We start from the raw sequence: 55280 nt of genomic DNA, 5'->3' as shown, positions 1-55280 counted from the left end.
CATCGTCGTAGCGATGCCGGACGACACACCTACGGGACCATACCGGTTTGCAACTGGTGATGAAACCACCGCTACCGCACGCCAGGTTCTGGCGCTGTGGCGCATCGCGGAACGCGAGACAGGACCTGCAGCCCAGGCGCTCTCCGTGGCCTGGATCTGCAACTTGCATGGACGCTGCGGCACGGCAGCGCCGTGCGCAAGGTCCTGTCGCGTGCCACCTCGTCTGCGCGTCCTCTTGTCATCACGTTCCCCTCGGCGCGGTCTGTCGGAAACGCGATACACGTTCGCTGCAGGGCAGCGCATCCGTGTTGGCCGGTGCCACCGTGTGGGCAGCCATCGGCATGCGCTCCGAAGTGCCATTGGGTGCACCCGCGAAGAAGACGGCAAACCAGGTCATCCGCAGGTCCGGCCCCTTCGCGCGTGCGGCGCCACACAGCGCACCGAACATGCAGCGGGCACTGCGAGGACAGTCGCGGGGGCTGCTGTGGTTGCAGGCTCGCAGCACGGCAGCGCTGCTTAGCGCTTTGCCATGGGTCGGACGCCATCGATCGCCAGCCGGAAGACAGACGGTGTCACCAGCGAGCTCAAGCGCTCCGTCCTATATGTAAAGATCGCGTGATGCATCCGGACGACATCTGCCGGCGTATCAAGGTCTACGGTCGCCACCCCGGGCGCCCGCTCATCCAAAGGATCGCTGCCTCATGAAGACCTCATTGAAGTCGCTTGCCATCGCCGCCGCCATTGCCCTCACCTCGGCAACGATGCCGGTGTACGCCGCCTCGAATCCGACGGTGGGAGGTGCGCCGATGCTGGCCACCAAGGACATCGTCGATAACGCGGCCAACTCGAAGGATCACACCACCCTGGTCGCCGCGGTCAAGGCGGCAGGCCTGGTCGAGACCTTGAAGGGCCCGGGCCCGTTCACCGTGTTTGCGCCCACCAATGCCGCCTTTGCCGCGTTGCCTGCCGGCACCGTCGATACGTTGCTGAAGCCCGAATCCAAGCCCACGCTGACCAAGGTACTGACTTACCACGTGGTGGCGGGCAAGGTGGATGCGGCATCGCTGATCGCCAAGATCAAGGCCGGCGGCGGCAGCGCCATGCTGACTACCGTGCAGGGCGAAGCGCTCACCGCAAAGCTCAACGGCAAGAAGGTCACGCTGACCGACGCCAAGGGCAACACCGCCAATGTCACTATCGCCGATGTCATGCAGAGCAATGGCGTGATCCATGTCATCGACAAGGTGCTGATGCCGTGATCGACCGGCGGCCGATGCCCCTGGGCCCGGCCGCTTCCCGGCGGCACCATCACCTGCAGATCCTGCCTCATGCAGGAGCGTTCCCGAATGCGCGATGCGTCATTGGGATGTCCTAGCGCGTACGAGAACGCTCCTGCACCCCTGCGGCCGCTGCGGCCAGCAGTTCCCTGCCCTGCGCAGGAAGCTGCCGCATGCTGCACCATCACCGCAACGCGGCGGTGACGGGGCGACCCGCGTTCCGGTCGCCCCCTTGGTGTCGGTCGAGTAACGACACCGTGCGCGTGCCCATGCACGCGCATTTTTTTTGCCGGCATTCCTTGCGTTGTTTACGCGTTGCTGGTGCCAGGTGACGGCGCCGCGCCGGGCCTGGAAAGCAGCTGACGCAGGTCGTCCACAAAGCCGCGATAACCGTCTTCCCGTGCCGACTGCGATGCCTGCCGCAACACCCAGGAGGGATGCACGGTTGCCAGGACCGGTGTGCCATCGTCCAGACGTTGCCACTGCCCGCGCTCCTGCATCAGCCGAAACCTGCTGCCCAGCACTGCCTGTGCCGCGGTGGCGCCCAGGCACACGATCTGCGCGGGACGCAATTGGGCGCGCTCGGCCTGCAACCAGCCACTGCAGGCCTGCACGTGCACGCGCTCGGGATTGCGATGCAGGCGGCGCTTGCCCCGTTGTTCGAAGCGGAAGTGTTTCACCGCATTGGTCACGTAGAAGCGCTGGCGATCGATCCCGAGCTCGCCCAGCGCCTGATTGAACAAGCGACCGGCCGGCCCGACGAAGGGACGACCGCTCAGATCCTCCTCATCGCCCGGCTGTTCGCCAATCACCATCACCGACGCATCGTCCGGCCCTTCGCCGAACACCGTCTGCGTGGCCGGCCGCCACAACTCGCAACGCCGACAATCGCGCGCGGCCGCGCGCAACTGCGCGATGCTCTGCGTCGCCTCGACGACATCGGCCACCGCTGCCGCCGGGACACGCCGCCGGACCGGCTCGGGCGCGCGTTCGGCCATCTCGCGCACACGCACGCCGGCCTCGCGGATCAGCTCCGGCAGCAGGGCCGCCTCGGGCAGGTTCTTCCAGTACTTCTGCGGCATTTCCTGCCGCATCATGGTCGGATTGAGCCGCGCCGGATTGAAGATGTGCGCGTAGTAGGTGCGCCACAGTGCTTCCTGTGCGTCGTCGGCCGGCACCTGCGAGCGCACCGCTCCCTCGCCGAACGCCAGGGCCTGACCATCCCAACGCACGCTGCGATACGGCGTCAGGATCGCCCAGTGCATGCCCGCGAAACGGCGTGCGAAGAACGGCGCCACGCGGTCCACGATGTGATGCTCCGGCTCGAACCAGGCCATGAAGTCCTCGTCCTCACCCGGCAGCCGGCGAAAGCGCACGAACGCCTTCATCTTGTGCGTATCGCGTTGCACCGCCTTCTGCCATTGCCGCAGGCGGTGCACATCCACGTCGGTGGCACGCTCCAGCAGCGCCTTCTCGCCCGAGGCGATCCGCCACAACAGCCGATACAACACCGCATGCCGTTGCGGATCGCGATGGCATAGCACCGAGGCGGCCAGCTGCATGAAGTCGGCCGACACCCGCGGCGGCGCGACCACGGCCGACAGCTCCGACAGCTCCGACAGCCCCTGCCCCATCAGCAACCCGCCCTGCGCGCCCCCGTTCCACGCCACATGATCCGGCTCGACCTGCGCACACCACCCCGCCCGCGCCAACCCGCGCCACGCCTCGAAACTCCACGGCGGTTCCACCTCAGCGTTGAACATCGCTCGCACCGCACTCCCAAGAAAACCAAGCCCACCACCAAGATCCCGCCACTGCTGCAACCATCACACCATCGTCGCTGTCGCTGTCGCTGTCGCTGTCGCCGTTGTTGCTGTTGCCGTTTCCGTTGTTGCTGTTGCCGTTTCCGTTGTTGTTGTTGCTGCTGTTGTTGTTGCTGCTGTTGTTGTTGTTGCTGCTGTTGTTGCCGTTGCCGTTGCCGTTGCCGTTGATCGTGCTTCACCCCCGTCGCCTTAAAGCGAGCCGAGCACCGCAGTCACGCGTGGCCGAAGAGGCGCCCTTGTTTGAGCGAAGCGAGTTTGGGCGCCGTGCCGCGCGTGGCGAGGAGCGCAGGGGACCGGCGCGGCTGTATTGCGCCGGATCGCGTCGGGCGACAACGGTTTTGGTGACTTTTGCCAAGACAAAAGTCACTCGCGCCGCAGGCGCGAAAGCTCTGCACTTGCCGTGCTTGGCACTTGCCGTGCTTGGCACTTGCCGTGCTCTGCACTTGCCGTGCTTGGCACTTGCCGTGCTCTGCACTTGCCGTGCTTGGCACTTGCCTTGCTCTGCACATGCCGTGCCTAGCGCCCCCGGACTCAGCCCCACCCGCAAGCCCACATCGCCTACCAGCCCAACCCGCATCAAGGACGCACTCGCACCACCACCAAAGACCCGAATCACCCAACCCGGCCCATCAGTCGAACAACCCCGCCTGCCGAGGCGCGGGTGCCAGCTGGGCCCGCAATCGCACCGGATCGTCCAGGCGCCGCCGCGGATGATGATCCAGCACGCTCACGAACGGCAGCAACTTCTTCATCGGCACCCGCAGCCGCGCCAGATCCCCCACCCGCAACCGCGCGTGCCTGCGCGACAACAGCAGCCGCTCCACGTTGCGGGTTCCCAGGCCCGGCACGCGCAGCAGCATCTCGCGCGGCGCCTGGTTCAGATCCACCGGAAAGCGCTCGGGATTGCGCAGCGCCCAGGCCAGCTTCGGATCCACATCCAGATCGAGCATGCCGCTGGACTGCGCCGGTGCGATCTCTTCCACGCTGAATTCGTAGAACCGCAACAACCAATCGGCCTGATACAGCCGATGCTCGCGCTGCAGCGGCGGCGCCTGCAGCGGCAGCTTGGACGAGGCGTCCGGGATCGGGCTGAAGGCCGAGTAATACACCCGGCGCATGCGGTAATTGCCGTACAGGTTGTGGCTGGTGTCCAGGATGCTGCGGTCGTTGGCATCGTCGGCGCCGACGATCATCTGCGTGCTCTGCCCGGCCGGCGCGAACCGTGGCGGCTTGGCGCGGCGCACCGTTTCGGCCTTGCGTTCGAGCTGATTCTCTTCGATACGCCAGCGCAGCTCGCCCATTGCCGAGCGGATGCCGCCCACGCTTTTCTCCGGCGCCAGTTGCGTCAGGCCCTGCTCGGTGGGCAGCTCCACGTTGATGCTGAGGCGGTCGGCATAGCGGCCGGCTGCGGCCAGCAGGTCGGGCGCGGCATCGGGGATGGTCTTGAGATGGATGTAGCCGGCAAAACGATGCTCTTCGCGCAACTGTCGCGCCACTTCCACCAACTGCTCCATGGTGTAGTCGGAATTGCGGATGATGCCGCTGGAGAGGAACAGGCCTTCGATGTAATTGCGCTTGTAGAAATCCAGCGTCAGCGTGACCACTTCTTCCGGCGTGAAGCGCGCGCGGCGCACGTTGCTGGACACCCGATTGACGCAGTACGCGCAATCGAAGATGCAGAAGTTGGTCAACAGGATCTTCAGCAGCGAGACGCACCGGCCGTCCGGCGTATAGGAGTGGCAAATGCCCATGCCCTCGGTGCTGCCGATCCCGCCGGTGCCCAGCGAGTTGCGCTTGTTCGCGCCGCTGGAGGCGCAGGACGCGTCGTATTTGGCCGCATCGGCCAGCACTGCGAGTTTGTCGAGGATTTTCACGCAAGCAGCATGTCGTGAAGGCGTCTCAGCCTATGAGACTGCACCGCACTTCATCGTGAATGCTTCAGAGCGCCGCACTGCCGGCACTTGTCGCACTTGTCGGCACTTGTCGGCACTTGTCGGCACTTGTCGGCAGCATGCCTTTTGGCTGCGCTGCCGGCGCTTGTCGGCAGCATGCCTTGTCGCTGCGCCGCCGGCTCTTGCGGGCAGCATGCCCGGTCGCCGCGGGCCGGTGCGCCGTAGGTACCAAGCCGTATCACCATGGATCTTGCGGGCTATAGCCAACGCACCACAGCGGTTTGCAGCGGCAGCAACTGGCCACATGCCATGGCTTGCAGGCGGCTGGGCAGTGCCTCGGGATTGCGGGACCGGCATGCCGCCTGCACCGTCGATGGCAGCGACGGTGCAGGCGTGCTGCGCCCGCCAGGGCTCAGGCGGCGGCCGGGCCCGCAAGCGCGCGATCATCACCGGGATCGCCGTCGAACCGGTAGATATCCATCGCCAGAAATCCCGCATCGATGCCGGCATCGATGCGCTGCGCCCCGAGCCGGTCGGCGCCGGCGGCGCCCATCGCCACGTACAGCGGCAACAGGTGCTCGTCGGTGGGATGCGCCCGTGCCGCATGCGGTGCCTGCCGGCGATAGTCCAGCAACGCGGCGATGTCGTTCTCCACCAGTTTGCGCTCGGTCCACTCGATGAAGGGCCGCACATACGGCGCCTCGCGCTCGGTGCTGTAGCCATGGCGGAAGTCGTGCAGGTTATGGGTGATGCTGCCCGAGCCGATTACCAGCACCCCGTCCTCGCGCAGCGGCGCCAGTGCGCGGCCGACCGCAAACTGGTGCGCCGGGCCCAGCTCGGGCTGGATCGACACCGACACCACCGGGATGTCGGCGGCCGGATACAGCAGGCGCAGCGGCACCCACACGCCATGATCGAAGCCGCGCTGCGGATCCAGATGCGGATGCAGGCCGGCCTGTTCCAGCCGGCGCAGGATCTGCTGCGCCAGCGCCGGCTCGCCGGGCGCGGGATATTCCAGCTCGTACAGCGGCGCCGGGAAGCCGCCGAAGTCATGGATGGTGGGCGGCCGCGCCGCACCGCTGACCAGCGGGCGACGGCCCAGCCAGTGCGCGGACGCAACGACGATCGCGCGCGGCCGCGGCAAGGTCTGTGCGAGCTCGGCCAGGCGCTCGCCGACCTGCCCCGGCTGCAGCGCAGTCATCGGCGATCCGTGCGAGATGTACAGGGAAGGCAAACGGGTCATGGCGTACTCCTCGGAAGAACGACAGGCAGCCTCAACGCGCCGGCTTCAGCGCCCACGCGCCTTCGCCGAGCAGGGCTTGCACGATCAGCAACACCGCCCACAGCGCCGGGTATTCCCAGCCGCCGCCCGGATTGGAGAAACCGAAACCGTTGCCGCCGTGCACGCTGACGATGGTGCCCAGCAGCAGCGGCACGCCCAGCAACCCGAGCCAGCGCGCATAGACGCCCAGCAGCAGGGACAGGCCCAGACCCAGTTCCAGCGCGATGGTGAGGTAGGCCAGCGCGCCCGGCAGGCCCAGCGAGTGGAAATAGGCCACGGTGCCGGCCGGGGTGAACACCAGCAACTTGGTCAGGCCATGGACCAGGAACAGCGCGCCCAGGCTGATGCGCAACAAGGCGGTGCCATAGGCTGCGGTACGCGGGGAAGCAAGCGAGGTGGACATGGGACGGACTCCGGTGAGGACCTGCACAGCCTATTGCTTACAAATTTCTGATAAATAGTTTTACTTCGGATAATTTATTGCGATCAAAGCAACAATCGGACATCCATGGATACCCTTGAGGCGATGCGCGTGTTCGCAGCAGTGGCCGAACGCAGCGGTTTCAGTGCCGCCGCCGATGCGCTGGACCGCTCTACCGCCAGCGTGACCCGGCAGGTCGCCGCGCTCGAGCAACGGCTGGGCACCCGCCTGCTCAACCGCACCACCCGGCGGGTCAGCCTGACCAGCGCCGGCACCGCGTATTACCAGCGCTGTCTGCAACTGCTGGCCGACCTGGACGATCTGGAGGCCACGGTCGGCGCGCAGGCGCTGGAGCCGGCCGGGGTGCTGCGCGTCAATGCGCCGGTGAGCTATGGCATCGAGCGCCTGGCCGCGCTGCTGCCGGGCTTTTGCGCGCGCTACCCGCAGGTGGAACTGGACCTGTCGCTGTCGGACCGGCTGGTGGACATGGTCGAAGAAGGCTTCGATGTCGCCATCCGCATCACCCGTCAGCCGGCGCCGACGCTGATCGCCCGGCGCCTGGGCACGGTCCGCCTGGTGCCCTGCGCGGCGCCGGCCTACCTGGCCCGTGCCGGCACCCCGACGCATCCGTCCGACCTTGCCGGCCACGACTGCCTGCTGTACCACTACTCGCCCAACGGCGACGAGGTGCGCTTCCATGGGCCCGATGGCGATAGCGACGTACGCATCCACGGCAGCCTGCGCGCCAACAACGGGCATGTGCTGAGCGCGGCGGCGGTGGCCGGCCTGGGCATCGCGATGCAGCCGGACTTCCTGGCCGACGAGCATCTGGCCGCCGGCCGGCTGGTGCGCATCCTTCCGCAGTACGCACTGGGGGAGATCGGCATCTTTGCCGTCTATACCAGCCGCAGCCACCTGGCTCCGAAGGTGCGCAGCTTCATCGACTACCTGGTCGACAGCATGGGCGATCCCGCGCGCTGATGAGCCCGGCAACAGTACGTCCCGTCGATGGTCATTAACCTGACACGGCATGTGTGGTCACAATCGGGACCCCACCCGGATCAACAGGACTGCGCATGAGCAAGATCGCCATCGTGTACTTCAGCGGCTATGGTCACACCGTCAAACTGGCCGAAGCCGTACAAGCGGGCGCCGCCGAGGCTGGCGACGCCACGCTGTACCGCATCGATCAGGATGGCAATCTTCCAGACGAGGCCTGGCAGGCCATCGCTGCCGCCGACGCGGTCGTCTTCGGCAGCCCGACCTACATGGGCGGCCCGCCTTGGCAGTTCAAGAAGTTCGCCGATGCCAGCTCCAAGCCGTGGTTCGCGCAGGCATGGAAGGACAAGATCGCCGCCGGCTTCACCAATTCGGCATCGGTCAATGGCGACAAGTACGCCACAATCCAGTACTTCTGGACGCTGTCGCAGCAGCATGGGCAGGTCTGGGTGGGCACGGGCCTGCTGCCTTCCAACACCAAGGCGCACGGGCCGCAGGACATCAACTGGACCGCCGGTTCGGCCGGTGCGCTGGCGATCTCGCCCTCGGATGCCTCGCCGGAAGAAGCGCCGCGCAGCGGCGATCTGGAAACCGCCAGGCTGCTGGGCAAGCGCGTTGCCGAATTCGCCGGCAGGTTCAAGCGCTGATCCGGCCAGCACGACGGGGGCGTGCAGCCACCGCACTACGCCGGTTGCTGCACGCAGCGCGGAATGGCGATGAGTGGCAAGGCGATTGGCAGGCCTGCGCGCGACGGCACGGCGCCGCTCATCGATACGATCGCTACCTGCGCACGGCCGCCCGGCGGTACTTCCTCATGCCAGACGCCGGGCGTCTTGCGCATGCGCATGACTGGCAGACGCCGGATGCGCCCATCCGCACCCATCGCCGACGCGGACGCTGCTGGCGGTGCACCGCGCAGCGACCCGACGTTAGCGGTCGCGCCACACCACGGTAACGCAGGCCGTCTCACTCTTCCCGATCTTCTGCTGCACGGAGTTCCGCATGCAAACCCGCACGCTCGGCCGATCCGGCCCTACCGTCTCCGCTCTGGGCCTTGGCTGCATGGGCATGAGTGCGTTCTATGGCGACCGCAGCGACGAGGCCGCTTCGATCGCGGTCATCCACCGCGCGCTCGACCAGGGCATCAGCCTGCTCGATACCGCCGACATGTATGGCCCGCACACCAACGAAATCCTGGTGGGAAAGGCCATCGCCGCGCGTCGGCATGACGTGTTCCTGGCGACCAAGTTCGGCATCAAGCTCGACCCAGCCGACCCGTCGGTGCGCGGAATCGATGGCAGCCCTGCATACGTGCGCAGCGCCTGCGAAGCCAGCCTGCGCCGTTTGGGCGTGGACCACATCGACCTGTACTACCAGCATCGCGTGGATCCGGCAGTGCCGATCGAAGACACCGTGGGCGCGATGGCGCGCCTGGTCGAACAGGGCAAGGTGCGCTTTCTCGGTCTGTCCGAAGCCGCCCCCGAGACCATCCGGCGCGCACACGCGGTGCATCCGATCACGGCGGTGCAGACCGAGTACTCGCTGTGGTCGCGCGAACCGGAAGACAACGGCGTATTTGCCACCGTGCGCGAGCTCGGCATCGGCTTCGTGCCTTACTCGCCGCTCGGGCGCGGGTTCCTCACCGGGGCGATCGCTTCACCGCAGGACTTCGAGGCCGACGACTACCGCCGGCACTCGCCGCGCTTCCAGGGCGAGAATTTCGCCCGCAACCTGCAACTGGTCGAGCAGGTGAAGGCGATCGCAGCCGACAAGGGCATCACGGCCGGGCAGCTGGCACTGGCGTGGGTGCTGGCGCAGGGCCAGGACCTGATCCCGATTCCCGGTACCAAGCGGTCCAGCTATCTGGACGAGAACATCGCCGCGCTCGAGGTCGCGCTGATGCCCGACGAGCTTGCGCGTATCGATGCGATCTTTCCGCCGCAGGTCGCGGCCGGCCTGCGCTATCCGGAAGCGACGATGGGCTCGGTGCACCGCTGAAACGCGTCAGGCGACCTACGCGCATGCAGCCCGGCGGGCGATGCGCGTATCGGCAATCGCGCAGGTACCGGCGGCGGCACCGGCCATACCAGGCAACTGTCGCCGGGCTTGCTCACACCCGTGCGGCACGACTGGCTGCACACTGATCGGTGATTCTTCCTTTTTCGCGCACCATGCTGTCCTTCGTGATCCCCGCCCACAACGAGGCCGCACTGATCGAGCAGACGCTGCAGTGCCTGCATGCCTGCGCCAGGACGCTGCAACGGGACTGCGAGGTGATCGTGGTGGCCGATGCCTGCGACGACGACACCGCCGCCATCGCCCGCGCCAATGGCGCACGGGTACTGGAGGTGCAGTTGCGGCACATCGCTGCCACCCGCAACGCCGGTGCCCAGGCCGCGCAGGGCGAGCGGCTGCTGTTCGTGGATGCCGACACCCTGATCAATCCGCAGGCCGTGGCCGCGGCGATGGCAGCACTGGATGCCGGCGCCGTCGGCGGCGGCACGCAGGTCCGTCTGCAGGGCGATCGCGTCTGGCACGAACGCGTGGCGCAGGCCGCATTCGGCTGGTTGTTCCGGCTGTCGGGGATTGCGCCAGGCTGTTTCCTGTTCTGCACACGCGCGGCATTCGCCAGTGCCGGAGGATTCGACACGCGTTACTACGCCGGTGAAGACGTGGCGCTGAGCCGCGCGCTGGCGCGCTGCGGCCGGTTCGTGATCCTGCGTCAGCCCGTGCACACCTCCGACCGCAAGCTGCGCAGTTTTTCCAAGCGCGAGCATCTGGGCCTGCTGCTGCGTTTCCTGTGGCGCGGGCGACGCATGCTGCAGACGCGCGATGCGCTGGGCTTCTGGTATCAGCGACGGCGCTGAACCCGGCGTGTCCGCGTTGCCCGTCTCGCCGCGCGACCTGGCCTCAGGTCGGGACGTGGAATCGTAGGCCACTTACACTGGCGCACTCGTTCCGGTTTCCGAGTCGCACCGCATGCCCCCTCTACACCGACCTGTCCTGATCGCCGCATTGCTCTGTGCGCTGTGCGCCACCGCGGCGTGCCGTCGCGATGGCGCAACGCCCGCCGCCAATGACCGCGCCAAACCCGCGGCCAGCACCCCCAGGCTCGGCGATTTCGGCTTCGACGCGGCAGGGATGGACCGCAGCGTCGCACCGGGCGAGGACTTCGTGCGCTACGCCAGCGGTCACTGGATCCGCAACACGCAGATCCCCGAAGACCGCGCCAGCTTCAACAGCTTCGTCGGTATCGCCATCGATACCGAACAACACAGCCGCGACATCATCGAAGGCGCCGCCGCCAACGATCGGGTCACCGGCGAAGACAAGCAGATCGGCGACTACTACGCCGCCTACATGGACGAGGCCAGCATCGAAGCCAAGGGGGTGCGCCCGGTACAACCGGAGCTGGACGCCATCGCGCAGCTGCAGGACCACCACGCGCTGGCACGCACGCTGGGCGCACAACTGCGCACCGATGTGGATCTGCTCAACGCCACCAATTTCTACACCGACCGCCTGTTCGGCCTGTGGATCTCTCAGGACCTGCACCATCCCGGACGCTATGCGCCCTACCTGGTGCAAGGTGGCCTGGGGATGCCCGACCGTAGCTTCTACCTGGATGGCGGACGCATGGCGCAGCTGCGCGACGCGTATCGGGCGCACATCGTCGCCGTTCTGGAACTGGCAGGGTTCGATGATGCTCCGGCGCAGGCCGCCCGCATTCTCGCGCTGGAGACCGCGATGGCGCGCGTACATGCCACCACCGAGCGGACCAACGACGTGCAGGCCGGTGCGAATGCGTGGAAACAGGCCGATTTCGCCCAGCGCGCTCCCGGTCTGGACTGGACCGCATTCTTCGATGCGGCCGGACTGAAGGGGCAGCAGGACTTCATCGTCTGGCAGCCGCAGGCGTTGATCGGGCTGTCGGCGCTGGTGCAATCGGAGCCCTTGCAGACCTGGAAGGACTATCTGCGCTTTCGGGCACTGGATCGTGCCTCGCCTTATCTGTCCAAGGCATTCGCCGACGCGCGCTTCGCGTTCTACGGCACCGCCTTGCAGGGCACGCCTCAGCAACGTCAGCGCTGGAAGCGTGGCATCGATGCGACCAATGCCGCGTTGGGTGAAGCGGTGGGCAAGCGCTACGTGCAGCGCTACGTCAGCGCGCACACCAAGGCCCGGGCCGAGGAGATGGTCAACAACCTCGTCACCGCATTCGGCCAACGCATCGACGCGCTGGAATGGATGAGTCCGCAGACCAAGCAGCATGCCAAGGCCAAGATCGCCGGACTGACGGTGGCCGTTGGCTACCCGGACACCTGGCGCGACTACAGCGCGCTGGAGGTGCGCCGCGACGACGCGCTGGGCAACGCCGAACGTGCCGAGCTGTTCGAGTACCGTCGCAATCTGGCCAAGCTCGGCAAGGCGGTGGACCACCGCGAGTGGTACATGCTGCCGCAGGAGGTCAACGCGCTGAACGTTCCGCTGGAAAATCGCCTGATCTTTCCCGCGGCCATCCTGCAGCCGCCGTTCTTCGACCCGGCCGCCGACGATGCGGTCAACTACGGCGCCATCGGCGCGGTGATCGGCCATGAGATCAGCCATAGCTTCGACAACATGGGCGCGCAGTTCGACGAACACGGTCAGCTGCACAACTGGTGGACGCCGCAGGACCTGAAGCGATTCGAGGCCGCCGGCGATGCGCTGGCGGCGCAGTTCAGCGCCTACAAGCCATTCGACGACCTGGCGGTCAACGGCAAGCTCACCCTGGGCGAGAACATCGCCGACGTGGCCGGCCTGGCCACTGCCTACGACGCCTACCGGTTGTCGCTGCAGGGCAAACAGCCGCAGACGCTCGATGGATTCAGTCCGGACCAGCGCTTCTTCCTCGGCTTCGCGCAGGCCTGGCGCGGCAAGTACCGCGACGCAGCGCTGCGCAATGCACTGCTCACCGACGTCCATGCGCCGGGGCGTTTCCGCGCGCAGACCGTGCGCAATCTGGATGCGTGGTATCCGGCGTTCGGGGTCGAACCCGGTCAGCAGCTATACCTGGCGCCCGAGCAACGGGTCAGGATCTGGTAGCGGTACCTCCGCGCACCGGATGCGCGCCCGCCGCGGCACGCGCCCGGTGCGCACCGCCGCTGCCGCCCGCACCCGTCACGATCCGTCGGGCCAACGCAGCAACGTGGCCGGCGGCAGCTGCATCCGTCGGCACGCACGCGCCGACACGCCATCACGTAGCGCGATGCGAAACAGCGGCGACAGACCGCGCAGCACCCGTGCCGATGCCTGCGCCTGCGTGCGCTGCACGGCGCTGCGACCCAGCATCTGGCTGGCCCAGGGCGGCAGCAGGGCCATGCCGGCACCCAGAAACACCCCGCGCGACAACCTGGCCGCAGGCACCGGCAACTGGATGCCGGTGAGCACGTCCAGCACCTCGCGCGAGCGGGCGTCCATGCGCAGCGTCGCCCGCACCTCGGCGAAATAGGCATCCACCTGGGCCTGGCTGGCAGGCACGTCGCCGGCGCCCAGGGCTTCGGCAACGCGCCGCGCTTCGTCGTAGTAGCGGTCTGCAATGGCGGTCGGCACGTCGCGACAGTAACGCCGGTATCCCTGCAGGAAGCCATAGGCCTCGGTGACGTGCACCCAGGTCAGCAGGCCCGGATCGTCGGCCTGGTACGCCACGCCGTCGGCGGTGTGGCCGCGGACCTGGGCGTGGATGCGCCGCACGCGCGCGATCAGCCGTTCGGCTTCGGCCACCGGCGCGTAGCTGGTCCCGGCGACGAAGTCGGTGGTGCGCCGCAGCCGGCCGATCAGATCGGAGCGGAAATTGGAGTGGTCGTAGACGCCGGCCAGCGCGCGCGGATGCAGCAACTGCAGCATCAATGCGCACAATCCACCGGACAACATGCCGGGAAACTCGGAGTGCACGCGCCAGGTGACGCTGTCCGGTCCGAACAGCCCGGGGTCGCCCGGTGGCTGGTCGTAGTCGATGGCACTCTGGCCACGCGGGAACGCATCCAGCACCCAGCGGCGGATCCGTTCGGCGGCGGGGGCGGTCAGCGTACGGAAGACGGCGGACATGCCGCGATGATACGCAGCGACCGCCCCACGCGGCCGATGCAACGCCGCGGCCTCATCCGGCAGTCAGCTGCCTGGGCGGGGCTTCATCGCGGCGACCGGTGTGCAGTGCAGCAAGTTCACGCCGGCCTCGCGCCTGTCTTGCGTCAGCACAAACGACAAACCGCCTGAATTCAGCGATTTGTGCGGCAGTGCACGCGATCGCAGCCTCGCGCTGCCGGCGCAGGCATTGTCATGCACACCGAAAGTGCTAGAACTAAGACCGTCCGACGTGGGTGCCCTTTGACCAGGGGCGTGCGCCGGTCGCTCCAGGGCACCGGCCGCGGCCGGTGCAGCAAGTCGTTCGTACCAGCCATCCGTCAGGAGCTTGTCATGATCGCTTTGTTTCAGGGTTTGGGCCTGCTATTGCAGGACAATGCACTCCATCGGCGCCCCTTCGACGAGCAGGTGGCCTACTGGCGCGACAGGACCGACGAACAGCTCGACGAGGAGGTCAACCTGCTCAAGGTGGCAAAGAAGCAGTGGGTGATCGCCTCGATCATCGGCTGGCAGGCAATTTCACTGGTGTTGCTGGGGGTGATCACCCATCAGCTATGGCAGAACGACTACCACCTGACCTTCAGCCGCGTGGTGATCATCTTTACCTCGTGGGTCTCGATCCTGTTCATCATGTGGTACATCGCCGACCTGTTCGATCACAGCGCCGGTTTCGAACGCTGGCTGCGCGCCTTCAACAGCCGTGCGCGGGTGACGCCGGATGCCGACTCGGTCGAGTGCGTGGCCGATGCGCTGGACATGACGCGGCGCTATCCCGAGGTGCTGCGCTACAAGCAGGAAGTGACCTCCAAGCGCGAACTGCGCCACGAGGACATCGTCAACATGCGCGAAATGGGCCGGCTGCGTCGCTATACCGAGCTGTTGCGCGACCTCGATCGTTTCGACGGTGCGCCGCGACTGGTGGCCAACGCGGGCTAGCCGCCGCATCACGGATCCCACCGCGGGTTGGCGGCGAGGCGTCCGAGACTCCGCTGCCGCACATGGACACACGGCCGATGCAGTGCATCGGCCGTGTGCGTTTGGCGGGATGGATACGGGCCAGTTACGTCCGCAGGCGCGTGTGTGCTGTCGCGGCGCTGCGGCGCGGTGCCGTCAGCCGGGTTGCGCCGTCGATGCGGGAGACGACCAGCGCGCGCAATCACGGCGCCCACTGGTCCGAGGAGGGGGCGCTCAGCCCCGCGCCACCGCCTGCTCCACCGAAGGAGTACGCCAGCCGCTGCGCACGCCCCAGATGTAGAACACCGCACCCACCACGGCGACCACGACCAGATCGGTGCCATAGCTCAGATAGCCGTGGCCACCGAAGTCGGTACTGCCGGCCCAGGACACCAGCGCGATGGTGGGCAGGTAGCAGATCATCCAGGCCGCACCCTTGAGGTTGCGGCGCAGGTCCGGCCAGCCCTGCTTGGCCTGGTAGTAGCAGTACACCGGCAGCGCCACGACCATCAGCAGGATGATCTCGCCGGTCAGCGGCCAGCGCGCCCAGTACAGCAGCTCGGTGGCCATCACGAAGGCCACGCCGGCCAGTACCGGCAGCGCGGCGATGCGCAGCGGGCGGTGCAATTCCGGCGCATGGCGGCGCAGCGCCATCGCGCTGATCGGGCCGGTGAGGTAGGAAATGATGGTGGCCACCGAGATCACCGCCGCCAGCGTGCCCCAGCCGCGGAAAAAAAACAGGAACACGAACGACACCGCCAGGTTGAAGTACATCGCCATGCGCGGCACGCCCCACACCGGGTGCAGCTTGCCCAGCACGGCTGGCATGGTGCCGTTCTTTTCCATGCCGTAGACCATGCGCGCGGTGGTGGCGGTATAGGTGATGCCGGTGCCGCTGGGGCTGACGAACGCATCGATGTACAGCAGCATCGCCAGCCAGTGCAGGTTGACGATGATGGCCAGCTCGGCGAACGGCGAGCGGAAGTCGATGCCATGCCAGCCGGCCTTGGCCAGCAGATCCGGCGGCACCGCGCCGATGTAGGCCACCTGCAGGATCACATAGACCAGGGTGGCCAACGCAATCGAGCCCAGCACCGCGAACGGAATGCTGCGCCCGGGGTTACGCGCTTCGCCGGCCAGGTTCACCGGACTCTGGAAGCCGTTGAAGCTGAACACGATGCCGGCGGTGGCCACGGCAGTCAGCACCGCGGCCAGGTCGAGCACGTGCGCATCGCCATGGATGCCGACGCTGAAGTTGTCGCTGTGGAAACCGCTGGCGATCAGTGCCACGCCGGTGGCGGCCGGCACCACCAGCTTGAACACGGTGATCAAGGTGTTGGAGCGTGCGAACAGCTTCACGCTCCAGAAATTCAGGAAGAAATACACCAGCACCAGCACCGCCGAGATCAGCAGGCCCGGCACCGACAATTCACCGGCCCCGCCAGGTGCCTGCACATAGAGCCCTTGCGCCCAGGCCCAGGGCCAGGAGGCCATGTACTGCACCGAGGCCTCGGCTTCGACCGGGATCACCGAGACGATGGCGATCCAGTTGGCCCAGCCGGCAATGAAGCCCACCAGCGAGCCGTGCGAATAGTGGCTGTAACGCACCATGCCACCGGACTCGGGAAACATGGCGCCGAGCTCGGCGTAGGACAGCGCGATGGTGGTGATGATCGCCGCACCCAGCACCCACGCCCAGATGGCGCCGGGGCCGGCCAGGCCGGCGGCGCGCCAGGCGCCGAACAGCCAGCCGGAACCGATGATCGAGCCCAGCCCGGTCAGCATGAGCGCAAAGGGGCCGACGTCGCGGCGCAACGAGTGTTCGGACATGAAGAGCCTGAAGGTGATGGCGCCGTGAACCGGCACAAGCCGGCAATCATCGCAGAAGCGGCCGCTTGTCGTCAGTGCGTATTCAGGTGTGTGGTCGCTCACCGCGGCCGGCGCCGGCAACCGCGCGCCATGCCACGCGCATGTTGCCCGATGGCGCGACGTGGATGGCGACGACTGGTCGCGCCGCTATCCTTCCCAGGAGTGCGGTGGACAGTGGTGCGGCAGTGCATCCCACCGCCAAACGCGCGTGCCGGGCATCAACCGTGGCAATCGGCGGCGGGCGCGGTGGCATCCACGCAGGTATGCGCCTTCGCCGGCACACCGCGCAAGGCGCGGATCTGGCCAGGCGACAGGGCGAAGCGCTCCAGCGTCCTGCGCGCGCAGCCCGGCGCTGACGCGCTGCCGGCGGCAGCGGCAGAACACTGGTCCTCGTACACCAGGTAGTGGCACTGGCCGCTGCTGCTGGCCAGGCAATGCACGTTGGTTTCGGTGGCGGTGACCAGGGTCTTGCTGAAGATCACATCGCGGCCATCGCTGATGGCACGGGTGATCGAGGTGGTGCCGGTGCGTTCGTGGCAGCCGGCCAGGGCAAGCAGGCAGTACACCAGGGAGGCGAGCAGGCGCATGGAGACAGTCCTTTCAAGTCGATGCGATTGGGGAGTTACATGCCGCGGAACAGGCTCATGAAGGGCTGGCTGACGGTGAGCGTCTCGCTGCGGCCGCGCAGGTGCAGCCGGCCCTTGCCGGTATCGTCGCGGACGACCGAGGCCACCGCCTTCATGTTGACGATGGTCGAGCGGTGGATCTGCTTGAACACCTGCGGATCGAGCGCGTCGAGCAGCTCGCGCAGCGGCGTGCGCAGGACGGCTTCGCCGGCAGCGGTCATCACCGTGGTGTATTTCTGATCGGCCTGGAAGTAGGCCACCTCCTCCAGCGCGATCAGGCGGGTCTCGCGCCCGCTGCTGGCGGTGAGCCATGCCAGCGGCGGCGGTGCGTCGCTGGCCGTCGGACGAGCGGACAGGCGTTGCAGCAAGGCTTCCAGCAGGCCGCCATCGGGCTGGCCGGCGGCGGCGCGCTGCTGTACGCGCTGCCAGGTGGCCTGCAGGCGCTTGCGTTCGATCGGCTTGAGCAGATAGTCCACCGCGCCATGTTCGAATGCGTCGATGGCGTACTGGTCGTAGGCGGTGACGAACACCACCTGAGTGCGCGGGCTCACCTCGCGCAGTGCACGCGCCACCTCGATTCCGGTCAGGCCGGGCATGCGGATATCCAGGAACACCACATCCGGCTGCTGGATGGCGATGGCCTCCAGTGCGCTGGCGCCGTCTTCGCATTCGCCCACCACCTGCAGCTGCGGGCAGACCTCGGCCAGCAGTGCCAGTAGCGACTGCCGCAGCAACGCCTCGTCTTCGGCGATCACCGCACGCAAGGCGCTCATGCCTGCACCTGCACGGGTGCCGCGGCGACCTCGGGCAACGGGGGCGGTTGTCGCGCCGGATCGAGCAGCGATGCCGGCAACGGCAACGTGATCGTGGCGGCCACGCCGCTGGGAAAATTGGAGACGATGGCAAAATTCGCCTGGCCGGCGTAGATCAGTTGCAGACGCTCGCGCAGGTTCTTCAGGCCGATGCCGGTACCGTGGCTGTGCGCGTTGAAGCCCTGGCCATCGTCGGCCACGGTCAGCGTGGCCTGGCCATCGACACGGCGCGCCAGGATCCACACCGTTCCGCCGCCGGGCTTGGGTTCCAGCCCGTGCTTGATGGCGTTCTCCACCAGGGTCTGCAGCATCATCGACGGCAGCTGCAGGCTGCGCAGTTCGTAAGGCACTTCCACCTGCAATGCCAGCCGTGTGCCCATGCGGATGCGCAGGATTTCCAGGTAGGCCTGCGTACGTTCGAGCTCCTCGCCGAGAGTGGAGGTGGCATCGTCGGCGCTGGGCAGCGAGCGGCGCAGGTAGTCGATCAGGTGCCCGAGCATGAGGTCGGCGCGTGGCGGATCGGTACGTGCCAATACCTGTGCGCTGGCCAGCGTGTTGTAGAGGAAATGCGGCTCGACCTGGGCATGCAGCAGATTCAGCCGCGCCACCGCCAGTTCCTTCTCCATCACCGACTGTTCGACCGCCGCCTGCTCGTCGCGGCGCAGCTCGCCGACCCGTCGCACCACCGCGCGGTTGATCGCCTCGGCGTTTTCGTAGTTGCTGCCCTCGTCCACCGCGAACAGGTCCACCCATGCGCCAGCATCGGGCTCGCACAAGACCGTGACGCTGCTGGTGCCCTGCCCCGGCGTGATCGTCACCAGCACCTGGTTGTGGGTGATGGCGAAGCGCGCGAACAGATTCCAGCGCGAGGGCTTGCGACCTTCGTATGGGTCGATGCGGCGCACGCGGGCGCGGATCAGCAGACTGCCCGGCGCGCACTCGATGTCCTGCACGCGCGGCAGCGCGCGCAGGGCCTCTTCCACCACCGCAAAACTGGCTCGCGCCTCCAACGGCACTTCGATCTGACGGCGTTGGCGGGTGGACAAGGTGTCGTGGTCCAACCGCCCGGCGATCAGGCGTACGCGCCGCACATGGGTGATCGCGCTCCTCAAGGCAAGCGTCAGCAGCACCATGCACGCCAGTCCGAAGAACGTGCCGGTCGAACCGAACAGCTGTGCCCACATGATTCCCGCCACCACCAACGCGGCAGCCCAGGCGAACACGACACGCACGATCAGAAAGACGCTGGCGGACACGGACAGATGACTCGTTGAGTGGGACCGCAGCGAGCATAGCCGGCACGCGTGGCAGCGAAACCCCCAAGGCGACGAATGGCTGCCAGAGCGCGTTCAAATGCCGGATTCAGCGGACGAAGCCGGGCTGACCGACAGACCCGCGGGCGTGATCGCCTGCCACCGCGTAGCGCAGGCTTGGCCAGCGCGGCCGTGTAGCACCTCGAGGCGTTACCATCGCGCGGTAGCGTCATCGTGCCACCGCCCGACGACTGCCCTGCCACCCACCATCATCCGGAAGTCGCATGCACCGACGTCGTTTCCTGCACAGCGCTGGGCTTGCGCTCGCGACCGCTTCCACTGGCAGTTGGGCGGCTACCAACAAGACGGGCGCCGCGCCTTCCGCACCCTTACCCGCTGCTCCTGGGCCGGATGCGTTGCCCACGCGGTTCGCAGCCGCACCGCCGCTGATGCCGATGCGCGCCTCGGTCGATCGCATCATCGCCATCGATGGCTGCACGCGGCCGTTTCGCGCGCAAGGCCCGCGCATCGAGGCCGAACGCATCGGGCGCAAGACCGTGGTGCACAACTATGGACACGGCGGCAGCGGCTGGTCGTTGTCGTGGGGCGCCGCAGAACTCGCACTGCAGCTGGTGCGTGCGGCCGATGGCGACATCCGGGAGCTGGCGGTGATCGGCTGCGGCGCGATCGGGCTGACCACCGCCCTGGCCGCGCAGCGTGCCGGCCTGCGCGTGCGTATCTATGCACGCGAGCGGCTTCCGGACGTGCGTTCCTTCTATGCCACCGGGGTGTGGTCGCCGGACTCGCGCGTGTGCACCAGCGCATACCCCAGCGCCGACTTCAAGACGCGTTGGGAGGCGATGGCGCGGATCTCGTTTCGTCGCTACCAGACCCTGCTCGGCCTGCCCGGCGAGCCGATCGAATGGCGCGATGGCTATGTATTGTCCGACGTGCCGTTCGATCAGCCGGTCACCTCGGCCGAAGCGCACGAGCCGGACTACCCTGCATTGGAAAGCACGCTGCTGCGCGATCTGGGGCCGCGCTCGCGCCCTGTCGCCGCGGGCAGCCATCCCTTCCCGGTACCGTTCGTGCGCCGCTATAGCCAGCTGACCTTCAACATCAGTGCCTATGCGCGACTGTTGTTGCAGGATTTCCTGCAGGCCGGCGGCGAGTTGCAGACCCGCCATTTCGAACATCCGCGCCAGTTCGGCGATGTACGCGAGAAGGTCCTGGTCAACGCAACCGGCTATGGTGCGCGCGCCCTGCTGGGCGACGAAAGCGTGATCCCGGTACGCGGACTGACTGCACGCCTGATCCCGCAACCGGAGGTCACCTACGGGCTGGTCTGGCGTGGGCACAACCTCAACGTGGTGCCGCGGCGCGACGGACTGCTGGTGCAGGCGCAAGGCGCCAACGACTTCGACAACCCCGATGGCAGGCCCGACCGCGCCGCCACCGAAGCGGCCGTGCGCGAGCTGGCACGGCTGTTTCCCCAAGCCTGAGCCTGAGCCTCCGAGGACCAGCAGACCGTGGCGAGCAGTCCTGCGGCGGGTGCGGACGGTATTCCCGACCCCGAAGGATGACGCGTTGCACATGCTGCACCGGGCACCGCGCGCACCCGCCTGGCGGTGAGTGCAGTCGTTTGCCAACCGCGCCTGGCACTTGAGTTCAGCCGTCTTGCAACGACGCCTGCAACGCGCGGGCCATCGCTGCATCGCCGTTGACCAGCTCGTCCCAACGCAGATTCACGCCCTTGCGTCGCCCCTTCTCGACCAACTTCAAGCCTTGCGGATCGATGCGCAAAGTGTAGGTCTGCGCGCCGATGCGCAACTCGCGGTGTAGCGGTTTGTCCAGCGGCGTCATGTCGAGCCTCGCAGGTTGGTTGGGCACTGCTTGTAACGCATCTAGGTCGGCAAGTGGCGCGATGACGGCGACATGCGAGCAGCGATGACCATCGTGGTCGGTTTGCTCGGACGACATCCTGCCGCTCGCGTCCCCTTACGGCACAGGCCGTCATCGCATCTGGATCACCGTATCCACCAATCCCGCTAACACTCGCGCCGCTAGCGTAGCGATCACGTGGTATCGCCCCGACGACACCTGGCTCCACTGCGACAGATTGCGATGTGGTTGCAGCCACACGATCGGTTTGTGTCATCCAGGCATCGACGGCATGCGCCACAGCGTGTCATCCCCCCATCACCACCAAAGGAGTCATCCATGGCGATCAACACCGTCGAAGAACTGTTCATCCACGAATTGTCGGACATCTACAGTGCCGAGAAGCAGCTCACCAAGTCGTTGCCGCGACTGGCCCGTGCTGCGACCGAGCCAAAGCTGAAGCAGGCGTTCGAGACCCATCTGGAAGAGACCCAAGGCCAGATCGAACGCATCGATCAGGTGGTCGATCTCCTCGGCATCAAGCTCAAGCGCATCAAGTGCGCGGCGATGGAAGGCCTGGTCGAAGAAAGCCGTGAGGTCATCGAGGAGATCGAGGCCGGCCCGGTGCGCGATGCGGCGTTGATTGGCGGCGCGCAGAAGGTGGAACACTACGAGATCGCCTCCTACGGCACCATCGCCGCGATCGCCAAGCAGCTGGGTTACGCCGATGCGTTGCCGCTGTTGCTGGCCACGCTGGAAGAAGAAAAGGCAACCGATGAAAAGCTGACCCTGCTTGCCGAGCAGGGCGGTAACCAGAAGGCATCCAAGGCCAGCAAGGCGGCCTGACCCCTCTGCGCGGGACGCCCAGCGTCCCGCGTTGTCCGCCCCTGCGGACGCATTCAAACAGCCAAGGCCCCACGTTGCTGCGCGCTCCCTGAGTGGTCGTAGTTGCCGGGCGCCAGCCATTGGAGCACCCCCATGTTCATGCACAACAAGCGGTTGATGTACACCGTCCGCGTCGCCCAGCCGAATCCGGATCTGGCCACGCTGATGCTCGAGCAATTCGGCGGACCGCAGGGCGAACTCGCCGCTGCGATGCGCTACTTCACTCAGGCGCTGGGTGAGGACGATCCGGGCCGCAAGGATCTGCTGTTCGATATCGCCACCGAAGAACTGAGCCACCTGGAAATCATCGGCTCCATCATTGCCATGCTGAACAAGGGGCCGAAGGCGGTGTTGTCCGAAGGCATGGAAGAGGCGATGGCAATGCGTTCGATGACGCAAAACAGCACCAGTCACACACAGCAGATCCTGTATGGCGGCGGGCCGGCACTGGTCAATTCCAGCGGTGTACCGTGGACGGCAGCCTACGTGGACAGCATCGGCTGCCCGACAGCCGACATGCGTTCCAATATTGCTGCCGAAGCCCGTGCCAAGCTCGTCTATGAGCGCCTGATCACGGTCACCGACGATCCCGGGATCGTGGATGCGCTACGCTTTCTGATGACACGCGAGGTTGCGCATCAGAAGTCGTTCGAAAAGGCGTTGTATTCGATCGAGCCCAACTTTCCGCCGGGCAAACTGCCGGGCGACCCACGTTTTACCGACACCTACTACAACACCTCGCAAGGCGAGGGCGACATGGTCGGCCCATGGAATGCCGGGGAGCAGTGGGAGGTCGTCGCGGACCGCGAGCAGCAGGCGGCAGTGGACGGCGGAGACGGTTCGGCCACGGTGGCGCTGGATAAGACCCAGGCCGCGGCATTGGACGCGATGTCGCTGCGCCTGCTGTCCAACCCTGAACTGGATCGTGTCACCGGCGCGGATCTGGGGGCGGGTCCGGGTGCAGGGTCCACCACAGGCGACATTCAGCGCTGACGCCAACCGCGCGTCGCACGCGCATGACAAGCCCGGGCCTGCGAGACCTGGGCTTTCTTCTGACTGCACAGAGGAATCGGTATGAACAGTGAAACCACACCTCACACCCGACAGACGGGTCACCACGATGAAGCCGCCGACGCACCCGAGGCTGGGTCCGGTCGCAACGGGTCGCTGAAACGCAGTGATGCCACCGCATCACCGGGCGCTGGTCAACAGGAACAACGCCAAGAGCGGCGTCATCATCATGGCGAAAGCGAACCAAACGAGCACGCGCAACGCGACGGCAGCACGCAGCCCAACTTCGGCCAGACAGGCACCTATGGCAAGCAGCAACATATCGAGGCGCAGCAGCGTGCCATCGATGGCACTGAGAAACGCTGAGCCCGATTGACGCGCACATCGTCCACGCACTGCCCACAGGACCTGCATGTGGCGCGTGTCGCTACCGGTGTGTCATCCCTGCAGTGGGTGCAGTGGCAGCTGGATCCTGCACTCAAGCCGCGTGTCGGTGAGTTCGTACCAGGTGTGCGCCCCATGGCTATAGGGCAGGGCTTTTTCGATCAGGCGCCGTCCAAAGCCCCCCGCTTTATCGCGATCCTCGCGCAGCTGCTGGTTTGCACCTTCTTCGATCCATTCCAGTGCTAGCTGCGTCGATGCGTCGTTACCAGTGACCACGCTCCAGCGCACCGTCAAGCGGCCGGTGTCGACCGCCAGTGCGCCGTATTTGAGCGCATTGGTCGCGAGCTCGTGCAATGCCAGGGCCAGGGTCTGCACCGTGGACTTGCGCAAAGCGACCTCGGGACCTTCCACCACGATGCGCCGATGCTCCGGCTCGGCGCCGAGTGCGGCCAACTCCATCCGCAACAGCGCACCAATGGTGGTCGGCTCGTTTTCAGATTGCGACAACAGACCCTGCACACGTGACAACGCCGACAGGCGATCCTCGAACTTGGCGGCGAACTCGGGCATGCCCTGGCTGCTTTGCATGGTTTGCTTGGCCACCGATTGCACCACCGTGATCAGGTTGCGCGTGCGGTGCTGCAGTTCGGTCACCAGCACACGCTGCTGCTCCTGCAGGCGGCGCAGATTATCCGACTCGGTGGAGGTGCCCAGCCACTCCAGCACCTGACCGCGCTCGTCGCGCACCGGCGCGCTGCGCGTATGGAACCATCGGTACGCCTGCTCGGCCGCACTGAACAAGCGGTGCTCGATATCCAGGCCGCCGCTGGCCGTACTGTCCCGCCATGCATTCATGGTCGACTCGCGATCGTCCGGGTGCACCGCCTGCAACCAGCCCAGCTCCAGGCTGTCGATATCGCTCTGGCCGGTGTAGCTGGACCATTGCGGACTGGACCAGGTCCAGCGGCCGCCATCGAGTGAGCGCCACACCAGCTGCGGGATGCCTTCCATCAAGGTGCGCAGGCGTTGTTCGCTGCTACGCAGCGCGCGCTCGGCACGCGTGAGCGGAGTCACGTCCAGGAAGGTCAGCACCGCACCGCCGATGAAGTTGTCCACCGTGCGGTACGGCAACACCCGCACCATGTACCGCGCGCGCGTGCTGGGATTTTCGACCTCGCGATCAAGCACGGCCAGGGTACGGATCACCCGCCGCGCATCTTCCTGCAGATCCTCGTAATCCACATGCAGCTTGATGTGGCTGATCGGGCGATGGATGTCGCTCTCCACCAGCGGCAGGATGTCGGTGACGGCCGGCGTGAAGTTGGTCACGCGCAACTCGTTGTCGAGAAATACGGTGGCGATCTGCGTGCTTTCCAGCAGGTTCTTCAGATCGCTGTTGGCATGCGCCAACTCCTGCACGCGGTGCGCCAGTTCGCCGTTGACGGTGGTCACTTCCTCGTTGACCGACTGCAACTCTTCCTTGGAGGTCTCCAGCTCCTCGTTGGCGCTCTGCAGCTCTTCATTGAGCGACTGGTATTCCTCGTTGGAGGACTTGAGTTCCTCGTTGGTACTCTCCAGCTCCTCGATCATCGACTGCAGGCGCTCGCGGGTGATGCGCAGTTCGTTTTCCAGCACCTGTACGTGACCGCTGTCGTGTGCGCTGTCGCGCGGTGCCGACAGCTCCAATGGATCACGCGCCTCCACCTCCTGAAACAGCACCACGTACCCACGCGGCACTTCCGCATCGGAGGTCGGCTCGACGAACAGGTTCACCGTCCAGGTCGCAGCGTCTTCGTGCACCTGGATGCCCCTGACATGCACCGGCGAGCGGTCCGCCTCGGCGCGACTGAGCGCACTGCGCAGATCCAGGCGCAAGTCGCGATGGATCAGATTGAGCAGGTTGAGGCTGGGCGTACCGCCACCGGGACGGATGAAACGTCCCGCCTGCGAGGAAAAGTGCAGCACATCGAAATGTTCGTCGAGCACCGCATAGGCAGGCGCGTAGCGGTCGGCGATGCGCTCGCCGGCGCGCACCAGCGCACTGCTGGAATTACGCTGCCGTTGCGGCGGTGCCGGAACCCTGGTAGCTGCCGCCACTTGCATGGCGGGAAAGGTGGCGTGCACGTTGTTGTCGGCATCGATGCGCTGAAACACCCGAAAGCTGCGCTCTACCGGTGTAAACAACTGCGCGTGCCGCGACACGTTCTCCGCATTGCCGAGAAACAGATAGCCGCCGGGCCGGATGGCGAAATGAAAGATCGGGATCACCCGATTCTGCAGCTCTGCATCCAGGTAGATCAGCAGATTGCGGCACGACACCAGATCCAGCCGGGAAAAAGGCGGATCCTTGACGATGCTGTGCTGGGAGAACACGCACAACTCACGCAACTCCTTGCTCACCACATAGGTGTCGCCTTCCTTGACGAACCAGCGCCGCAGGCGCTCGGGCGCCACTTCGCCCACGATGCTGGAGGCATAGCGTCCCACCCGTGCGGTAGCCAGCGCGCGCCCGTCGATATCGCTGGCGAAGATCTGGATCCGCGGCGCGGTGTCCAGCGTTTCGGCGTGTTCGCGCAGCAGCATCGCCAGTGAATAGGCCTCTTCGCCGGTGGAGCAACCCAGCACCCAGACGCGCAGGCTGTCTCCGGTGTGCTTGCCCTGAAACAAGCGCGGGATCACCTGCTGCTCCAGAAATTCGAACTCGCGGCGGTCGCGAAAGAACTTGGTCACACCGATCAGCAGATCGTTGAACAGCTGCAACGGCTCGTCGAAGCGATTGCGCAGGATCTCCAGATACTGCTCCAGCGTTGCCACCTGTGCGACCTGCATGCGCCGTTGCACACGGCGCAGGAAGGTAGCGCGCTTGTAGCCGTGAAAGTCGTGACCGGTGGTATTGCGCAGGATGCCGGCGACCTGGCTGAGCTTGTCGCTCTCGCTGCCGTTGCGTACGCCCACCGGCGCCGGATGACCGAAGCCATGGTGGCGCTGCATATGCGCGGCGATGCGCGCAGCGACCTGAGGGAGTGGCAGGATGTCGTCGGTGATGGCGGCGGGGTTGCTGGCGCTGCGCAGGTCCAGTCCATGCAGCGAGACATCGTCCACGGCCAGCGCCAGGCCGCCGCATTCGCGAATGGCTGCTGTGCCCAGCGTGCCATCGCCGTCGAAGCGCCCCATGATCAGGCCGATCACATTGCCGTCCTGATCGTGCGCCATCGATACGAAGAAGCTGTCGATCAAGCCGTGATCGCTTTCGCCACCGGGCAGTGCACGCAGGCGGATGCGGCCTTCTTCCAGCGTCACCACGGTATCGCCGGGCGGCAGGTAGAAGCGTCCGGGCTGCAGCCGATCGCCGTCGCCGGGCACCACCAACAGCGTGGCCTGTTTGCCGAGCAACTCGCGCAGGCGCGCCTCATCCAGCAACTGGCGGTCGCGCAGCAGCAGGATGATGGCCAGATTCGACGCTCCTGCGACCGCATCGATCAGTTCCGCCAGGCGGCCCGCATCCATGCCGGCAGCGCCCACGCCAAGGACGAACAAAGCAGGTTGGGTATCGGCGTCAGGGACGATGTCGTTGGGAATGGCTTGGTCGTCGATCATGTGGGCGGTGTCGTTGGTGCGCTCGAGCCGAGGGCAGCCAAGGATGATGGCGTAAAGCGCGCCAGACCGCCACGCAGTGGCTGTACTGCAGTGACTGTACTGCAGCGGTCGCCTGCTGCGCAGGCCGCTCTTGGAAGCGCCTGCTTGCGCGCCCCGTTAACCTGCGTCGGGCGCACCATGGCCTTACGCGCACTTCGATGCGCTCGCCGCCCTGGAGCTTGCCATGCAGGACAATGCACCCAATTGCCGTCGCATTCTCGTTGTCGAAGACGATTATCTGCTGGCCGAATCGCTCAACGACCTACTTGTGGAGGCCGGTGTGCGCGTGGTGGGACCCGTCGGCAATATCGCAGACGCGCTTTCGCTGATCGCATCGGGCCAAGCCATCGATGGCGCCTTGCTGGATGTCAATGTGCGCGGCCATGCAGTCTTCCCGGTTGCCGACGCCCTGATGGAGCGCGGTGTGCCGTTTTCGTTCTGCTCTGGCTACGACCGCCACACCTTGCCCAAACGCTTTGCGCATCTGTCCTATTGCATGAAGCCCTACAACGCGCAAACCATCACCAGCCTGCTCGGCCAACAGACCGATTCGACCGCTCACTGATCGGCGCCAGCCAGCCCCGCCGCATCCGTCGACACGTCCGCGGACTGCTGCAGCGCGCGCTCTTCTTCGCCGAGCTGGTTGAGCAGCTCTACTGCTGCCTGATGCGCGTTGCGCAGCGTTTCTACCGGCTTGGACGATTCATGACGCAATGCGTACAACGCGAAACCCATCACATTGAGACGGTTGCGCAACTGGTGCAGCAATTCGCGCCGCTGCCCGCGCGGTTGATCAGCCACTACGCATCCTTGCCGCTGAGCCGGTTATGCAAGGTCCGCACGCTGATGCCCAGTTCGCGGGCGGCCGCCTTCTTGTTGAAACGCGTGCGTGCCAGCGCCGATTCGATCATCGCGTCTTCGGCCTGGCGCATGGTCCAGCCCACAGGAATCATCAGCCCATCTTCGGCCGCCTGGGGGACGGTCTGCTCCACATCCGGTGCGCTCAGCTGATCGCCATCCGAGCGCAGATACAGATAGTGGATGAACGAGCGCAGCTCGCGCACATTGCCCGGCCAGGCGTGATGGGCCAGGTAACGCAGCAACGACTTGGTCGGCAGCTTGCGCTTGCCGTACTTGAGGTTGAGCTCGTCGATCATGCGCAGGCCCAGCACGCGCACATCGCCGCGGCGTTCGCGCAACGGCGGCACCTGGATCGGATACTCGTTGAGGCGGTAGAACAGGTCCTCGCGCAGCACTGCCTGCTCGCGCTGTACATGCTGATGCGTGGCTGCGATCACGCGCGCATCCAGCGGAATCTCCTCGTTGCCGCCAACCCGCATGAAGCTGCGCGACTCGATCGCCCGCAGCAGGTACACCTGCAGGCGCTTGGGCATTTCGCCGATCTCGTCCAGGAACAGCGAGCCACCCGCGGCCTGTTCCAGAAACCCGGCATGCCGGCGATCGGCGCCGGTGAAGCTGCCGCGCTCGTGGCCGAACAGCTGGCTGGCCAGCAACTCTTCGGGAATGGCGCCGCAGTTGACCGGCACGAAGCGGCCGCGACGGCCCGACACCCGGTGGATCGCACGCGCCACCAGGTCCTTGCCGGTGCCGGTTTCGCCGGTCACCAGCACATTCAGATCGGTCGGCGCCACGCGCACGATGTCCTTGCGCAGCATCGCGATGCTGTCGCTATTGCCGATGATGCCCAGATTGCCTCGCTGCGCTTCGCGCAGGCCGCCGAGCACGCGTTCCAGGCGTTCCGGCGCGAAAGGCTTGGTCAGGAACTCGCTCACACCGAATTGCTGCGCGCGTCCCTGGGTTTCATAGGCATAGTCACCCGACACCACCACGATCTGCGGGGTCTGGTCCGGATCCAGCCGCTCGATCAGATCGAAGCCGCTGCCATCGGGCAGACCGACATCAACCACCAGCAGATCGGGGAAATTGCTGTCCAGCCAGCGGCTGGCCTCGCCCAGGGTGTGGATTCCCTTGGCACGGAAGCCGCTATCGGTGGCCAACTCCACCACCTGATCGCAGAACTCCACGTCGTCGTCGATGATGGCGCAGGAAAGACGGTCCATGAGCGCTTCTGTCCGCAATGACTAGTACATGTTCAGTTGAGAATTGTGACAGCGGCGCGAAGACGCCTGCCTATCACACGGATATGCATGTCGTGATACAGCGAGAGGTGGCATTCGGGCGGCGCGCCTCCCCTAGTCGAGCTCGCCATCGTGGATGTACATGCAGTACGCACGGATGTGCCCGGATTTTCCAGTGCCAAGCGTCATGCTTGGGGCTGCTGACCGGTGCTGAATCGGCGAATCGCCAAGTAGCGCAAGGTTCTGCCGCGGATGGCGCAAAGTGTGGGATGGCGACCGAGCGGCCCGAAACCACCCATGGTTCCGCTGGCGTGCTGCGCCGCACCCTCGCCACCGGCGGCGCATCCGTTGCGTGTGCTCCTAGGACGTGGGGATCGATTGGATCACATGCAAGCCGCACGCCCGCGTCTGGCAGGGACGGACAGGGAAACATGGACATATGGAGCAAACACCAGCGCATGCCGGACCTCAGGCGCAGCATGTCTGTTTCCACTTGGCGGCGAGAAGCGAGGGGCCTGCGGACAGACCGACCGTCGTCAACGCCTTTCCGAGCCATCCGGGCGCTCGTAGTCGCGCTCCGGGTCGACCTTGTTGACGTCCGGATCCTCATCCGGCATATCGCGATCCTTCCACTGTGCATCCTCGTTGCGATGCTCCTGCGGCGTGAACGGCTTTTGCTGATCGGACTTCGGTCCCCACGGCTGCCTGGATTCGCTGCTCATGTGGCTACTCCTGCGGTGTCGTGCAGTCACGCTAGGCGCTGTTGCATTGCAGGGCGGTGAACGCCGCCGTGGCGTGGCGTGAAAGCGTTGGTAGCGCGCAAGGTAAACCTGGTGCGTGTCGGCGGCTCGCAGTTTTACGCACCGGTCTGCGAATGCGGCGCCTGCACTGGCTTGGATTGCGGTGAGTCCTTCTGCCGCAGCCAGATGGTCAATACCACCAGCGAGAACACCGCCAGGAATTCGCTTTGCCAGTTCTGCATCGATTCGAACCAGAAATCCGCGCCTGTCAGATGATCGATCACGCGGATCGGAGGCTGCCCGCGCTGTGCGCGCTCGAGCAGCTCCAGTCGCCAGCTTCCGATCAAATGCAGCACGAAGCTCATCATGAACAACGCTGCGAAGGCGATGGCCAGCGAATGTCCGTACAGCACTCGCCACAGACCACCTGCGCGAACCGGCCAGGGAGCCGGTCCGGCAGCGATTGCCCCCTGTTCGTCGGCGGGGTCGAGTGGGCGCGATTCTGCCGAGCCCGCCTGGCGCAGCTTCACTGTCAGCAGCACATACATGCCCATCTGCAGGAACTCGCTTTCCCAGTTCTCGAACAGTGCAGACATGAAGTGCGCACTGTGCAGATAGGCAGCCAGCGCAAGTGCCGGCTGTCCTTGCTCGGCCAGTTCCTGGTTATATGCATGCAGCCCTGCATAGATCTGTGCGCCTATGAACAGCAGGGTCAGTGAGAGCAAACACAACGACAAACCATTGCGACGCAGAAACATGGCTCACCTCCAGACAGGATGGGCAGTATCGAACCCCATCGGCAAGCACGACATGAAGAACGACTCGCCTGCATGCAACCGCAGCCGTCCGCAAAGAGTGCGGGCCACCCACGCCACGCGGGTGGCAGCACACACCCCGCCCACATCGCCTAGCCCGAACGTTTACGTCTGCGCACCCACACTGCAGGTCTCCCCCGCTCCCACAGGAGACGCCCCATGGCCGTACCCAACTACCCGCGCCCGCCCTTCAAGCCGCAGCAGCAAAGTTTCCCAGGAAAGACCGAAAAAATGGACCCACGCCCGGATCATGGTGAAGACAGCTATGTCGGCCATGGTCAGTTGAAGGGCAAGCGCGCCCTGATCACTGGCGGCGACAGCGGTATCGGCGCCGCGGTCGCCATCGCGTATGCACGCGAAGGCGCTGATGTTGCGATCGCCTATCTGCCGACCGAGCAGGCCGATGCCGAAAAGATCGGCGCATTGATCGAGAAGGCGGGTGTCAAGGCGCTACTGGTCGCTTGTGACATCAGCGAAGAGCGGCAGGCACAGAGCCTGATCGAAAGCGTACGCAACGCGTTCGGAGGTGTGGACGTGCTGGTGAATAACGCAGCGTACCAGGCCTTCTATCAGAACTTCGAAGACATCACACTGGAAGAATGGCGCAAGACTTTCGATACGAACGTGCACGCAGTCTTTCATCTGGTGCAACTGGCAGTCCCGTTGATGACCAAAGGCGGTTCCATCATCAACACCGCGTCGGTGCAGTCCAAGAAACCCACGCCGAACATCCTTCCCTATGCGGCAAGCAAGGGAGCATTGGCCAATCTCACCATTGGCCTGGCCGGCGTACTGGCCGACAAGCAGATCCGCGTCAACGCGGTGCTACCCGGCCCGATCTGGACGCCCTTCATACCGGCCGGCATGGACGAAGAATCGGTCAGCACCTTCGGCGAGCAGACCCCAATGGGACGCCCAGGCCAACCGGCGGAACTGGCATCTGCCTATGTCATGCTGGCCGCAGATACCGCGAGCTACACCTCCGGTACGTTGCTGACCGTATCGGGAGGCGCCGTGACGCTGTGACCATTGGAGCGAATGACGAGGACTGCCACGGCGTCGCTTTCCTCACGCACGAACCGCACATACGCGGCGTGACAATTCGCGGCATAGCGCCTTTGTCCATGGCCGGCAATGTGCCGGCCATCCCCTGTTTGGAGCCGGGCGCGCATGGGTCGGGCGCCATGCTCACCGGGAGGGTACAGCTCGTGCAGCGGTAACGCGGTCTGGATGAGCGCAATGTCACCGGCGGGTCTGCTGGCCAGAGTCGCTGGCTGGACCGCCGCTGATGATCTGCTGATCCGGTTGACCGATCAAAACCTGCCAAAGGTGCGATGAGAACATCTGCGCACGGGCAAGGATGTGCAAGGGCATGCTTCTACAAAGATTGCGAACAGCCGGCGCAGCACGGTCTTCAGGGGGGCGAAGGGGCACCCGTCCTCACGGGGATTTCCGCCCCAATCGCCGAGTTCTTGCGGCCTGTCAACGCCTCATCAAGCATTCGGCGCGTTGAACCGAACACGATTCAACCGGCCGTGGCGCTGCGCTTTGGCAGCACCACGGCATCGCTTCTCAGTGCACCTGTGTCTACTTCGCACGCAAGGTCTTGGCATGCTCGAGATGCTCGGCAATGGTGGCGCGCGTGCGCTGCAGTTCCTTGCCCAGTTCGCTGGAGCCCGGCTCGCTGCTCAGTTGTGTATCGAGCAACGCCAGTGCCTGCTCGTGGCTGGTTACGCTGACCTGCAGATAGCGTGTCTCGAAACTCTGGCCGTCCAGCTGTTCCAATTGCTTACGGGCCCCTTCCGACCGGGCCGCGGCGGCCTGCGCCATCGCACCGACGCGGTCGGGTGCGAAGCGGCTCAGGTCGGTCAGCGCCGCGCTGTGCGCCTCGTCCATCTTGCGCGCGAATTCCAGCACCGAACCCTGCACGCCTTTCATCACAGCCAGCTGCGCCAGCGTGCGCTCCTGTTCGTTGAAGACCGACAATGCACCCAGCGCCTGCTTGCGATCGCCACCCGTATTCATCGCGCCTTGCAGGGGATCTCCATGCGGCGGCGTTCTGTCGAACGCAGCGCTTTGTCGGTCCTGCAGCAGGCTCGGGGCACGCAGCGACTGGCCTGCCTGCTCCTGATGGCGCTGCCATGCCTTGTAGGCCACGTAACCGACCGCGCCGGCGGTCACCATCCTGAAAAGTCCCATTGTTGCCTCCTGATTGATCGCCTCACGGCGACGGTTGTGGAATGAATGCCAGAGCCCGTAGCGGACACCACGGTGGCGGCCGGGCACGGCAAGTGAGCGTGCGAGCGCGCGGGTTATCCAGACGTGACCTGCGCATCAACGCCACGTCGCAGATGCCACGTACACGCCCTGACCACGTGCCCTGCTGATCGGCTTAACGCTGCGCGGCGAACACTGCGCGGCCCTGATACCCCACCACGCCCTCGGAGGCTTCCATGCTTGCGCTCAACTATCACGGCTCGCGCGATGTACGCGTCGAAACCGTCCCGGATCCGGTACTTGTCGAACGCGATGACCTGATTCTGCGGGTCACCGCGACAGCCATCTGTGGATCGGACCTGCATCTGTATCGCGGCAAGATTCCCGACCTGCGCCATGGCGACATTCTCGGCCACGAATTCATGGGCATCGTCGAAGATGTCGGCCCCGACGTCACCGCGGTCAAGCGTGGCGACCGCGTCGTGATTCCATTCGTGGTGGCCTGCGGGCGCTGCTTCCATTGTGTGTTGCAGGAGTTTTCCGCCTGCGAAACCACCAACACGGGCAAGGGCGCCGCACTCAATCACAAGGACATCCGCCCCCCGGCCGCATTGTTCGGCTTCAGCCATCTGTATGGCGGGCTATCCGGCGGCCAGGCAGAGTACGTGCGCGTGCCCAAGGCCAATGTCGGGCCGCTGGTGGTGACCGACGCCCTGCATGACGAGCAGGTCTTGTTCCTGTCCGACATCTTGCCTACCGGATACCAGGCCGTGGTGGATGCCGGTGTCAAGCAGGGATCCACGGTGGCGATCTTCGGCGCGGGCCCGGTGGGACTGATGGCGGCGGCATGCTGCCGCATGCTCGGTGCCGAACGCATCTTCATGGTGGACCGCCTGGCATATCGGCTGGACTTCGCTTCGAAGGCGTATGGCGTCATTCCGATCAACTTCGACGAAGTCGACGACCCGGCCGACATCATCGTGTCGCAGACCGATGGCCGCGGCGTGGATGCCAGCATCGAAGCGGTGGGCTTCGAAGCCGAAGGCAGCGCCCTCGAAACTGCGCTGACCAATCTGAAGCTGGAAGGCAGTAGCGGCGTTGCCATTCGCCAATGCATCGCCGCCACGCGCCGCTGCGGAGTCGTCAGCGTACCCGGCGTCTATGCGGGCTTCATCCACGGCTTCATGTTCGGCGACGCATTCGACAAGGGCCTGACCTTCAAGATGGGGCAGACACATGTGCAGAAGCATATGCCGTACCTGCTGGAACGCATCGGCAACGGGGAACTCAAGCCGAACGCCATCATTTCGCATCGGATGCCGCTGGCGGACGCAGCGCGCGGGTACGAGGTATTCGACAAGAAGCAGGACGACTGCCGCAAAGTGGTGCTGACGCCGTAGGTGAGTCGCGTCGCACGGCACGATGTTCGCCAGCGCTGCGGCCTTCGATGAAAGCCGCAGCGCTACGGTTCTCAGCCAGCCCTCGTCCTGATGGTGGGGCAACCGAAGGATCAAGCACCGCTGCCGACCAGGGCGTGCGAACGGAGGGGTCCCGCGCCGGCGCGGCTAGCGTTGCCTGACGGGTGTAGCCGACCCGAGGTCTCAATCCAACGGCTTGGCTGGTACGAAAGGCGACACCGGATCGCTGGCAGGGAACGTCTCTTCCACCGCCTCGTCCTGCAGGGCATCCTGCCGGTCATCGTCGTGGTGGGTCTTGTTGTCGTTGTCGTTGTCGTTGTTGTTGGTTGGATTGGCGTGGATGGAAGGCCGATTCATGACGCACTCCGCTCTGTTGCAATGTGTCCACACGCTACGACCTGCGTACGGCATCCGGGGTGAAATTCGTCTTCGCATCGACACGACAAAGGCAACGAGGCTATCCAGTATCGAGGTACTTGCCGCTGCAAGCGCGGACTTTCGCGATCCGTGCAGCGCTGCGCTGCCAGCGTTGAGCCAGCAACGCCACTGAACGCGATGCAGGCCATCCGACTGCTGTGTTGAGCTCACGGCAGTGCGAGGCAGCGCGCTCACCGTGCGACGCGCGATTCACATCCGCGCGCGCTCAAGGTGTATGGTGAGCGCGCACACCTTCGGCGTGCCCTCATTCTTTCCGGGCTTTTCCATCAACACTCTCTGCGAACGCTGCGACGCCGTCTGTTGCCGGCTCACCGTCCTGGTCGACCCGTCCGACCGCATCCCGCATCATCTGACCAGCGTGACGCAGGAAGGCTGGCGCGTGATGGCACGCGATGAGGAGGGGTGGTGCGTGGCCATCGATGCTGCGCGCATGTGCTGTTCGATCTACGAAACGCGTCCGGCGATCTGCCGCCGCTTCGTCATGTCCGGGCCGTACTGCCGCGAAGTCCGCGCCAGCTACGCCGATCAACGCCAGCGGGGCATTCCGTTGACGCTCCACACGGCATGAAGGTTCGTACTGCGGCGCTACCGTGGCCACCGCACCAGGGCGTTGGCGACTACAGCAGCTGCGCGCGATCGGTGGCGCCGAGCCGTTGTGCCAGGGCGGCCATCTCGTTGGCCAGGGTGATCATGTCGCCGCCAGCCTGCGCTGCGATGCCCATGATGCGTTGGTAGGCGTCCCAGAAGTCCGGCCCACGGCCATAGACATCGTGGAATCCCCGCAGTTCCAGGACCAGTAGATCGGACACCTGCATGTCGGAGCGGTCCATCGTGTCACCTCTTGGGGGAATCTCCCCGGTCCGCAGCTTATCTCGGTTCAGCTTACAGAACAGGGACAGCCAGACGACGCCGGCTCTGAAACTGAATTGGTTAGCGTTGCCCGACGGCAACCGGCGATGCGCGAACCCCATTGCAACCGGAAGAATGGCTTGTAGCAGCCTGAGCTCCACACAGCGGGCCCACTGACGGGCCTGCGCGAAGGAATGGGCGGCATCGTGGCGCATCGGACCTGCGATCCTTGCAACGCCGGCGCGCCGCCCCCGGGCCATCCGTTGCGGGCCTGCGTGACAGGCACGCCGCGGCAACCGTGCGCCCCCCCGGGCCGCACCCGGGCCCGGCGTGTTGCCGCCGCCGGCGCAGCGCCTCGAACGGCGCGCATTCCCGTGTAAAATGCGCGGTCTTTGACCGGAACAATGGCGAAAGTTGCTACACGGGCGCCCCTCTCGGGCCCGGCGTTCATTCGCCTGCTGGCACGCCTGAGCGATGTCCGCGTCGCCCAGTCCAACCATGCATTGGCCGATCGGCTGAGCCAATGGATCGACTGGACGCGTGCGGTCGCCGTATCCAAGGCGTTGGACGGCAGGCTGCCCGACACCGATGCGCTGCCAGAGCCGCGCCCGCTCGACGCCGAGGCCTGCACGCGGGTGCGCGCCGGCCTGGCCAGCAGCAGCGTGACCGACCTGGATGCCCTGGTGGCGCGCCTGCGTGCCGACGCGCGCAGCGCTGCCGAGTCGCAGGCAGCGCCCGCACCGGCCGACTATGCGCCGTTCCGGCAGCACTACCTGGCCATGCAGCGCGCCATGCGCACGGCCACCGGCGACCTGCGTGGGCGGCTGCGCGACCTGCTGGCGCTGGTCTCGCCCGACATGGCCCGGCTGGCCGAAGTGGATGCGGTGATGGAATTGACCCTGAGCCCACGCGAACAGAGCCTGCTGCACACCGTGCCCGGGCTGCTGGGCCTGCATTTCGAGCGCCTGCGCGATGCCGCGCACGCGTCTACCCCACCCGCCGAGGAGCAAGCCGCGCCACGCGCCGTCTCCGATGGCTGGCTGGATATCTTCCGCAAGGACATGCAGAGCGTGTTGCTCGCCGAACTGGATGTTCGTTTTCACCCCATCGAAGGCCTGCTTGCAGCGCTTCGTACCCGCTAACTGGGACCCCATGTTCAGAACTCTCGTACACGTGTGTGTGTTTCTCATCGGCCTGCTGGCGGTTTGCTGGGTCGGCATCGGTTATCTGGGGTCCAACCCGTTGGGCGCCTGCATCGCGGCGGTGATCGGCGCCTGTTATGTCGCCGGTGCACTGGAGCTGTACCGGTATCGCCAGGCCAGTGGCACGCTGGACAGCGCGGTCGCCGGGCCTGCCGCCGCGCCATCGGCGTTGCATGCATGGCTGGAGCAACTGCACCCGAGCCTGCGCAACGCAGTGCGCCTGCGCGTGCAGGGGACGCGCGTGGCGTTGCCGGCGCCGGTGTTGACGCCGTACCTGGTCGGTCTACTGGTGCTGCTGGGCATGCTCGGCACCCTGCTCGGCATGATGGCCACGCTCAGGGGCACCGGGTTTGCGCTGCAGAGCGCCGCCGACCTGCAGGCCATTCGTGGCTCGCTGGCTGCACCGGTGGAAGGCCTGGCCTTCGCCTTCGGTACGTCCATCGCCGGCGTCGCCAGCTCGGCCATGCTGGGCCTGCTGTCGGCCTTGTGCCGACGCGAACGCCTGCAGGCGGTGCAACGGCTGGACCTGAAGATCGCCGCCGAACTGCATCCGCATTCGGACGCCTATCAGCGCGAGGAAGCATTCAAGCTGCAGCAGCAGCAGAGCGCCCTGATGCCGGCATTGATCGATCGGATGCAGGCGCTGATGCACAGCATCGAGCAGCAGAGCCGTACCGCCGATGAGCGTCTGGCTGCCAGCCAGGCCGACTTCCATGCCAGAACCGAAGCGGCCTATGCGCGGCTGGCGGCTTCGATGGAGCAGTCCTTGCAGGCCGGCGTTGCCGACAGTGCGCGCGCGGTCGGCGCTGCGTTGCAGCCGGCGATGGAAGCCACCATGGCCAGCATCGCGCGCGATACCACCGCCATGCAGGCGCAGCTCGGCCAGGCCGTCCAGCAGCAGCTGGAAGCGATCGGTAGCGGCTTCGAACGCAGCGCTGCCGATGCCGGCGCGCACTGGAGCCGCGCGCTCGCCACGCAGGAGCAGGCGCAAGGCGCACTCGATGCGCAGCTGCGGACCACCCTGGAACAGTTGGGCGCGCAGGCTGCCGCCTTGCAGGACAGCGTTGGTGCAGCGGTACAGCAGCAGTTGCATGGGCTGGAACAGGTCGCCGCCGCAAGCGCACGCACGGCCGCCGAACACTGGCAGGCCGCACTGTCCGCACAGGAACGTGCGCAGCAGGCGCTCGGCGAGCAACTGCAGGCGGTGCTGGCACAGATCGAGCAGCGCAGCATCACGCTGCATGACAGCGTCGGCGTGGCCCTGCAGCAGCAACTGCGCGCCATCGACGAAAGCGTTTCGCGTAGTAACGCCGCCACGGCCGATCAGTGGACCTCGATGCTCGACGAACAACGGCGCGCCACCCAGGCGCTCGAGGCACACGCGCAGGCCACGCTGGAACAGCTGGCGCAACAGACCACCGTGCTGCAGGACGGTGTGCGGCAGGCCGTGCAGCAGCAGTTGGACAGCGTGACCAACGGCCTGGAAACCAGCACCGCGGCCGCCGCGGCAAGCTGGGAAGCTGCCGCTGCCGAGCAGCAACGCAGCAACCGCACCCTCACCCAGGAACTGCAGCGCCACCTGGCCGAGTTCGCCACCACCTTCGATACACGTTCCGGCGCGCTGATCGAGGCGGTGTCCCAGCGCATGGATCGGTCCGGCAACGACGCGGCCCAGGCCTGGAACCAGGCATTGGCGCAACAGCAGCAGGCCGGTGCAGCGCTGGCGAACGAACACCGCAGCGCGTTGGCCGCGGCCAGCGCCAGTTTCGACGCGCATGCCGCGGCGCTGGCCGACAGCCTGCAGCAATCGCAGCTCGCGTTGCAGACCGCGATGGAAGCGCGCGACACCCAGCGCCTGACGTTGTGGAGCGAGCAGCTGACCGCCATGAGCGCACGCCTGAGCAGCCAGTGGGAGCAGACCGGGCAGCGCGTGGCGCAGCAGCAGCAGACCATCTGCGACACCCTCGCCAGCACCGCCGGCACGCTGTCCACGCAGGCGCAGGCGCAGGCCAGCGCCACCATCGAAGAAGTCTCTCGCCTGATGCAGATCGCCGCCGAAGCCCCCAAGGCCGCCGCCGACGTGGTGGCCGAACTGCGCCAGAGCCTGTCCGAGAGCATGGTGCGCGACACCGCCATGCTGGAAGAGCGCACTCGCCTGCTGGCCACGCTGGATACCCTGCTCAACGCAGTCAACCACGCCTCCACCGAACAACGCGAGGCGGTGGATGCCCTGGTCGCCACCTCGGCCGATCTGCTGCAACGCGTGGGCAACCAGCTCACCGAACAGATCGGCAGCGAGACCGGCAAGCTCGGCGCAGTGGCCGCGCATGTCAGCGGCAGCGCAGTGGAAGTGGCCAGCCTGGGCGAAGCCTTCGGCGTGGCGGTGCAGGTATTCGGCAACGCCACCGGCGAACTCAACGAGCGCCTGCAACACGTGGCCACCGCACTGGAGGCATCGCTCACGCGCAGCGACGACCAACTGGCCTACTACGTGGCGCAGGCACGCGAGGTGGTCGACCTGAGCATGCTGTCGCAGAAGCAGATCATCGAAGAACTGCGCCAGCTCGACCGCGGCCGCAGCGATGCCGGCGCAACGGAGCCGGCATGAGCGACGAGATCGAAAGCGACGGCGAATCCGGCACGCCGATCTGGGCCGCATTCGGCGACCTGATGTCGGTGTTGCTGGGTGCCTTCGTGCTGATCCTGGTCGGCGTGATCGGCGTGCAGCTGCAGTTGTCCAGCCGCCTGGACGATGCGGTCAAACAACAGCAGGCCGAGGCACAGCGCCGCAAGACGCTGGAACAGGCGCTGGCCGCACCACTGGCCGCAGGCCGCGTGACCCTGGTCGATGGGCGCATCGGCATCCGCGGCAACGTGCTGTTCGCCTTCAACTCCGACGAACTGCAACCGGAAGGCCGCGAACTGATGAAATCGCTGGCGGCGCCGTTGGCGCAGTACCTCGCCGCGCGCGAAGAGATCCTGATGGTCAGTGGATTCACCGACGACCGCCCGGTGCTGGGCGGCAACCGCCGCTACGCCGACAACTGGGAGCTGTCCGCGCAGCGCGCGCTCACCGTCACCCGCGCGCTCATTGCCGAGGGCGTGCCGGCCTCCGCGGTGTTCGCCGCCGCCTTCGGCTCGCAGCAACCGGTGGATTCCAACGCCGATGAAGCCCGTCGCGCAAGGAATCGCCGGGTAGAGATCGCCCCCATCGCGCGCCCGTCCACCCGGCGTAGCGACGCCGCCGCACAGGCCACACCGACGCGATGAGCGCACAGGCGACCTCCGTCCGCGCACGCCTGCAGCGCTGGCGCGAGCAGGGCAAGGACCAGCTGGACCCGGTCCGTTTCCATCTGATGCAGACCCTGGCCGCACGTGCGGACAGCCAGGCCGAGGCGGTGCGTGACGTGCTGGAAGAAAAACTCGCCGTGCTGGCCGATGCGTACGCCGCCGCGCTCAAGAATGCAGCGCGCAACGCCCGGAGTGCGCCCGCCTTGCCGCGGGCGCAACGCAGTGCGCTGGGGGCATTGAGCGACCAGCTGGCCGGGCATGCCGCGCTGATGGAAGTGGACAGCCGCAGGACCGCCGCCACCGATGCGCTGGCGTTTCCCGAACTGCCGGCACTGGACGATTTTCGTCGTACCTGGACCACCGTGCGCACCGCCAGCCAGGTGCGGCAGTCGCTGCAGGAAGCGCCCAAGGACGCCGGCCCGCTCAACTCCAGCGTGTTGGTGCACCGCTGCATCACCTTGATGCGCGCGCATTCGCCCGGGTATCTGCAGCACTTCCTCGGCTACGTGGACGCGTTGTCGTGGCTGGAGCAGATGCACCACGGCGGCGTCCTCTCCGGCGAAACCGACGCGCCGGTGCCGGCGGTGGGCAACAAACGCGGCCGCGGCGGCACGGCCAGGCGGCGCAGTTAGGCAGGCCGGTCTCGAACGTTGTAGCCGGGCACCGGTGCATGGTGCTGCATCAGCTCCGCCACCCAGTCGATGAACACCCGCACCTTGACGCTGACATGCCGGTTGGGCGGAAAGGCGACGTACAGCGGCATGGGTTCGGTACGCCACGCGTCGAACACCTCCACCAGTTCGCCGCTGGTCAGGTGCGCCGTCGCCATGTACGTGGGCAGCCACAACAGTCCCATGCCTGCCAGGCCGGCAGCCAGGTAGGCGTTGCCATCGTCGGTGGTCACCACGTGGCGCATCTGCAACTGCACCCTCTCCTGACCGCGGTGCAACACCGGGACCAGCGTCTTTCCCACTGCGGCGCGCATGAAGCCCACGCTGCGATGGTGGCTGTCGTCCAACCCCTGCGGATGCGCGGGCACGCCGTGCCGTTGCAGATAGCCCGGCGCCGCATAGATGCCCGCCTGCAATTCGCCCACCTGGCGCGCCACCAGCGACTGGTCGGCGATCGGGCCGCCACGCACCACGCAGTCGACGTTGTCGCCGATCACATCCACCGTGCGATCGCTGACGCCCATGTCCAGTTGCAGATCCGGGTAGCGTGCGTGCAAGGCCGGCAGGGCCGGCATCAGGATCAACCGCGCGAGCGGGCTGGGCACGTCCACGCGCAGCCGCCCGCGCGGCAGGGTGGAGGCGTCGGACAGGCTGGTTTCGGCGTCGTCCATGTCCGCCAGCAGGCGCACCACGCGCTCGTAGTACGCCGCTCCGTCGGCGGTGACCGTGACCTTGCGCGTGGTGCGATGGAGCAGCCTCACCCGCAGCCGCGTCTCGAGTTGCTGCACCAGCTGGGTGGCGCTGGCACGGCTCATCCGTAGCGTTTCGGCGGCCTTGGTGAAACTGCCGGCCTCGACAACACGCGCAAACACCTGCATTGCATCGAATCGATCCATCGTCACCTCGCTGCCGAATTGTTTGGATTCTACAAATAGTGCTGACGGCCACGGCTGCTTTATCGCCGGCTACACCGCCTTTACGGTATCTACTCGTTGTTTCCCACCCCTCGATGGAGATTTCCCATGGCAACACGTGACGTCGTTTTTCCGCCGGGGCGCCACGCCCTGTATGAGCGCCATCGCTATTCGCCCGCGGTTCGCGCCGATGGTCTGATGTTCGTCGCCGGCCAGGTCGGCAGCCGCGAAGACGGCTCGCCGGAGCCGGATCTGCAGGACGAGATCGCCAGGGCCTTCGTCAATCTGGACAGCGTCCTCAGCGCCGCCGGATGCACCTCGCAGGACGTCGTGGACGTCACCTTGTTCATGGTCGACCCCGAGACGGTGTTCGAAGCGGCGTGGGAGCAATGGGCCAATTACTGGGGCCCGGCACCCTATCCCACCGTGACCGCAGTGGGCGTGACCTGGCTGGCCGGTTTCCGCTTCGAGATCAAGGTCGTGGTCAAGCTCCCGACAGCTGCGCAATAAGAGCGGCGAACAGAACGACTGCGCAGCCGCCAGGCGGGCGCGATCGTCGCCCTGCATCACCTACGCGCCACGCCCGGGTCCGCCTGCGCGTGGCGCGTCGCGTTCGGTCTTCCGAAACGCGCGGGCCAGTCCCGACCATGCACACCATCAGGGCTTAGCGCCTTTGCAGTGGATGACACACGCGTTGTCATCCGCCATCTACGAATGCACTCGCTATCGCAGCGATAGCACCTGCCTATCATTTATTAATGTAATTCTCACAGCGCTTAATCGTTTGGGCGAGACGTAAAAAAAGCGCTAAAGCAATCAGCGCAGACGGCCGCTACCGGGACTCAGAGCATGCAGTGATTCACCGTTCTGCCCGTATGCGCCAACGGCGCTGCGTCCATCATCTTCCAGGCGAGATTGCAATGAAATTGACCGTCAAACTTCTCAGTGGCGCCATCGCCCTGGCCGCATCCACCGGCGCCCACGCGCAACAGGATCCGATGTTTTCCTTCAGCGGCTTCGGCACGCTGGGCGTGGTGCACTCGACGGAGGATCAGGCCGATTTCACGCCCGACATCCAGACCGTCGAAGGTGCCGGCGCCAGCCACGCCACCTCGGCCCGCCCGGATTCGCGCCTGGCCGGCCAGGTCAATGCCAACTTCACCGACAACTTCACCGGCGTGCTGCAGGTGACCAGCGAATACGCCGAGCGCGCCGACTACGCGCCGAAGGTGACCCTGGCGCATGTGAAATACCAGTTCGGCCCGCAGTTCGCCGCCCGCCTGGGCCGCATCACCGCACCGCTGTACATGCTCTCCGAATACCAGCGCGTCGGCTATGCCACCCCCTGGGTGCGCCCGCCCTACGAGGTCTACAACTATCTGCTGCCGATGGATGGCGTGGAAGGCGTATATACCGTCAACGCCGGCGAGAGCGTGGTCAGCGTGCAAGGGTTCTACGGCCGCATCGATTCCAGGAAGGCCGACGTGTACGCCATGCGCGGACTCGCGCTGGGCCTCGAATCGGGCGCTTCGACCTTCCGCGCCGCTTACATCGTGGGCACGACCGATTTCGCCACCCCGCAGCTGGAGCGCCTGTTCTCCGTCTACCAGCGGGTCAATCCGGCGCTGGCCGACCGCATTTCCACCTACGGTGTGGATGGCAGCTTCGCCAGCGTGGGCTATGCCTACGATCCGGGCAGCTGGTTCCTGCGCAGCGAAGTGATCCGCGCCGACTACTCGCCTTCGCTCAACGGCAAGACCACCTCCGGTTATCTCAGCGTCGGTGGTCGCTTCGGTACGCTGACGCCGTCGCTCACCTATGCCCACGTCGACCGCAAAGGCCCGCGCATCGCGCCGGGCGAGGACCGGCTCGGTGTGATGACCCGTGCCGTCGCACAGGCGGAGAGCGGTCGCCATAGCTTCACCGCCTCGCTGCGCTGGGACGTGCGCGAGAGCGTCGCGTTCAAGCTGCAGGCCAGCCACATCGACAACAACGCCGGCTCGTTCGGTTCGTTGAACAACATCCAGCCGGGCTTCCGTCCGGGCGGCAGCTACAACCTGCTGTCTGCGTCCGTCGACTTCGTGTTCTAAGAGAGCCCCCATGAAACTTTCCAAGTGTTCCGCAGGATGCCTGCTTGCCGTGCTGTCAATGGTTGCGGCATCGGCCAATGCCGATGTAGTGGTGGTGATGTCCGCCAAGGGTGGCCCGGACAGCCTGAGCGCGGCGCAGGTGTCGCAGATCTTCCTGGCCAAGTCCAACAGCCTGCCGGGTGGTGGCGCCGCCGTGCCGATCGACCAGGAAGAAGGCGCCGCAGTACGCGATGAGTTCTACAAGAAGGTCGCCTCGCGCGATTCGGCGCAGCTGAAGTCGTACTGGTCGCAGCTGATGTTCACCGGCAAGGCACAACGGCCCAAGCGGGTCAGTGGCGACGATGCGGTGAAGAAGGCAGTCGGCGCCACGCCGGGCGCGATCGGTTACATCAGCGCCAGTGCCGTGGATGCCAGCGTCAAGGTCGTCCTGAAGCCGTAGGGCGGCTGACGAACGTCGCGAGCAGTCGTCAGTTGGGTGTGGATGGCGCGGAGGAACCGCAGTGTACGGTTGGTACACGCCGATTCCGAGCAGCGGTCGCGCCCATCTAGCGACTGCACAGGAGTTTTGTCAGCTGCTCTTCATCCGCCCCCTGCTCGAGAGCCACTCATGCGCCGCCTTCTGTCACTCCCGTTGTTCTGGAAAATTCTGATGCCGGCTGCGGTGGCGATCGTTTGCCTATCGAGCTATGTCGCTTTCAGCACGCTGGTGTTTCATCGCAACAACGATCGCCTGGAAGCCGTACGCGACGTGCATTTCCCGTTGCTCGACGCGATGACCCGCAACGTGGCTGCGCTGGACAAGCTCATCAATGGGCTCAACGGCGCGGCGGCCGCGGGCGATGCGGACATGTTGGCGGCCACCAAGCCGGTGGCCGACGACATCCACGCGTCCTACCTCAAATTGCAGAAGGCCGACCCGGCCCATGCCAGGGAGCTTGCCCACCTGGGCAAGCAGTTCGACGATTACTACAGCCTGGCGCATGGCGTGGCTGCCGCCTTCGTGGAGCAACGCGAACCCGATGCGCAACAGATGAGTGCCATGGCGCCGGCGCTGGAGGCCTACCGCACCACCCTGACCTCGATGCAGAAGCGCGCCGACGCGCGCTTCCGTGGCACGGTGCAGGAAGCAGTGGACAGCTCGGTGGCGGCCAGCATCGGCGGCCTGGTCCTGGGCCTGGTCGGTGCGGGTGTCTGCATCGCCTTCGGCTGGGTGGTCGCACGTGCCATCACCCAGCCGCTCAACCGCGCCGTGGGCATTGCGCACGCCGTATCGTCGGGCAAGCTGGACAACCTCATTTCGATCGACCGCAACGACGAGGTCGGACAACTGCTGCAGGCCATGGACAGCATGCAGCGCCAGTTGCGCCGGGTGATCCAGGCGCAGACGGACATGGGCCACAAGCACGAAGCCGGCGTGGTCAGTCACCGCATCGCAGAGCAGGACTTCCCCGGCGAATTCGGCACCATGGTGCGCGCCAGCAACACGCTGGTATCCAGCCATATCGCGGTCACCATGCAGATCGTCGCCCTGATCGAACGCTATGCGGCAGGCGATCTGTCGCAGCAGCTGGAGGCATTGCCGGGCGAAAAGGCGGTGATCAGCCAGTCGATCAACGATGTGCGCGGCAGCCTGCTGTCGGTCAACGGCGAGATCAAGCGGCTGGCCGCCGCCGCAGCGGCAGGCGACTTCAGCGCGCGTGGCGACGAGACCGCCTTCGAGTACGATTTCCGCCAGATCGTGGTCGACCTCAATCACCTGATGAGTGCCTCTGACAAGAGTCTGGGCGAACTGTCGCAGCTGCTGCAGGCCATCGCCGGTGGCGATCTGACCACACGCATGCAGGGCGACTTCGCAGGCGTGTTCGCGCGCATGCGCGACGACGCCAACACCACGGTGGACCGTCTGACCGATATTGTCGGGCGCATCCAGCATTCGTCGGCGGAGATCGACACCGCCGCCGGCGAGATCGCCGCGGGCAATCAGGATCTGTCGCGGCGCACCGAGCAACAGGCGGCCAACCTGGAAGAAACCGCCGCGTCGATGGAAGAACTCACTGCCACCGTCAAGCAGAACGCCGAACACGCCCACCAGGCCAACGCACTGGCGCGCAGCGCCGCCGATGTGGCATCCAGGGGCGGTGAAGTGGTGAGCCAGGTGGTCGGCACCATGACCGGCATCGAGGCCTCGTCCAGAAAGATCGCCGAGATCATCAGCGTCATCGATGGCATCGCCTTCCAGACCAACATCCTGGCCTTGAACGCGGCTGTGGAGGCTGCGCGCGCCGGCGAACAGGGGCGTGGTTTTGCGGTGGTCGCAAGCGAGGTCCGCACGCTGGCACAACGCTCTTCCGGCGCCGCCAAAGAGATCAAGGAACTGATCGACGCCTCGGTGGGCAAGGTGGCCGAGGGCTCGGCGCTGGTCAACAAGGCCGGCGCCACCATGACCGAGATCGTGGCCAGCGTGAATCGCGTCACCGACATCATGGGGCAGATCACCGCCGCCTCCAGCGAGCAATCGGCCGGCATCGAGCAGGTCAACCAGACCGTCATCCAGATGGACGAAACCACCCAGCAGAATGCTGCACTGGTGGAAGAAGCCATGGCCGCCGCACGTGCGATGGAAAAGCAGTCCAGCACGTTGACGCAGCTGGTTTCGCTGTTCCAGCTGGAGCCTGCAAGCGCGCAGCACCTGGAAAGGGATGCCGCATAGTCGATCCACCGATCATCGCCACACCTTTGCTGCCCTCCCTCCGCTAGGACTGCGGAGGGAGGGCTTTTTTCTGTCCGCTGGCAGCAGTCGCCGACGATCCGGCAGCGATGTCTGGTGCGCCGGGTGTTGACGCCACTGCGTGGCGTTTCCTGTCCTCGCCCCTGGCGTGACCTTCTCCCGCCGGATGCGGGCGGCCTGGACGGCCTTGGCCTGGAGGCCCGATGACGGCAAGGGCGTTTTGCCGATGTCGCGGTGCACCGCTGCAAAACGCCTGGCTCGCGGCTGCTTTCGCGCGCATCTGCCATAACCAGGCGCTTATTGCCTGTCCATTAAACTCGCCAACTATGCGGTATCCATCACATTTCCATCGACGAAAATGGTGCGACCGCACATTCTTCACGCATACGTCACCAACAAGCAACATTGGCATGCGATAGCTGTTGCGCTCGCTAGACAACGAGCCAACCGTCCCTTTCCAGCGCGCGTCCGCTGAGCGTCGATCTGCTCACCAGCAGCCGGCGGTGGCTTCGTGCGTCCGATCGATTTCCAGGAGATTCACTCCCATGCGCTTACGGACCTTCTTCGTCGTTCTGCTGCTTGCCGCTGTCAGTGCCACTGCCAGTGCCCAGGTTGTCACCCTCAACAAGGGCGGTTACACGCTGCGCTACGACTGTACCAACCGCACCGCACTGCGCTACGAATACGTGCTGCAGGCCGACACCGGCTCGGCCGCACGCCCCTCCAGCTTCAACCTGGACACCGACCTGCCCAGCGGCTGCGCCGGGCAGACCTCCAGCGCGTCCTATGCCAGCGTGCGTTCCGGCTACGACCGCGGCCATCTGGTGACCTCCAACCACATGGATTACAACGCAACCTATATCCGCCGCGCCAACCTCATGTCCAACATCGTGCCGCAGGTGTCCAGCTTCAATCAGGGCATCTGGGTACGCGCCGAGAACGTGGCCGAGTGCTATCGCGACATCGCCAGCGTGCAGGTCTATGGCGGCGTGATCTACAGCGATACCAGCAACGATTACTTCCTGGCCAGCCACGGCATCCGCACGCCGGACTTCTTCTGGAAGACCATCATCACCGCCAATCCCGGCGGCGGCACCCGTGCCATCAGCTGGCTGATTCCCAATAGCGCCAACCTGGGCTCGCTCGACAGCTACATCGTCAGCATCGACGAACTCGAAGATCTCTACGGCGCCAGCACCATCGGCATCACCGCGCCGGCAGCGGTCAAGGCGATGCTGCCCGCCACCACCTGGCCGCAACCGAGCAACTGCGACCTGGGCTGAGTGAGGCTGAGCTAGGCGATACCAGTGCGGGTGGGCCTGCTGATGGGTCCACCCGCACCACGCTTTGCAGCGCTTGCTGCCTAGGGAGCCTCGTCGATGGCCGCAAACCATGCAGCGTAAGGCGTGTTCTTGACCAGATGGCGGTTGAAGTCCTTCGCGCCATCGTTCCACCACACCGGGCCGCGCTCTCCCAGGGCCACCTTGGCAGCATCGACTGCCCCGCGCGCCGCGGCGAGTTGTGCCCCATCGCCGCTGCGCTTGGCTGCCTTCACCGCACGCCGCGCGTCCATCAGCGCAGCGACCAGAGCGGCGCGCGCATCGTCGCTCAGATGCGGATCGCTGGTGCGCCACAGCCGCCCGCGCACGATGAGGTAGCGCCCATCCGGCGTGGTGATGGTGGTGATGGCTGCCGTGGCCCCGCTCACCGCTGCTGCGCCACGAAGACGGTGAACATGTCGCCGCTGGCCTTGCTACACGACCGGTGCAAAGCGCGGCTGCAGCACTCCGTCGACGTCCACGTGCTCGAAGAACATCGCATATGGCCGCACCCACAGGCCGACGTCGCTGTCGAGAGGCCGGTACAACACCAGCGCCTCCAGCGTTTCGCTGCTGCGCGCGACATCCAGAACCTCGTACAGGCCGCCTTTGAAGTGGCGATACCTGCCCGGTGCGATCGTGGGTAATGGCGGCAAGGTGTCCATGGCAGTCACTGCGGTCGAGGGCGTGCCAGTGTAGGCGGACAGCAGCCCCGGAAGCGATCGGACACGGCGCCACGTCACCGGGGTTTTTCATGCAAGGATCGGGGCTGCGGCGGTTCGTCCACCTGCCGCCTCGTGCACCGGATCGTCTCTGTCTGCGGTGCTGCCTTGTCAATCACCACTACAGGATCGCCAATCCCTCGGGCACCGTGCATCAGCGGCAAGAGATCGGTCATGCAGCACCCGTTGTCGCGCGTCGCAACGGCGTTGGAGCCGACGTGTCTATGTCTCATCGTCCCCATCGTCTTCGATGCTGTCGTCGTCTTCGATGCTGTCGTCGTCATCGATCTCGGTGTCCTGCGCAGGTCCGTCCTGCAGTGGATCTTCGCGCTTGCCGGGCGCCTTCACCCCATTAGGCGATGCCGGCTCATCGATGCGAGGCTTGCCGTTCTCATTGGTGCGCATGGTTCAGCTCCCGCGGCAGAAGGCCGCCCGGCTCACCTTCCTCCTGCAGCCGTGACGCGCACGTGTGTCACGAGCGCGACCGTCGCGTGCGCCCGGAACGCAGTTGCGTACACGTAGTATCGCCATTGTCGCATCGCTCGCGTTCGACTTCGCCCGAACAACAGCCGGGCGCACAGTGAAGGCTGGTGCCCCGGACACCAGCATGTGCAACTCCATCTGCAGTGTACGCGGAGGGCGCGCCGTGATCCTGCTCGACTCGACCTGGCGCTGCGCCACATATACCGCTGCGTACCGAGCGGCGCTATAGCGCACGCAAGTTCACTGATTACTACCAGACCATGATGCCGATAACAGCGTGGACCGGCGCGACCGACGAAGTGCCAGCGCGTGACGCCGTGGGGCTATGCAGAATGCCCCATCAGGACTTGGTAAACGGGCAGCCAGCCGCAATCTCGCGCATGCTCATTGCCACGCCATCCTTGGGTTGCGTCACCGCTAAGGCCTCCACCGGCACTGACTCGCCCCACTCGCGCAAGGCGTCGAAGACGCCGCGCAGCCCCTCCCCCAATGGCGTGAGTTCGTAGACCACACGGGGCGGCGTCTGCGCGTACGCAGTGCGCACCACCAGACCGGAGGCCTCGAACTGCCGCAGGCGGCTGGTCAGTGTATGGGCGCTGATGCCCTGCAGTGCCTGCCGGAGTTCGGTGAACCGGCGCGGCCCCGCAAGCAGCTCGCGCACGATCAGCGACGCCCATGGCCCCTCCAGCAGCTGGAAAAAACGCGCCACACCACAACACGGAATTTTTGATGTCTCCATTGGTTACCTGATCCTGATCGTGAGCCGCCGGTAGCGGCATCGCATGTGGTGGTACTGGCGGATTGGTGTTCCACTGGCGCAGTTTAGAGCCGCTAAAAAAAACTACTGCGCTCCCCGCCAGGCGGGCGCGGCCGGTGTTCGGTGCGGCATGTCCCACTCGTACACTGCGGTTCCTCCGCGCCGCCCACCCCCACCTGACGACTGCTCGCTACGTTTGGTTAGCCACTCTTAGTGCATATGCTGGTCATGCGATTCGGCATCAGGCGCCGATGCGCCCATCGGACGAACGTCGAAATGCACCTCGACGCGCGGCGCATGCTCGAACACCAGCGTGGCCACCACCGGCTTGCCTTGTTCGAATGGCGCAGCCGGTGCGATGAACATCAAATGCGTCCCGCCGGTCCCCAGCACCACGTCCTTACCCGGCGGCAACACCAGCCCCTGCTCGAGATGGCGCATCTTCATGACGCCGGCATCCATCGTCATCTCATGGATTTCGACCTGTGCACTGGCCGGCGATTCCACCGCCACCAGACGATCCGGCGTTGCCGCCTGATTCCGCAAGGTGAGGTAGCCGCCCGCCACCGGCGCGTCCGGCGGGGTTGCGCGCGACCACGCCCCGCTCGCCACCACCACAGGGGCAGCAGCCGGCCCCGCGGTCGCAGCAGATGCCGTGGCAGCCGGCGCCGGGTTGGCCTCGGGCGCAAGCGAGCGCTCGCACGCAACCATCGAAAAGGCAGTTAACGCACTCACCAGCAGCAGATGCAATTTCATTTCGTTCTCCTAGGGTCGAGCCCTGCGGGCGCCACGGCGCCGTGCATAGCAGTCATCGACGTTGATCATCGGGAAGCCGGCAGCGCGCTCTTGCGTCAGCTAGAGCACTTGCCGGATATCGTGCACAACCGAGTCCACGGTCTGCTCGTGTGCTAGGCCCACGCGCAGCTGTCCATCGCGATCGAAGAGAAAACTGCGCGTGGAGTGATCGATGGTATATGCCGGCCCCATCGGCACCTTCGCATAGCTCACTTTTAGATTGCCTGCCGCCACCCGGATATCTCCTTCGCTGCCGGTCAAGCCGATAAAGTCCGGATCGAATGCCTTCACATAGGTCCTGAGCACGTTTGGCTTATCGCGTTGCGGGTCCAGCGTCGCGAACGCAAACTGCACCTTGGCTGCATCCGCACCCAGCCTGCGCTTGACCTGCGCCGCACGCGCCAGTGTAGTCGGGCACAAATCCGGGCAATGGGTGAAACCGAAGAACAGCACCAACGCCTTGCCACGGAAACTGCGTAACGGCCGTGGCGCGCCTTCGGTGTCGTAGAGGTAGAAATCCAGGCCGCGCGCCATCGGGCTGAGGTCTGCGCCATCGGGAGCGAATCCGCCGCTCTGTTGCCCACACCCAGCCAGAATGCAGACCAGACACCACAGCATCGCCTGCAACAGTCGTTGCTTCCATACAGCTCGCAGCGTTTGCATGCTGATTCCCATCCTTCCGCGCGGAGCGGCCTTGCGTGTGCCGTTCACCGCTGATCCTGCAGTTGTACGCCAACGGCCTGATCGCAGCTGTCCAGGTGCGATGCGTCGCTCAAAGCGGCTCGACACCGGTATTGCGGTTCGCCCGCAGCAAGCGTGCGCATCTGCGTGGGGGTCATCAGCGCCAGTGTCGGCACCAGCGTCAAAAGGGCAAGGCAAGGCGTCACCGCCGCGTGGGGCGGCAAGGCAAAGTACGTCATCTAACACGCTCCAGAACATCTAAGGTCACACCCGCTGACGGGTGCGGCTCCATACACGATGTTTCAGGCCGATCGCGGTGGACCGCGTGGCGCGTGTGCCCACCAGCGTGCCGCGAGGGGAGACGCAGTGGTAAGACGCGAGACCGCAAGCCGGCCCCGACTCTGCGTCCATAGCAGGCAGGCCATCAGCAGCCAGGGCAGCAGCCGCGCGGCGAGCAGGCAGTAATCGCAGACAAACGCATGACCACCGTCGGCATGCCGCTGATCCTGCCTGTCGCCCAACCATCGCTCGGCTGTAGCGGTCAGCGCGTCTGCCGAGCGCTGCGCGTCGCGTACCTTGCCACCCACCGCATCCAGCGCCTCGCCAGCTTGCCAGGGCTGGCTATGACATAGCGGCCCGTCCAGAACGCCAGCGTCGTTCCCGAGCGTGCGACTCACCAGCGGCGCGGCCAGCAACAGCAGCACCGCCAGGCAAGCCAGGCGCTGCATCATGCTGAACAAGGGCGAGGAAGGTAAGCGCACACGGCAAAGTGTAATGAAAAAGCGCCGTGCCACCTGCGACCCTTCGTCGCAGCCTGACACCGGGTCCGTGCGCTGCAGCGGGCTGCATGCACCGCGCACCGCATCCGGCCCAACTGCTCACTGCGCGGCAATCGGCGCGCGCCATTGTCACTGGGCGCCGCATACGCGCCGCTGTCTCACTGGCCCTGCAGGTACTCCTGTGTGGATCTCACCGTCGCATAGCCGAACTGAAACGCCGCCATCATGTCGCGTGCACGTGGGCCGCCGGCACCTTGCTGCGTTCGAAATCCAGGTCCATCGTGGCGCAGGCATCGTGCAGAACCGTCACCGTATAGCCCAGGTCGGCGGCAGCGCGCACGCAGGCATCCACGCACATGTGGCTCATCGCGCCGACAATCGTCACGTCCGTGACACCGTGCTGCTGCAGCTGCTGCGCAAGCGGCGTTTCGCGAAAGGCGTTGACGTGCTGCTTGACGATGACCACTTCGCCCTGCTGTGACGCAACCGCAGCATGGATCTGCGCGCCTTGCGAGCCGGCCACAAAGAACGTGGCATCCGCAGCCGCCTCATGACGCACATGCAATACCGCAACGCCGGTGTCGCGCGCATTGGCGATCATCGCCAACGCATTGGCTGCGACCGGCTCGATGCCGGTCAACGGCAGTTTCCCGCCGGGGAAATAATCGTTCTGCAGATCGATGACGATGACGGCCTTGGCCATGCTGCTTCTCGCGTTGAAGGCCATGCATCAGCATGCGCCGGCGCTGTCGTCACGACGAGTGGCACCGCCGACATCACCGGTGCTGTAGCGACATTCCACCGCCACGGGGCGTGTCGGAGGCGTTCCGGAGACACAGGTGACCGGTAAGTTCAGCTCACCCGGCAGCGCTTGGACCCGCAAAGCGCTGCCGATAGTCGCTGGGCGACAGCCCAATAATGCGCTTGAACACGTTACGGAATGCCGCCGCATCCTCGTAGCCGACCTCCCAGGCAATCGCGTCGATGGTCATGGCAGTGGCTTCCAGCAACGCACGCGCCCGGCCCACACGAAGCTGCTGGCCATACTCGGTGCTGGTCATGCCGGTGGCCTTCTGGAAGCGACGCAAAAAGGTGCGTGCTTCCAACCCCGCCTGTGCCGCCAGACTGCGCAGCGCCACCTCCTGCGCACCGGTCTCCTGCAGTCAGTGCTGTACCCGCTGGATGGCCGCATCGCCATGCGTCAAACGCGGCGAAAACACGCTGTAGTAGCGCTGCTGGCGGCCCGGCGGGTCGACCAGCAGCACCCGAGCGGTTTCCAGCATGACCGCCGGCCCCAGCAGGCGGTCCACCAACCGCAGGCGCGGGTCGGTACACGACATCACGCCACCGGCGGACATGACATCGCCGGCGTTGATCAGCATCTCGTCCGAATCCACCCCGATTGCCGGAAAGCGCTGCTGCAGCGCCGCTGCATGCAGCCAGTGGGTGGTCATGCGACGTCCGTGCATGACACCGGTGCCAGCCAGCAGAAGCGCCCCGCGCAGACCGAGCACAGCATCGCGCCCTGTACATGCCGTACGCGCAACCAGTCGATCAGGCTGGCGTTGCGCTCCTGGTCCGGCGCATCGCCCAGGCTTGGCGGCAGGATCAAGGCACACAGGCGCGCACCGGCATGCGTATCGCTCTCGAACACACGCGACGGCACAGCGGTGGGCGTTGCCTGCTGCCAATGCGTGACCCGGATCGCCGCGCCCTTCGCTGGACCGCTGGCGTCCGCGAGCCGGTTGGCCACCGCGAACAGATCGGTCAGCCCAAGCACGGCCGCCTGCTGCGCATCGGCATACAGCACCACGCCCACCTCGATCCCCTGCCTGGCCCTCATCTCGTCCTCCACGCCGATTTGCATTCAGCGACATGCCATTAGTGCAGTTGAAGTAACCGAAGCACGCCGCCGATGCTATCGCGCCTCAGCTTCCCTCTCATCTACACAGGAGTATGCCAATGACTTACATCATCCATGGCGCCACCGGCGCACAAGGCGCCCCGCTGCTCAAACTGCTGTTGCAGGCCGGCAAAAATGCGGTAGCCGCAGTACGCAAGGCCGACGCAGCCGCCGGCCCCTCGGTGCAGATCGATAACGGCTCCATCCAGTCGTTGACCGACGCCTATCGCGGCGCGCTTGGCGTCTTCGTGCATCTGCCTCAGGCGCTCGAAGACGTGCGCGTGGCCTACGCCAACAACATCGTTCATGCCATTGCTGCCGCAAAGCCTGCGCGCGTGCTGATTTCTACCAGCGGTAGCATCGTCGACGATCCCGGCAGCCCGCTGCAGGTAGTCCCCGACTCGGCCATCGCGCTACTGATCGATGGCGTGCAGCGCAGTGGTGTCTCTAGCGCTGTCATCGCTCCGCGTCTTTATTTGGAAAATCTACTGCTGCCCATACTCATCGACGGCGTGCACACCAACGGCGTTCTAGGTTACCCGCTCCGGGAAGATTTCCCGGTGTCCTGGAGCTCGCACCTCGACGTCGCCGACGTCGCTGCGCAGCTGTTCGATCGCCCCGCCATCACCGGCGTGGTCGGCGTCGGCCAGTTGCCGGGCCTGCTGGGCGCAGACCTCGCCGCAGCGATGGCCAAACACTTCGGACGCGATGTCCAGTTTCAGCCTATGCAACCCGAAGCCTTCGGCGAGCAACTGCAACCCTTGCTCGGCCCCGCCGCCATGGCCATCGCCGGGTTCTACCAGGCCCTCTGGCAAACCCATGCCAATACCATCAACCCTGCCACCAGCGCCCAGCAATTGCTTGGCAGCACACCGCGCAGCGTCGAGCAGTGGTTGAAGGATGTTGCCATCGGCTGATCTGGCGCGGAGGGGCCAATCTTTCTCCTGCACCGGGATGCACCGCGTGGGGCGGTGTACTGGAGTGACGCGTCGTCCTTTGAGCTGGCGGTACGTGTGATCACCGGCGACGCGTCATCGACAAGCCCTGCCCCAGCCATGCGTCGTGAATGCGTTGCGCACACTTCTGCGCCTTTCCGTTGACATGCGCCAGGAGCCAGAGCGAATATTCGTGCGTCGCCGCATATTCGGCGACCGGGATTGGCGTCCCGAACCAAAAGGCGCACCAGCGCCCATCGACCGATGCACGGCGCTTTTTTTAGCGCCCGCATCGTCGCGGGCGCA

57 protein-coding genes and 2 other RNA genes are annotated in these 55280 nt (G+C 65.7%); 27 read left to right on the top strand and 32 right to left on the bottom strand.

Annotated elements, in window-relative coordinates; all coding sequences use genetic code 11:
- Positions 1-701: 701 nt before the first annotated feature.
- Positions 702-1259, top strand: a complete 558-nt coding sequence (locus LL964_RS14445) for a fasciclin domain-containing protein (RefSeq protein ID WP_167395181.1) — start codon at positions 702-704, stop codon at positions 1257-1259.
- Positions 1260-1585: 326 nt separating this feature from the next.
- Here LL964_RS14445 and LL964_RS14440 read toward each other — a convergent pair whose 3' ends face one another.
- Complete coding sequence (locus LL964_RS14440) at positions 1586-3040, bottom strand: UdgX family uracil-DNA binding protein (RefSeq protein WP_104585248.1); 1455 nt, start codon at positions 3038-3040, stop codon at positions 1586-1588.
- Here LL964_RS14440 and LL964_RS14435 point away from each other — a divergent pair.
- A complete protein-coding gene (locus tag LL964_RS14435; RefSeq protein ID WP_167395182.1) occupies positions 3033-3293 on the top strand; it encodes a hypothetical protein in 261 nt (86 codons plus the stop codon). The two genes, LL964_RS14440 and LL964_RS14435, sit on opposite strands and share 8 nt — an antisense overlap.
- A 436-nt stretch (positions 3294-3729) precedes the next feature.
- On the opposite strand, the gene LL964_RS14430 is transcribed toward LL964_RS14435, so the two are convergent.
- The 3 genes from LL964_RS14430 to LL964_RS14420 form a co-directional block, all read right to left on the bottom strand.
- The gene (locus tag LL964_RS14430; RefSeq protein WP_104585250.1) at positions 3730-4974 is read right to left on the bottom strand and encodes a putative DNA modification/repair radical SAM protein; all 1245 of its coding nucleotides are present in this window, start codon (positions 4972-4974) and stop codon (positions 3730-3732) included.
- Between the two features lie 430 nt (positions 4975-5404).
- Positions 5405-6235 (bottom strand): dioxygenase family protein, encoded by an 831-nt coding sequence (locus tag LL964_RS14425; protein ID WP_104585252.1) that lies wholly within the window; start codon positions 6233-6235, stop codon positions 5405-5407.
- Between the two features lie 31 nt (positions 6236-6266).
- Positions 6267-6677 (bottom strand): DoxX family protein, encoded by a 411-nt coding sequence (locus tag LL964_RS14420; RefSeq protein ID WP_104585254.1) that lies wholly within the window; start codon positions 6675-6677, stop codon positions 6267-6269.
- A 105-nt stretch (positions 6678-6782) separates the two neighbouring features.
- On the opposite strand from LL964_RS14420, the gene LL964_RS14415 reads away from it, so the two are divergent.
- From LL964_RS14415 to LL964_RS14395, 5 genes are all read left to right on the top strand, one after another.
- The gene (locus LL964_RS14415) at positions 6783-7676 is read left to right on the top strand and encodes a LysR family transcriptional regulator (protein ID WP_104585256.1); all 894 of its coding nucleotides are present in this window, start codon (positions 6783-6785) and stop codon (positions 7674-7676) included.
- A gap of 95 nt (positions 7677-7771) precedes the next feature.
- Positions 7772-8341 (top strand): flavodoxin family protein, encoded by a 570-nt coding sequence (locus LL964_RS14410; RefSeq protein ID WP_104585258.1) that lies wholly within the window; start codon positions 7772-7774, stop codon positions 8339-8341.
- 355 nt (positions 8342-8696) lie between these two features.
- Positions 8697-9692 carry an aldo/keto reductase gene (locus tag LL964_RS14405; RefSeq protein WP_104585260.1) on the top strand — a complete coding sequence of 332 codons (996 nt, stop codon included), beginning with the start codon at positions 8697-8699 and terminating at the stop codon, positions 9690-9692.
- Between the two features lie 173 nt (positions 9693-9865).
- Positions 9866-10561, top strand: coding sequence for a glycosyltransferase (locus tag LL964_RS14400; RefSeq protein WP_104585262.1), 696 nt, complete (start codon positions 9866-9868; stop codon positions 10559-10561).
- 112 nt (positions 10562-10673) lie between these two features.
- Positions 10674-12779 (top strand): M13 family metallopeptidase, encoded by a 2106-nt coding sequence (locus LL964_RS14395; RefSeq protein ID WP_104585264.1) that lies wholly within the window; start codon positions 10674-10676, stop codon positions 12777-12779.
- 75 nt (positions 12780-12854) lie between these two features.
- On the opposite strand, the gene LL964_RS14390 is transcribed toward LL964_RS14395, so the two are convergent.
- Positions 12855-13781, bottom strand: a complete 927-nt coding sequence (locus LL964_RS14390; protein ID WP_104585266.1) for an oxygenase MpaB family protein — start codon at positions 13779-13781, stop codon at positions 12855-12857.
- Positions 13782-14150: 369 nt separating this feature from the next.
- On the opposite strand from LL964_RS14390, the gene LL964_RS14385 reads away from it, so the two are divergent.
- A complete protein-coding gene (locus LL964_RS14385; protein WP_228329460.1) occupies positions 14151-14753 on the top strand; it encodes a hypothetical protein in 603 nt (200 codons plus the stop codon).
- Positions 14754-15005: 252 nt separating this feature from the next.
- Here the strand turns inward: LL964_RS14385 and LL964_RS14380 are convergent, their stop codons facing one another.
- The 4 genes from LL964_RS14380 to LL964_RS14365 form a co-directional block, all read right to left on the bottom strand.
- Complete coding sequence (locus LL964_RS14380; RefSeq protein ID WP_104585621.1) at positions 15006-16601, bottom strand: APC family permease; 1596 nt, start codon at positions 16599-16601, stop codon at positions 15006-15008.
- 257 nt (positions 16602-16858) lie between these two features.
- On the bottom strand, positions 16859-17227 hold the full coding sequence (locus LL964_RS14375) for a hypothetical protein (protein ID WP_104585270.1): 369 nt from the start codon (positions 17225-17227) through the stop codon (positions 16859-16861).
- Between the two features lie 35 nt (positions 17228-17262).
- The gene (locus tag LL964_RS14370; protein ID WP_104585272.1) at positions 17263-18039 is read right to left on the bottom strand and encodes a LytR/AlgR family response regulator transcription factor; all 777 of its coding nucleotides are present in this window, start codon (positions 18037-18039) and stop codon (positions 17263-17265) included.
- A complete protein-coding gene (locus LL964_RS14365) occupies positions 18036-19334 on the bottom strand; it encodes a sensor histidine kinase (RefSeq protein ID WP_104585274.1) in 1299 nt (432 codons plus the stop codon). Before LL964_RS14365 ends, LL964_RS14370 begins: the two co-directional genes overlap by 4 nt.
- 281 nt (positions 19335-19615) lie before the next feature.
- Here LL964_RS14365 and LL964_RS14360 point away from each other — a divergent pair, with 281 nt between their 5' ends.
- Positions 19616-20833, top strand: a complete 1218-nt coding sequence (locus LL964_RS14360; protein WP_104585276.1) for an FAD-dependent oxidoreductase — start codon at positions 19616-19618, stop codon at positions 20831-20833.
- A 166-nt stretch (positions 20834-20999) separates the two neighbouring features.
- On the opposite strand, the gene LL964_RS14355 is transcribed toward LL964_RS14360, so the two are convergent.
- Complete coding sequence (locus LL964_RS14355) at positions 21000-21194, bottom strand: hypothetical protein (RefSeq protein ID WP_104585278.1); 195 nt, start codon at positions 21192-21194, stop codon at positions 21000-21002.
- A 357-nt stretch (positions 21195-21551) separates the two neighbouring features.
- Here LL964_RS14355 and LL964_RS14350 point away from each other — a divergent pair, with 357 nt between their 5' ends.
- From LL964_RS14350 to LL964_RS14340, 3 genes are all read left to right on the top strand, one after another.
- Positions 21552-22058: a YciE/YciF ferroxidase family protein gene (locus tag LL964_RS14350; RefSeq protein ID WP_104585280.1), complete on the top strand. Its 507-nt coding sequence runs from the start codon at positions 21552-21554 to the stop codon at positions 22056-22058.
- A gap of 132 nt (positions 22059-22190) precedes the next feature.
- A complete protein-coding gene (locus tag LL964_RS14345; RefSeq protein WP_104585282.1) occupies positions 22191-23090 on the top strand; it encodes a manganese catalase family protein in 900 nt (299 codons plus the stop codon).
- A gap of 81 nt (positions 23091-23171) precedes the next feature.
- A complete protein-coding gene (locus tag LL964_RS14340) occupies positions 23172-23474 on the top strand; it encodes a hypothetical protein (protein ID WP_104585284.1) in 303 nt (100 codons plus the stop codon).
- 72 nt (positions 23475-23546) lie between these two features.
- On the opposite strand, the gene LL964_RS14335 is transcribed toward LL964_RS14340, so the two are convergent.
- A complete protein-coding gene (locus tag LL964_RS14335) occupies positions 23547-27089 on the bottom strand; it encodes a CheR family methyltransferase (protein ID WP_104585285.1) in 3543 nt (1180 codons plus the stop codon).
- Between the two features lie 223 nt (positions 27090-27312).
- Here LL964_RS14335 and LL964_RS14330 point away from each other — a divergent pair, with 223 nt between their 5' ends.
- Positions 27313-27693, top strand: coding sequence for a response regulator (locus tag LL964_RS14330; protein WP_104585286.1), 381 nt, complete (start codon positions 27313-27315; stop codon positions 27691-27693).
- On the opposite strand, the gene LL964_RS14325 is transcribed toward LL964_RS14330, so the two are convergent.
- From LL964_RS14325 to LL964_RS14310, 4 genes are all read right to left on the bottom strand, one after another.
- A complete protein-coding gene (locus LL964_RS14325; protein WP_167395184.1) occupies positions 27687-27929 on the bottom strand; it encodes a hypothetical protein in 243 nt (80 codons plus the stop codon). The two genes, LL964_RS14330 and LL964_RS14325, sit on opposite strands and share 7 nt — an antisense overlap.
- The gene (locus tag LL964_RS14320; RefSeq protein ID WP_146092309.1) at positions 27929-29209 is read right to left on the bottom strand and encodes a sigma-54-dependent transcriptional regulator; all 1281 of its coding nucleotides are present in this window, start codon (positions 29207-29209) and stop codon (positions 27929-27931) included. Before LL964_RS14320 ends, LL964_RS14325 begins: the two co-directional genes overlap by 1 nt.
- 554 nt (positions 29210-29763) lie before the next feature.
- The gene (locus LL964_RS14315; RefSeq protein ID WP_104585289.1) at positions 29764-29949 is read right to left on the bottom strand and encodes a hypothetical protein; all 186 of its coding nucleotides are present in this window, start codon (positions 29947-29949) and stop codon (positions 29764-29766) included.
- Between the two features lie 134 nt (positions 29950-30083).
- A complete protein-coding gene (locus LL964_RS14310) occupies positions 30084-30725 on the bottom strand; it encodes a DUF6766 family protein (RefSeq protein WP_104585290.1) in 642 nt (213 codons plus the stop codon).
- A gap of 216 nt (positions 30726-30941) precedes the next feature.
- Between LL964_RS14310 and LL964_RS14305 the strand changes: the two genes are divergently transcribed.
- Entirely contained in the window at positions 30942-31808 is an 867-nt protein-coding gene (locus LL964_RS14305) for a glucose 1-dehydrogenase (RefSeq protein WP_104585292.1), read from the top strand.
- A gap of 561 nt (positions 31809-32369) precedes the next feature.
- Here the strand turns inward: LL964_RS14305 and LL964_RS14300 are convergent.
- Entirely contained in the window at positions 32370-32981 is a 612-nt protein-coding gene (locus LL964_RS14300) for a DUF4142 domain-containing protein (RefSeq protein WP_104585295.1), read from the bottom strand.
- A 254-nt stretch (positions 32982-33235) separates the two neighbouring features.
- Between LL964_RS14300 and LL964_RS14295 the strand changes: the two genes are divergently transcribed.
- Positions 33236-34399, top strand: a complete 1164-nt coding sequence (locus LL964_RS14295; RefSeq protein ID WP_104585296.1) for a zinc-dependent alcohol dehydrogenase — start codon at positions 33236-33238, stop codon at positions 34397-34399.
- A 201-nt stretch (positions 34400-34600) separates the two neighbouring features.
- On the opposite strand, the gene LL964_RS14290 is transcribed toward LL964_RS14295, so the two are convergent.
- Positions 34601-34774, bottom strand: a complete 174-nt coding sequence (locus LL964_RS14290) for a hypothetical protein (protein ID WP_167395185.1) — start codon at positions 34772-34774, stop codon at positions 34601-34603.
- 295 nt (positions 34775-35069) lie between these two features.
- Between LL964_RS14290 and LL964_RS14285 the strand changes: the two genes are divergently transcribed.
- On the top strand, positions 35070-35423 hold the full coding sequence (locus LL964_RS14285) for a YkgJ family cysteine cluster protein (RefSeq protein ID WP_104585297.1): 354 nt from the start codon (positions 35070-35072) through the stop codon (positions 35421-35423).
- A gap of 49 nt (positions 35424-35472) precedes the next feature.
- Here LL964_RS14285 and LL964_RS14280 read toward each other — a convergent pair whose 3' ends face one another.
- On the bottom strand, positions 35473-35685 hold the full coding sequence (locus LL964_RS14280) for a hypothetical protein (RefSeq protein ID WP_104585299.1): 213 nt from the start codon (positions 35683-35685) through the stop codon (positions 35473-35475).
- Positions 35686-36108: 423 nt separating this feature from the next.
- Between LL964_RS14280 and LL964_RS14275 the strand changes: the two genes are divergently transcribed.
- Genes LL964_RS14275 through LL964_RS14260 form a run of 4 tightly spaced genes read left to right on the top strand, consistent with a single transcriptional unit; the run spans position 36109 to position 40829 of the window.
- Positions 36109-36846 (top strand): DUF3348 domain-containing protein, encoded by a 738-nt coding sequence (locus tag LL964_RS14275; protein WP_167395186.1) that lies wholly within the window; start codon positions 36109-36111, stop codon positions 36844-36846.
- Between the two features lie 10 nt (positions 36847-36856).
- A complete protein-coding gene (locus tag LL964_RS14270) occupies positions 36857-39514 on the top strand; it encodes a DUF802 domain-containing protein (RefSeq protein ID WP_104585302.1) in 2658 nt (885 codons plus the stop codon).
- The gene (locus tag LL964_RS14265; RefSeq protein WP_104585303.1) at positions 39511-40176 is read left to right on the top strand and encodes an OmpA family protein; all 666 of its coding nucleotides are present in this window, start codon (positions 39511-39513) and stop codon (positions 40174-40176) included. Before LL964_RS14270 ends, LL964_RS14265 begins: the two co-directional genes overlap by 4 nt.
- Entirely contained in the window at positions 40173-40829 is a 657-nt protein-coding gene (locus LL964_RS14260) for a DUF2894 domain-containing protein (protein ID WP_104585310.1), read from the top strand. Before LL964_RS14265 ends, LL964_RS14260 begins: the two co-directional genes overlap by 4 nt.
- On the opposite strand, the gene LL964_RS14255 is transcribed toward LL964_RS14260, so the two are convergent.
- On the bottom strand, positions 40826-41764 hold the full coding sequence (locus LL964_RS14255; protein WP_104585312.1) for a LysR family transcriptional regulator: 939 nt from the start codon (positions 41762-41764) through the stop codon (positions 40826-40828). The genes LL964_RS14260 and LL964_RS14255 overlap by 4 nt on opposite strands.
- A gap of 126 nt (positions 41765-41890) precedes the next feature.
- Here LL964_RS14255 and LL964_RS14250 point away from each other — a divergent pair, with 126 nt between their 5' ends.
- The 3 genes from LL964_RS14250 (at position 41891) to LL964_RS14240 (ending at position 44311) form a co-directional block, all read left to right on the top strand.
- Complete coding sequence (locus tag LL964_RS14250) at positions 41891-42292, top strand: Rid family hydrolase (protein WP_104585314.1); 402 nt, start codon at positions 41891-41893, stop codon at positions 42290-42292.
- Between the two features lie 410 nt (positions 42293-42702).
- The gene (locus LL964_RS14245) at positions 42703-43872 is read left to right on the top strand and encodes a hypothetical protein (RefSeq protein WP_104585316.1); all 1170 of its coding nucleotides are present in this window, start codon (positions 42703-42705) and stop codon (positions 43870-43872) included.
- 10 nt (positions 43873-43882) lie between these two features.
- The gene (locus LL964_RS14240; RefSeq protein ID WP_104585318.1) at positions 43883-44311 is read left to right on the top strand and encodes a type 2 periplasmic-binding domain-containing protein; all 429 of its coding nucleotides are present in this window, start codon (positions 43883-43885) and stop codon (positions 44309-44311) included.
- A 3-nt stretch (positions 44312-44314) separates the two neighbouring features.
- On the opposite strand, the gene LL964_RS14235 is transcribed toward LL964_RS14240, so the two are convergent.
- A non-coding RNA gene (locus LL964_RS14235) (sX9 sRNA) lies at positions 44315-44389 on the bottom strand.
- 90 nt (positions 44390-44479) lie between these two features.
- Between LL964_RS14235 and LL964_RS14230 the strand changes: the two genes are divergently transcribed.
- Positions 44480-46582 carry a methyl-accepting chemotaxis protein gene (locus LL964_RS14230; RefSeq protein WP_104585320.1) on the top strand — a complete coding sequence of 701 codons (2103 nt, stop codon included), beginning with the start codon at positions 44480-44482 and terminating at the stop codon, positions 46580-46582.
- Between the two features lie 563 nt (positions 46583-47145).
- Positions 47146-47883, top strand: coding sequence for a DNA/RNA non-specific endonuclease (locus LL964_RS14225; protein WP_104585322.1), 738 nt, complete (start codon positions 47146-47148; stop codon positions 47881-47883).
- Between the two features lie 80 nt (positions 47884-47963).
- Here LL964_RS14225 and LL964_RS14220 read toward each other — a convergent pair whose 3' ends face one another.
- The 4 genes from LL964_RS14220 to LL964_RS14205 all read right to left on the bottom strand — a co-directional run bounded on the left by LL964_RS14220 (position 47964) and on the right by LL964_RS14205 (position 49863).
- Positions 47964-48308, bottom strand: a complete 345-nt coding sequence (locus tag LL964_RS14220; RefSeq protein ID WP_104585324.1) for a hypothetical protein — start codon at positions 48306-48308, stop codon at positions 47964-47966.
- Between the two features lie 45 nt (positions 48309-48353).
- Positions 48354-48584 carry a DUF1653 domain-containing protein gene (locus LL964_RS14215; protein WP_104585326.1) on the bottom strand — a complete coding sequence of 77 codons (231 nt, stop codon included), beginning with the start codon at positions 48582-48584 and terminating at the stop codon, positions 48354-48356.
- Between the two features lie 279 nt (positions 48585-48863).
- Complete coding sequence (locus tag LL964_RS14210) at positions 48864-49046, bottom strand: hypothetical protein (RefSeq protein ID WP_104585328.1); 183 nt, start codon at positions 49044-49046, stop codon at positions 48864-48866.
- Between the two features lie 418 nt (positions 49047-49464).
- Positions 49465-49863, bottom strand: a complete 399-nt coding sequence (locus LL964_RS14205; protein ID WP_104585330.1) for a winged helix-turn-helix transcriptional regulator — start codon at positions 49861-49863, stop codon at positions 49465-49467.
- 148 nt (positions 49864-50011) lie between these two features.
- On the opposite strand from LL964_RS14205, the gene LL964_RS14200 reads away from it, so the two are divergent.
- Positions 50012-50087, top strand: a non-coding RNA gene (locus tag LL964_RS14200) — sX9 sRNA.
- 4 nt (positions 50088-50091) lie between these two features.
- Here the strand turns inward: LL964_RS14200 and LL964_RS14195 are convergent.
- The 8 genes from LL964_RS14195 to LL964_RS14160 all read right to left on the bottom strand — a co-directional run bounded on the left by LL964_RS14195 (position 50092) and on the right by LL964_RS14160 (position 53979).
- Complete coding sequence (locus LL964_RS14195; protein WP_104585332.1) at positions 50092-50637, bottom strand: copper chaperone PCu(A)C; 546 nt, start codon at positions 50635-50637, stop codon at positions 50092-50094.
- A 99-nt stretch (positions 50638-50736) separates the two neighbouring features.
- Positions 50737-51339 carry an SCO family protein gene (locus LL964_RS14190; RefSeq protein ID WP_228329459.1) on the bottom strand — a complete coding sequence of 201 codons (603 nt, stop codon included), beginning with the start codon at positions 51337-51339 and terminating at the stop codon, positions 50737-50739.
- Between the two features lie 44 nt (positions 51340-51383).
- Positions 51384-51596 (bottom strand): hypothetical protein, encoded by a 213-nt coding sequence (locus LL964_RS14185; RefSeq protein WP_104585334.1) that lies wholly within the window; start codon positions 51594-51596, stop codon positions 51384-51386.
- Between the two features lie 63 nt (positions 51597-51659).
- Positions 51660-52118, bottom strand: coding sequence for a DUF2946 family protein (locus LL964_RS14180; RefSeq protein WP_146092310.1), 459 nt, complete (start codon positions 52116-52118; stop codon positions 51660-51662).
- Between the two features lie 241 nt (positions 52119-52359).
- Positions 52360-52839, bottom strand: a complete 480-nt coding sequence (locus tag LL964_RS14175) for a cysteine hydrolase family protein (protein WP_228329458.1) — start codon at positions 52837-52839, stop codon at positions 52360-52362.
- 154 nt (positions 52840-52993) lie between these two features.
- Positions 52994-53275, bottom strand: a complete 282-nt coding sequence (locus tag LL964_RS14170; protein ID WP_228329457.1) for a helix-turn-helix domain-containing protein — start codon at positions 53273-53275, stop codon at positions 52994-52996.
- 24 nt (positions 53276-53299) lie between these two features.
- Positions 53300-53590: a helix-turn-helix domain-containing protein gene (locus tag LL964_RS14165; RefSeq protein WP_228329456.1), complete on the bottom strand. Its 291-nt coding sequence runs from the start codon at positions 53588-53590 to the stop codon at positions 53300-53302.
- On the bottom strand, positions 53587-53979 hold the full coding sequence (locus LL964_RS14160; protein ID WP_228329455.1) for a type 1 glutamine amidotransferase family protein: 393 nt from the start codon (positions 53977-53979) through the stop codon (positions 53587-53589). The genes LL964_RS14165 and LL964_RS14160 overlap by 4 nt, the downstream gene beginning before the upstream one ends.
- Positions 53980-54098: 119 nt before the next feature.
- Here LL964_RS14160 and LL964_RS14155 point away from each other — a divergent pair, with 119 nt between their 5' ends.
- Entirely contained in the window at positions 54099-54956 is an 858-nt protein-coding gene (locus tag LL964_RS14155; protein ID WP_104585338.1) for an NmrA family NAD(P)-binding protein, read from the top strand.
- The last annotated feature ends 324 nt before the right edge of the window (positions 54957-55280 follow it).

The sequence above is a fragment of the Xanthomonas melonis genome (assembly GCF_020783655.1).
Taxonomy (GTDB): domain Bacteria; phylum Pseudomonadota; class Gammaproteobacteria; order Xanthomonadales; family Xanthomonadaceae; genus Xanthomonas; species Xanthomonas melonis.
Note: the sequence above shows the minus strand (reverse complement) of the source record. Positions and strands in the feature narration are given on the sequence as shown.

Excerpts from the sequence above, each read along its gene's own strand:
- LL964_RS14305 (WP_104585292.1), top strand. The coding sequence starts at position 30,942 with ATGGCCGTACCCAACTACCCGCGCCCGCCCTTCAAGCCGCAGCAGCAA.
- LL964_RS14400 (WP_104585262.1), top strand. The coding sequence starts at position 9,866 with ATGCTGTCCTTCGTGATCCCCGCCCACAACGAGGCCGCACTGATCGAG.
- LL964_RS14265 (WP_104585303.1), top strand. The coding sequence starts at position 39,511 with ATGAGCGACGAGATCGAAAGCGACGGCGAATCCGGCACGCCGATCTGG.
- LL964_RS14345 (WP_104585282.1), top strand. The coding sequence starts at position 22,191 with ATGTTCATGCACAACAAGCGGTTGATGTACACCGTCCGCGTCGCCCAG.
- LL964_RS14335 (WP_104585285.1), bottom strand. The coding sequence starts at position 27,089 with ATGATCGACGACCAAGCCATTCCCAACGACATCGTCCCTGACGCCGAT.
- LL964_RS14215 (WP_104585326.1), bottom strand. The coding sequence starts at position 48,584 with ATGGACACCTTGCCGCCATTACCCACGATCGCACCGGGCAGGTATCGC.
- LL964_RS14410 (WP_104585258.1), top strand. The coding sequence starts at position 7,772 with ATGAGCAAGATCGCCATCGTGTACTTCAGCGGCTATGGTCACACCGTC.
- LL964_RS14380 (WP_104585621.1), bottom strand. The coding sequence starts at position 16,601 with ATGTCCGAACACTCGTTGCGCCGCGACGTCGGCCCCTTTGCGCTCATG.
- LL964_RS14275 (WP_167395186.1), top strand. The coding sequence starts at position 36,109 with ATGGCGAAAGTTGCTACACGGGCGCCCCTCTCGGGCCCGGCGTTCATT.
- LL964_RS14330 (WP_104585286.1), top strand. The coding sequence starts at position 27,313 with ATGCAGGACAATGCACCCAATTGCCGTCGCATTCTCGTTGTCGAAGAC.
- LL964_RS14255 (WP_104585312.1), bottom strand. The coding sequence starts at position 41,764 with ATGGATCGATTCGATGCAATGCAGGTGTTTGCGCGTGTTGTCGAGGCC.
- LL964_RS14310 (WP_104585290.1), bottom strand. The coding sequence starts at position 30,725 with ATGTTTCTGCGTCGCAATGGTTTGTCGTTGTGTTTGCTCTCACTGACC.
- LL964_RS14245 (WP_104585316.1), top strand. The coding sequence starts at position 42,703 with ATGAAATTGACCGTCAAACTTCTCAGTGGCGCCATCGCCCTGGCCGCA.
- LL964_RS14370 (WP_104585272.1), bottom strand. The coding sequence starts at position 18,039 with ATGAGCGCCTTGCGTGCGGTGATCGCCGAAGACGAGGCGTTGCTGCGG.
- LL964_RS14390 (WP_104585266.1), bottom strand. The coding sequence starts at position 13,781 with ATGTCCGCCGTCTTCCGTACGCTGACCGCCCCCGCCGCCGAACGGATC.
- LL964_RS14300 (WP_104585295.1), bottom strand. The coding sequence starts at position 32,981 with ATGGGACTTTTCAGGATGGTGACCGCCGGCGCGGTCGGTTACGTGGCC.
- LL964_RS14375 (WP_104585270.1), bottom strand. The coding sequence starts at position 17,227 with ATGCGCCTGCTCGCCTCCCTGGTGTACTGCCTGCTTGCCCTGGCCGGC.
- LL964_RS14270 (WP_104585302.1), top strand. The coding sequence starts at position 36,857 with ATGTTCAGAACTCTCGTACACGTGTGTGTGTTTCTCATCGGCCTGCTG.
- LL964_RS14230 (WP_104585320.1), top strand. The coding sequence starts at position 44,480 with ATGCGCCGCCTTCTGTCACTCCCGTTGTTCTGGAAAATTCTGATGCCG.
- LL964_RS14415 (WP_104585256.1), top strand. The coding sequence starts at position 6,783 with ATGGATACCCTTGAGGCGATGCGCGTGTTCGCAGCAGTGGCCGAACGC.
- LL964_RS14425 (WP_104585252.1), bottom strand. The coding sequence starts at position 6,235 with ATGACCCGTTTGCCTTCCCTGTACATCTCGCACGGATCGCCGATGACT.
- LL964_RS14260 (WP_104585310.1), top strand. The coding sequence starts at position 40,173 with ATGAGCGCACAGGCGACCTCCGTCCGCGCACGCCTGCAGCGCTGGCGC.
- LL964_RS14340 (WP_104585284.1), top strand. The coding sequence starts at position 23,172 with ATGAACAGTGAAACCACACCTCACACCCGACAGACGGGTCACCACGAT.
- LL964_RS14205 (WP_104585330.1), bottom strand. The coding sequence starts at position 49,863 with ATGGAGACATCAAAAATTCCGTGTTGTGGTGTGGCGCGTTTTTTCCAG.
- LL964_RS14185 (WP_104585334.1), bottom strand. The coding sequence starts at position 51,596 with ATGACGTACTTTGCCTTGCCGCCCCACGCGGCGGTGACGCCTTGCCTT.
- LL964_RS14355 (WP_104585278.1), bottom strand. The coding sequence starts at position 21,194 with ATGACGCCGCTGGACAAACCGCTACACCGCGAGTTGCGCATCGGCGCG.
- LL964_RS14395 (WP_104585264.1), top strand. The coding sequence starts at position 10,674 with ATGCCCCCTCTACACCGACCTGTCCTGATCGCCGCATTGCTCTGTGCG.
- LL964_RS14295 (WP_104585296.1), top strand. The coding sequence starts at position 33,236 with ATGCTTGCGCTCAACTATCACGGCTCGCGCGATGTACGCGTCGAAACC.
- LL964_RS14190 (WP_228329459.1), bottom strand. The coding sequence starts at position 51,339 with ATGCAAACGCTGCGAGCTGTATGGAAGCAACGACTGTTGCAGGCGATG.
- LL964_RS14440 (WP_104585248.1), bottom strand. The coding sequence starts at position 3,040 with ATGTTCAACGCTGAGGTGGAACCGCCGTGGAGTTTCGAGGCGTGGCGC.
- LL964_RS14320 (WP_146092309.1), bottom strand. The coding sequence starts at position 29,209 with ATGGACCGTCTTTCCTGCGCCATCATCGACGACGACGTGGAGTTCTGC.
- LL964_RS14385 (WP_228329460.1), top strand. The coding sequence starts at position 14,151 with ATGATCGCTTTGTTTCAGGGTTTGGGCCTGCTATTGCAGGACAATGCA.
- LL964_RS14405 (WP_104585260.1), top strand. The coding sequence starts at position 8,697 with ATGCAAACCCGCACGCTCGGCCGATCCGGCCCTACCGTCTCCGCTCTG.
- LL964_RS14360 (WP_104585276.1), top strand. The coding sequence starts at position 19,616 with ATGCACCGACGTCGTTTCCTGCACAGCGCTGGGCTTGCGCTCGCGACC.
- LL964_RS14285 (WP_104585297.1), top strand. The coding sequence starts at position 35,070 with ATGGTGAGCGCGCACACCTTCGGCGTGCCCTCATTCTTTCCGGGCTTT.
- LL964_RS14350 (WP_104585280.1), top strand. The coding sequence starts at position 21,552 with ATGGCGATCAACACCGTCGAAGAACTGTTCATCCACGAATTGTCGGAC.
- LL964_RS14240 (WP_104585318.1), top strand. The coding sequence starts at position 43,883 with ATGAAACTTTCCAAGTGTTCCGCAGGATGCCTGCTTGCCGTGCTGTCA.
- LL964_RS14420 (WP_104585254.1), bottom strand. The coding sequence starts at position 6,677 with ATGTCCACCTCGCTTGCTTCCCCGCGTACCGCAGCCTATGGCACCGCC.
- LL964_RS14315 (WP_104585289.1), bottom strand. The coding sequence starts at position 29,949 with ATGAGCAGCGAATCCAGGCAGCCGTGGGGACCGAAGTCCGATCAGCAA.
- LL964_RS14445 (WP_167395181.1), top strand. The coding sequence starts at position 702 with ATGAAGACCTCATTGAAGTCGCTTGCCATCGCCGCCGCCATTGCCCTC.
- LL964_RS14165 (WP_228329456.1), bottom strand. The coding sequence starts at position 53,590 with ATGACCACCCACTGGCTGCATGCAGCGGCGCTGCAGCAGCGCTTTCCG.
- LL964_RS14195 (WP_104585332.1), bottom strand. The coding sequence starts at position 50,637 with ATGAAATTGCATCTGCTGCTGGTGAGTGCGTTAACTGCCTTTTCGATG.
- LL964_RS14175 (WP_228329458.1), bottom strand. The coding sequence starts at position 52,839 with ATGGCCAAGGCCGTCATCGTCATCGATCTGCAGAACGATTATTTCCCC.
- LL964_RS14290 (WP_167395185.1), bottom strand. The coding sequence starts at position 34,774 with ATGAATCGGCCTTCCATCCACGCCAATCCAACCAACAACAACGACAAC.
- LL964_RS14210 (WP_104585328.1), bottom strand. The coding sequence starts at position 49,046 with ATGCGCACCAATGAGAACGGCAAGCCTCGCATCGATGAGCCGGCATCG.
- LL964_RS14250 (WP_104585314.1), top strand. The coding sequence starts at position 41,891 with ATGGCAACACGTGACGTCGTTTTTCCGCCGGGGCGCCACGCCCTGTAT.
- LL964_RS14225 (WP_104585322.1), top strand. The coding sequence starts at position 47,146 with ATGCGCTTACGGACCTTCTTCGTCGTTCTGCTGCTTGCCGCTGTCAGT.
- LL964_RS14160 (WP_228329455.1), bottom strand. The coding sequence starts at position 53,979 with ATGAGGGCCAGGCAGGGGATCGAGGTGGGCGTGGTGCTGTATGCCGAT.
- LL964_RS14280 (WP_104585299.1), bottom strand. The coding sequence starts at position 35,685 with ATGGACCGCTCCGACATGCAGGTGTCCGATCTACTGGTCCTGGAACTG.
- LL964_RS14155 (WP_104585338.1), top strand. The coding sequence starts at position 54,099 with ATGACTTACATCATCCATGGCGCCACCGGCGCACAAGGCGCCCCGCTG.